This window comes from Niabella beijingensis (assembly GCF_020034665.1).
Classification (GTDB): Bacteria; Bacteroidota; Bacteroidia; order Chitinophagales; family Chitinophagaceae; genus Niabella; species Niabella beijingensis.
This window is the reverse complement of record NZ_JAIQDI010000001.1, coordinates 57,672-115,342: the sequence shown is the minus strand read 5'-3', so window position 1 is coordinate 115,342 and position 57,671 is coordinate 57,672. Positions and strand designations below refer to the sequence as shown.

Here is a 57,671-nt window from a genome sequence, read left to right as displayed (position 1 = left end):
AAAAGACAATCCGCTGCCGGGTGCTTCGGTTTCGGTGCCCCATACCAGCCGCGGAACGATCACCGATGTGGCTGGGGCGTTTATGCTGGAAGTGCGGCCGGGTGATTCGCTGGTCATTACCTACCAGGGCTATGTCACACAAGAGTTGCTGCCGGGTATACAACGGTCCATTGCTATAAAAATGCAGCCGGACCTGGAAGAGCAAAAGATGAACGAAGTGGTGGTAGTGGGGTACGGAACCCAAAAAAAAGTGACCGTAACAGGAGCGGTTTCCAGTGTGTCCGTATCCAACGTGCAACGCATTGCCACACCATCCCTTTCCAATGCGCTGGCCGGAAGTATGCCGGGGATCATTACCCGCCAAAGTTCGGGGGAGCCGGGTTACGATGGTGCCCAGATCTTTATCCGGGGCTTCGGTACCTGGAACAACCGGAACCCGTTGATCCTGGTAGATGGAGTGGAACGGGATATCAACCTGGTGAATGTTCAGGAGGTGGAGAGCATTACGATGCTAAAGGATGCATCCGCTACCGCCGTTTATGGCGTGCAGGGCGCCAACGGGGTGATCCTGATCACGACCAAGAGAGGCGTCCAGGGAAAACCCAAAGTGGTGTTCCGGACGGAGAATGCTGTGCTGACCGCACTCCGGCTGCCTGATTATATCAACGGATGGGAGTATGCATCACTGATCAACGAGGCGTCAGTACGTTCGGGAAGGGCGCCGGCCTATACGGAGGACCAGCTGCAGAAATTCAAAGACGGATCTGATCCGTACCTGTATCCTGATGTAAACTGGACCGATGTGGCCCTGAAAAAGAAAACCACACAAACCATCAACAACCTGGGCATAACGGGCGGCGGTGATGTTGCAAAATATTATGTGAACCTGGGCTATAGTATCCTGAACGGTATCTATAAGGAAGATCCTTCCAATCCGTACCCCACCAATGCGCAGATGAAACGCTATGATTTTAAATCGAATGTGGATATAAATGTTTCGAAATCCATCAATATCCAAATGGGTATCGGCGGCATCTTTCAGAAAGGGAACTATCCGGGTACCGGCGCTCCCGACATTTTTTCTGCCATAAAAATAACTTCGCCTATTAATTATCCTGTTACAAACCCGGATGGTTCTGTTGCCGGACGCAGTACCTCCTATCTGCAGAATAATCCCTGGGCGTTGCTGACAAGATCGGGATACAGTACACAGGAACGGAATACCGTACAGGGTACTGTGGTGGCAAAATGGGACCTGTCATCCCTGGTTACAAAAGGACTGAATCTGCGCGCGTTATTTTCATACGATCATTTATACCATAATTTTGTCGACCGCCGGAAGACCTTTGGTATAAAAGAACTCACCGGTTATGATGCCGATGGGGCAGGTATCTATAAAACCATCCGCGAGGAACAACCCATGGGTTTTGGAACCAATAATGCGGCCAACCGGAACTTTTACCAGGAGTTGTCCCTGAACTACAACCGGAGTTTTGGTGCGCATACCGTTACCGGCTTATTACTGGGCAACAGGAGAGAAGAAGTATGGCTGGTCGCCAATTCTTCTGTCAACAACCTGCCCCGCCGCCGGCAGGGCCTTGCCACAAGGCTGACCTATGCATATGATACCCGGTACCTGCTGGAGTTTAATGCGGGATACAATGGTTCAGAGCAGTTCCCGCCCGGAAAGCGGTTTGGCTTCTTTCCTTCGGTGTCTGCCGGCTGGGTGGTCAGCAATGAAAAATTCTGGAACTCCGGCTTCATCAGCAGTTTGAAGCTGAGAGGTTCCTATGGTAAAGTAGGGAATGATAAAGTACGTGATGATGTGCGGCGGTTCTTATACATCACCCGGATCAATACCACCACTGCCCAGTCTACCTGGTTCGGGGAAAACCAGGCCTGGCTGCCGGGCATCGAGGAATCCGACATCGGACTTGCAGATGTTACCTGGGAGGTGGCCACCAAATCAAATTTAGGTATCGACCTGGAACTGCTCAATGGTCAACTGACCCTGCAGCTGGACGGGTTCCGGGAATACCGTAAGGGCATATTGATACAACGGAATGTGATCCCAAGGGTTACCGGCTTTTTTCCGTGGACCATTCCTTACGGCAACCTGGGTGAAGCGAAGAATTATGGTATCGACGGTGTGGTGGAATGGAAGAAGAATTACCAAAGCAGCTTTTTTTATAACCTGCGGGGAACGATCACATACGCCCGGAGTTTTGTTGAAAAGAACGATGATCCGCCGGCAAGGTATTCTTACCAGTCTTATGTAGGATTGCCGATCGACCAGCCGATGGGGCTGGTGGCTATCGGGTTCTTTAAAGATCAGGCAGATATTGATAACAGTCCCCTGCAAAAATATATGGAGCAGGTAAGACCGGGGGATATCAAATACCAGGATACGAACGGGGATGGGGTCATTGATGATTTTGACCGTGTACCCATTGGTTATCCCCGCACGCCGCAACTGGTATATGGAGTGGGAGGAACGGTGGGATACAAGGGATTTGAACTGAGCCTGTTTTTCCAGGGGGTTGCCATGGCAAGCACTTTCCTGGATGAAGCCTCCATGTATCCCTTTCATTTCGGGGTAGGTACCTATAACCTGATGCGCGAATATTATGACAACCGCTGGATACCGGGTGCCGATAATTCCAATGCCAGATATCCTGCTGCATCCTGGGAGAATAACATCAATAACAACCGGACCAATACCCTGTACCTGAAAAATGCGGCATATGTACGGCTGAAAAGTGCAGAGGTGGCGTATAGCTTTAAGATCCGCGCAATTGAAAGGTACGGCCTTAGCGGGATCCGCGCTTTTGTAAATGGTATGAACCTGTTCACATGGGATCATATCAAAGTGGCTGACCCTGAAGCGAATTATGGTACCCCCACTTATCCTTTGCAAAGAAGCGTCAATTTGGGGCTGCAACTTACATTCTAAATTTTACAGCTATGAAAATTAAAATAATCATACTTTCTTTTTTTACAACGATGCTCCTCGCCGGCAACTTTGGTTGTAAGAAAAATTTTCTTGATAAATCGCCGGAAGAAGATATTACTCTTGATTCGGTTTTTACAAGAAGGTCTTATGCAGAGCGGTGGCTGGCAGGGGCCTACAGCAATATTCCCACGATGGCCAATGCTGCAGATGATCCCACACGGAACCCGTTCACCGGGGCCTGTGATGAAATGGAAATCACGTACACCCGGGCCTACAGCCATTTATTAAATTCCGGCGCCTGGAGTGCGGACTATTTCTGGCCGGACATCTGGGGCTATATGTATGAAGGCATCCGCAAGACGAATATCTTTATCGATAATGTGGATCGGGTACCAATGGATGCTACCGAAAAGAAGACCTGGAAAGCCGAGGCGATACTGCTGCGTGCGATGTATCATTTTTTCCTGGCCCGGATCCATGGCCCCATTCCGATCGCTGATCATACCTATAAACTGGATGATGATTTTTACCAGATACACCGGAGCCCGATCGATTCCGTGATCGGTTTTATTGCTGCTGATTGCGACCGGGCAGCGGCAGACCTGCCCATGAAAGTTTCACTGGATAAGATCGGCCGGGTTACGCGGGCCACGGCGCTCGCGCTTAAGGCACAGGCATTGCTTTATATGGCCAGCCCGCTGTGGAACGGCAACCCCGATTATGCGAATGTGGCGAACAGGGACGGGCTGAAATTATTTCCCGGCTATGACGCGCAACGCTGGCGGGCAGCAGCCAACGCTGCAAAACAGTGTATTGATGAATGTGAGGCCGCGGGCTATCGCTTATACCGTTCTTCTGATAACGACCCGGTTAAAAATTATCAGCAACTGTTTCTTGTGCGGAACAACGAAGAAGTGTTGTATGCCCGGTTACTGGGCTTTAACAGTCACTTTGAGCGGTGTTCCAATCCCCTGGGCTATGGCGGTTTTTCCATCTTCTGCCCCTTGCAGGAACTGGTGGACGCCTATGAAATGGACAATGGAATGGCTCCGATCATCGGTTACAACACTGATGGATCACCGGTTATTAATACCTCATCCGGATATGTTGAAACCGGGTATGCTACAGATACCAAGGACTCATCAAGATGGAGGCCGGGTATAAGGAAGATGTACACCAACAGGGAACCCCGTTTTTATGCCAGCATCAATTTCAGCGGGGCCGAATGGAAGGGACGGAAAATCGAACTCTGGAATTCAGGAAAAGATGGCAAAGGCTCTGCCGGGTCGGATTACTGCATCTCGGGCTATCTGCAAAAAAAATGTGTGGATCCGAACTCGGATATCATCCAGAACCGGTTTTCATTAAATACATTTATTTATTACCGGTTGGGGGAACAGTACCTGAATTATGCGGAAGCACTGAATGAAGCAGAAGGTCCGGTTGCCGATGTATATAAATATGTGGATGCCATCCGCAACCGTGCCGGCCTGCCGGGATTGCCTGCTGGATTATCCAGGGATGGGATGCGGGAAAAGATACGCCATGAAAGAAGGATCGAAATGGCTTTTGAAGCACACCGGTATTTTGACACACACCGCTGGAAGATCGCACAGAACCTGGATAATAAAGAAATCCACGGTATGAACATAGCTGCGGGAACAGGTTTGCAGGACGACGCTTTTTATAAAAGGACCGTTATCGAAAAAAGGGTCTTCGTGGCGCCCAAGCATTATCTGTGGCCGATCCAGCAGGCAGAAATCAATAAGAATCCGAACCTGGTGCAGAACCAGAGTTGGTAGACAGGTGTTCATTTTTAAAAAATACATCAATGAAAAAAAATATATACAGCTATATCATCCTGGCGCTGGCCTTATTTTCCTGCAGCAAAGAACCTCCCGTAAACGTTGACGTGCCGGATCCAGGACAATATGCGAATGTTTATATGCCGCGTGCGGTTGTAAACAATCCCTATACCACCGGCCTGCCGCTTGCAGATACCACCTATGCCTTTTCTTACAATGCATACCTGGGCGGCATTTCACCGGCAGCGAGCGATCTGGCGATCCAGTTTGAGGTGAAGCCGGCGCTGGTAGACAGTTTTAACGAGCGGTACAATACGGACTATGCCCCTCTGCCGGGCGGCAGTTACCAGTTTGAGCAGCATGCCGTGATCCCCAGGGGACAACGGTCGACAGCCACCTTATCGCTGCATATTAGAACCAGTGATGTGGAGCCCTTTCGTTCGTATATGTTACCCCTGGGTGTTACAGCAGCAGGTGGACAGCCCATCAGCAATATCAATGGTACCACTTATTACATCTTTACCCGTTCTTACGTGGCAGCAATTGAACCCCGTCAGAAGGTATTGTCGCTGGGGCCGGTGCTCGACTGGGCGAACAAAGACCGCATCATACTGGCAAGGGGACGGCAGAACACACTGGTTGCCCGGCATAAGAACAATGACCTGAATCTTTATTCACCGAAAGCGGACGGCAGTTTTGATCCGGTTCCGAAAGTGATCGGTGTCGACTGGAATGCCAGTGAATCCTGGTACTATATCAATGAAACCGATATTGTGGTGCGTAATTATCCTTACTGGGCAGGGTTGTTCTATTTTAAATGGGAACCCGATCTGACCATGCACCAGGCCAGCCCGGTCTGGGAAGAGTGGTGGCTGGGTGATTTCTGGGATAAGTATGCCACCATTATACCATTTAAAAATTATTTCCTGCTGGTAGAGAAAAGCTCCGGTAATCTTCTGCGGCAGCCGTTGCTTTCCCGGGTAGATGCACCCAAGACCACGGTGGGGGCCGACTTTGGTAACTACCGGCAGGTAATGGCCTGGCAGGGTTATCTGCTGGCCCTGGGTTTTGACGGTAACCTGTGGCTGTATAAAATGTCGGAGGAAGCTGTTCCCGGGGACCGGATACTGGTGGGCACAGGGTGGAATATGTATGAGCGGTTGACCGTTATTGATAAAGACATCCTGGCACTGGATGCCAACGGGGATCTGTACCGGTATAAATTTGATCCGGCCCGGTACATCGAATAAGAACGGGATCATTAAAAGAAAGAGTATATGCAAAAAGCAGACAACGGTTTTATCGAAATAATAAATAAGGGGAAGGGGCACCGGCGCATGATCCGGAGCCATCGAATGCTTGCTTTGTTCTGTGGTGTTGCTGCCGGCCTGTGCAGCGCCTGCAGTAAATCCGAACCGGAAAAGGGAGAAAAGCCGCCACCTTCTGTAACCACTCAACCCCTTTATCAGGCGGATCCGACCATTTTTACCGATCAGGGAAAATACTACCTGTATGGTACAGATGGCGTGGTGCCCGACAAAGGGATCCGGGTTTTTGTAACTACCGATAAGAAACGCTGGAAGCTGGGGGCGGCCGCCTCCGGGGGGGGCGCCGTAAGTACGCCGGGATCCTTTGGTACCAGGGGATTCTGGGCTCCGCAGGTCTGGAAGGCAGGAAATAAATTTTATATGGCCTATGTAGCGAACGAACAGATCGCCATTGGTACTGCTCCTTCGCCCGAAGGGCCCTTTTATGCAAAAGAAGCCATCGCTTTTGATCAGAAGAATATTGATCCGTATGTTTTCTTTGATGAAGATGGTAAAAAGTACCTTTATCATGTAGATATTACCAACGGTAATAAGATTTATGTGGCTTCTATTAATGATGACTTTACAGCCATTGATAAAAAAAGCCGGACGCTTTGTATTACTGCTACGGCGCCCTGGGAAATAATACAGGCGCGGGTGGTGGAAGGGCCTACAGTGCTCCGGCATAAAGGCATCTATTATCTGATCTATTCGGCCAATCATTTCGAAAATCAGCAATACGCGGTTGGCTATGCCACGGCCAGCCACCCACTCGGGCCCTGGACCAAGGCAGCAGAAAATCCGGTATTGAGTATGACGAACACCGGCAAGCCGGGCAGCGGGCACGGCGATGTGTTTTTTGATCCGGATGGTTCTATGAATTATGTGTTCCATACGCATAATTCGGCTACAAGTGTGCAGCCCCGCCGCACAGCAGTGGTGAAGGCATCGTTTGTGGCCGATCCTTCCGGTGGCGCAGATAAACTGGTGATGGATGTCGGCAGTCTGTATTATCTGGAGCAGGAGCGCTGAATCCGAACGTATAAAAATAACCCTCTAATAAAAGTTGCAGTATGAAATTCAAAAAAAGACTACTTCCCGTTTTTGTTATTCTCTTTTGTGTAACGCATGTAAAAGCCGCAGAAACCGATAGCAGTATGCAGGTATGGCTAGCCAGTTCGCTGAACCGGATATTCCCGCAGTCGCCGGCCCCGCCGGCTGCCGCGCTGGAGCTGCAGGCAGCACGCAACAGCCGGATATCCTTCCAGGTAGCTTACCGCAGCAATATGAAGGATCAGACACATATTTCCTGCAGTGTGGAGGATGCCGCTGCGTTGAATCCGCAGGTGCGTTATGTGGGGCTTGTGCCCATGCCCCATTTTAATACAGATGTGGAGCCGCAGGAACTCGATGGCAAAGGCTATCTGCCGGGCTGGTTGCCGGATCCGCTATATCCGGTCAGCGAGGCAGCGGCAAATCCTTATGAGAGCCGGTCGTTCTGGATCACGCTTACGATCCCCGCAGCACTGGAACCCGGGCTGCACCGCTACCGGGTGCGTTTGAAATGGAAAGAAGGTAAGGAAGAAAAGAACCGGGTGCTGGAGGTGGCCGTAAATGCAAGCCGGCTGGTGCTGCAGCCACGGAAAGATTTTTATGTGACCCACTGGTGGCGGGGTGAGGCCATCGCCTTGCAATACAAAACAAAAATGTTTGACGAGCGCTGGTGGCAGCTGACCCGGGCCTGTATGAAAAATCTGATCGAACATGGAAATGATGTGGCCTTTATCCAGAACTTTTTTGAACTGCGCGCCATCTTTAAAGAACCCTGCCAGATGCTGATCGTAAAGGAACCATACCCCGGAAAATATGAGTTTGACTGGTCGCGGATCAAGCGGTTCGTGGATATGTGCCGGGAACTGGGTTACCGGAAATTTGAGTGGGCGCATCTCTGGCTCTATTGGGGCGTACAGGATGCCATGCATATTTACAAGGAAGAAAACGGTCAGCATAAGTTGCTCTGGGATGAGAACCTGCCGGCCATGTCACCGGTATATATCGGTTTCCTGGAACAGTACCTGCCGCAGCTGCACGCCTTTCTGGTGAAAGAACGGCTGCTGGAAGATTCCTATTTTCATCTGTCGGACGAACCCTGGTCGGAGCATGTTGACAACTATAAAAAAGCGAGAGCCGTGCTGCACCGGCTGGCGCCCTGGATGAAGGTAATGGATGCGCTGAGTGATGTGCGGTATGGCCGCGAGCATCTTACGGATATTCCCGTGCCCATTATCAGTTCGGATGAGGCTTACCGCAAGGAGAATATCCCACATTGGGTCTATTTCTGCACGGGCCCCCGCAACAAATGGCTGAACCGGTTGTATGATACACCCCTGCCCAAATTACGGATGAGCGGCTGGCTGTTCTATCATTTAAAGGCGCAGGGTTTTTTGCACTGGGGATATAATTTCTGGTACAAGCTGGACAAGGAAGAAGCAGGGGATCCTTTTACGGAAGGGTCGGCCTATGCTTATCCCGGTATTGCTTCCGGAGATCCGTTTGCCGTGTATCCCGGCCCGGATGGCCCCTTTGATTCCATCCGCTGGGAAGTCTTTGCCGAATCCCTTCAGGACTATGCCATCCTGCAAACAGCGGGTATAAGTCCGGATGACCCCTTGCTGGCGCCGTTGCGTACCTATGAAGATTTTCCCAAAAGCGAGCAGTGGATCCGGGATGCATTGGAAAAAGTGCTGAGCCGGAAATAGTTGACAGCGTAGTTTCTGAAACAAAAAAAAGATTTGTGAAGAAAGAAAAAAAACAATACATTTGTTTAAACGATTAAGCTATAAATTGGCTTTTTGAGCCACTAGTTAACGAAAAGGCAGAAACGTCCGGTGCACGCTCAACACCAGGCAGAGAGGTCCGGTAGGGACAATCGGTATTTATTAATATATACACGTAAAGTCTTGTCTTATGATGTTCAAAAAAACAACGGCGGCCCCCGTGAGTTATCGTCACTTGCTGAAACGATTAAGTAAGCTATTTCTCCTGTTTTTTATTATTGCTGCAGCCCTGCCTTCCCTGGCTCAACAACGGCAGCTGCAGGGAAGCGTATCGGACGACTCGGGTGAAAAATTACCGGGCGTCAGTGTGGCCGTAAAAGGCCATAATGCGGTAACGCAAACGGGTGCAGACGGCCGGTTCCAGATCACGGTTCCGGACAGCGCAGGTACGCTGATCTTTACTTATGTAGGCAAAGAAACCCAGGAGTATACGATCGGTACCGATACCGAAATAACGATAAAAATGGCAACGGATCCGGAGTCGCTGGAAGTGGTGGTGGTCAATACCGGTTATATGACCCAGCGAAAAGCAGATCTTACGGGTGCAGTAAGTGTGGTAGGGCGTTCCGCTATTGCCAAGAATCCGAGCGCGGATGTGCTGCGTTCGATACAAGGCAAGGTGCCTGGTGTGTACATAAGGACGGACGGGAATCCTACTGATAATGTGTCGGTAAACATCCGGGGGATCACTTCCATCAACGGCTCCCCGCCGCTGATCGTCCTGGACGGCCAGCCGGTCAATATCACCTTAAGGGATATTAACCCCGCTGATATCGAATCAATGCAGATCCTCAAAGATGCGTCTTCCGCATCGATCTATGGCTCGCGTGCGGCAGGAGGGGTGATTCTTATCACTACCCGGAAAGGAAAAAAAGGAACACCGACTGTCAGTTATGAAAGCTATGTGGGGTTTTCAAAAATGACCCGCGTGCCGAAGATGCTGGATGCGGAAGGGTATGGGCGGGCTCTCTGGCAGGCAACGGTCAATGACGGCAATGATCCTGCTACCGCTGTTCGGTTTTATAATTATGATTGGAGTTACGATGCCCATGGTGTTCCTGTGCTTAATAAAGTTATACAGCCTGAATGGCTGAATGAAACAAAGACCATGCCCTCTGCCAACACCAACTGGTATAAGGAAGGCACCCGCACCGGCATTCAGCAAAATCATCAGCTGACCATTACGGGAGGCGGAGAGCGGTTAACAAGTTTGTTTTCTTTAAACTATTACAATAATGAGGGAACTCAGATCACTTCCTTTCTGAGGAGGTTGTCTGCGCGGTTTAATAATGAATATGAATTAATAAAAGGTCGCCTGACAATTGGTGAAAATTTAACGATTACCCAGCTGAGGATGAAGGACGCCAATGCCAATTATGCATTCCTGGTGATGCCCCCTAATATACCTGTGTATGCCAATGACGGGATGTGGGGCGGGGTGGCCATGAAACTGGGTATGGATGACTTTAACAATCCTGTCAGGGAACTGACAGTCGGTAAAGAGAATGTTCCTAATTTTTTGAAAGTGCTGGGAAGTGTTTATGCCGAATTAAAAATTTTAAAGAACCTGTCCTTCAAAACACAATATGGATTGGACTATGGCATGTGGTACCAGCGTTATATTGATCCCACATGGGAGGAAGCCGGGGGTAAGTTTGACGACATCAGCGGGGTCGAACAATTAAACTGGCAGCAACTCGGTCAAACCTGGACCAACACGCTTTTATATAATCTGGTATTAGGAAAAAATAAAATAGATATTTTAGGCGGTATCGAGTCTTACCGATTTATAAGGGAAGATTTAAGAGGTTACCGGTCTGATATCGCACTCCAGACAAGGGATTACGCGTATTTAGACGCGGCAAGCGGCAGCAGGATCGAAGCCGGGGGCAGCGGTGATGAACGCACACTCCTTTCTTATTTTGGAAAGATCAACTACGATTATGATTCAAGATATTTATTATCGGCTACCCTGCGAAGGGATGGTTCTTCCGTATTTGGTCCGAATAACCGTTATGGTACCTTTCCGGCCTTCTCCGGAGGATGGCGCCTGACCAGTGAATCATTTTTCTCGGGAATAAAAAATATTTTTTCAGACCTGAAACTGAGAGCGGGCTGGGGCCAGAATGGTAACCAGGCACCTCTTTCGGCAGGAAGGCTCGTAAATTTATATAAGACCGATGCAAATATAACTTCTTATGATATCAGCGGGCTTGGATCCGGGGCTATCCCATCCGGTTATCGCAGAGACCGGATCGGTAACCCTGATCTGAAATGGGAAACAACCACCCAAACAAATATCGGTATAGACTTTGGATTTTTAAATAACAGGCTTACCGGTTCCTTTGACTGGTTTAATAAGAAAAGTTCCGATATGTTGATTCCGGATCCTCCCTATATCGCCGCCCTGGGTGAAGGGGGCTTCCGGTCGATTAATGCGGCAGATATGTCCAACAAGGGATTTGAACTGGCAATCGGATGGCAGGATACAAAAAAAGATTTTTATTATAATATTACCGCCAATGCAGCGGCCTATAGCAACAAGATCACATCATTGCCTCAGAACGTCGTATTTCAATATGGCGGTAATGGATTGTCAGATAATATTCTGGGAAGGCCGATTGGTTCGATTTATGGTCTGGTGGCAGATGGCATTTTTAAAACGCAGGAGGAAGTAGATAATTCTCCGGAGCAGCCCGGTAAAGGACTGGGCCGGATCCGTTACAAAGACCTGAACGGGGACGGGAAGATCGATGAGATCTACGACCGTACCTGGATCGGGGTTTCAGACCCGGACCTGATGGCGGGGTTAAACTTTGACGCAAGGTATAAAAATTTCGATCTGTCTTTTTTTATCCAGGGTGTATTTGGGAATGATGTAGTGAATGACTGGAAACAGCTGACTGATCTGTGGAACATCGGTGTACAGAACGACCGGAACCACACGGCACGTGTTCTGGATGCCTGGTCGCCCGGTAATCCAAATTCAGACATTCCTGCATTGACACGCGGTAATGCAAACGGAGAAGGCCGGCTTTCCACCTATTTTGTAGAAAGCGGGAGTTATGTAAAAATGCGGACACTGGAGCTGGGCTATAGTTTTCCCCAGCAGCTGATCAATAAATGGAGCATGAGCCGTTTCCGGATCTACCTGGCAGCGCAAAATCTGTTCACCATAAAAAAATCCTGGGGAGATAATGCATTCACAGGTCCGGATCCGGAAATCCCGAATATTTCGCCGAATCCAACCGGAGGAAGACCATACGGCGGGTATCTTATGCCATTCACAGCACGGTTCGGAGTTAATGTAACCTTTTAAAATGCATGTTCATTATGAAACAATATAAAATTTATTATGCGCTTGCGGTCATTATGTTGACGGGAGCTTCCTGCAAAGGCTTTCTGGATGTAAATCCCAAGGGAGTGTTGTCTGAATCCCAAATAACAACTCCAGCAGATGCCGAGAAGTTCGTGATTGCGGCCTATGCTTATATGCCAACCCTGGGATACGGCGATACGCACAACCCCTGGATACAGGATGTACGATCGGACGATTCCTATAAAGGTGGCGGCGGTTTGAATGACCAGGTACCCTGGCATGAGATGGAGATCTTTACGCTGTTGACGCCGAATGTAGGCAACAATGACGGACCCTGGTACAGAGGCTATAGCGGAGTCAGCAGGACCAATATAGCGCTGCGCAGGCTGGAGCAACTGGATGAAACAGCGCTTCCGACAAAACCGCAGCGCATCGCAGAAATGCGATTTGTGAGGGGATGGATCTACCTGGGAATGAAACTGCGCTGGAAATACATTCCCTGGATCGATGAAACGACCCCGGAAGATGCTGTGATGGTGGAAGGCATTTCCAACCGCCCGGATTCCATGAAGAATGATCTGGGGCTTTGGGACAAGATTATAGAAGATCTGGAATACGCTGCCAATGTTTTACCGGATAATCAGCAGGATGTGGGGCGCCCTACAAAATATGCTGCCCATGCGCTGGCCGCCAAAGCGTTGTTGTTCAGGGCTTACGAGCAGAACGACCGGCACCAGGTTGTCAATATCAACCAGGGCACATTGAACCGGGCCCTGGAGCATATCAATGTGATCACTGCTAAGGATGGTGCGCTGTTTGACCTGCAACCCGATTTTGCGGAAAATTATATCGTGGATTATGATAATACAACAAAGGAATCGATCTGGGAGTTGCAGTATTCGATCTCTAACAGCGGGGTGCACGAATGGACAGGAGGAATGACAAATATCGGCAATGAACTGAATGCCCCCTGGTGGGCCGGGAAGTTCCCCTGCTGCGACTTCCATAAGGTGACCCATACGCTGATCAATGCATTTAAAACCGATGGGAATGGACTGCCCGATTTTGTGAACTATAACAATACAGAGCTGAAAAATGAAGCCTATATCAACTATTTTAAGACGCATGATTTTGATCCGCGGCTTAGTCATACGGCTTCCATTCCGGGATATCCCTGGAAGTACGATAACAGTATCCTGTATGAAGAAGGTGGTTCCCGGTCTCCGTTCCAGTATGGATTTTTTAATTCAAAAAAAGAACAGGTGGAACCTAATTGTAATTGCCTGTACAAACCGTTCTATACCTACAATAGTTTAAATGAGAAAGTGATCCGCTATTCGGAAGTGTTGTTGTGGAAAGCGGAGATCCTGATCCAGCAAGGGAATTTGATGGGTGCATTACAGTTAATCAACCGGGTAAGAGAGCGTGCTGCCAAAAGCACCAGCAGATTGAAAAAACCGGATGGTACTTACTGGATGAAATACCATGTGGCACTTTATCAGCCTGGCGTAAACTGTACCTGGAATAAGGATTTCGCCTGGAATGCCCTGATGTGGGAGAACCGGCTGGAAACGGCCTGCGAGGGACGGCGTTTTTTCGACCTGATGCGCTGGGGCCAGCTGGAACCGGTGATGAATGCGCATTTTGCAAAAGAACGGGGACGTTTCGACTGGTTCGGTCAGGCGCATTTTACTGCCGGAAGAGACGAATACCTGCCCATTCCGCAGCCCCAGATGAACTGGTCGCATGGTGGTTACAAACAAAATCCCGGATATTAAAACGATCGATTATGAAAGCATTTATTTTTGCTGGTTGCTTTTTTTTACTGGTGGCCTGTAATAAAAGAGAAATTACAGACCGGAAAGAAGGAAGCATAAGTCTGCCTCCTGTAGAAAATCTGACATTGCAAAAGCTGACGGATTCCACGATGAAACTGACCTGGAACATTCCGGCGTTGCCGGAGAGCATTGAGCAACCAGTCAGTGTGTTCATTCTGGTAAAAGAGATCCAGCCGAGCCTGGCCAGTTTTTCACCCTTTAGCACTACCCTGGACAATGCTCCGACAACATTTACCTATGAGGTACCGGATAAACCACTGGAGGATCCGGATGCAAAGAGGAAATACCACATCACTGTAAAAATAAAAGGCACTACGGTAAGAAAAGATCCCAATTATTCCGGAGAGGTTTATTCTCCCGGTCAAACGGTCGCTTTTGATGAATAACCAGATAGACTTTGTATTAAAAATACCCGTGACCGCAGGGTAGGCTGCTGCTCACTGTGACCGGAGCTTCAGGAACGGGAAAAAACAACTTAAAAAGTACCACACTTCTTAACTTAATCGATTAAATTAGCATAGAAACCATGTCGTATGAAAGGTTCATTTAATGAATTCCTTGGCGAGGCCGCCGGTACCTTTATCCTTGTTTTCCTGGGATGTGGTGCTGTGGGGGTGTCCGTTTTATTTAACTGGCCCCCGAATATTGTTGCCATTGCAGTAGTGTGGGGGGCTGCGGTAATGATCGCGATCTGGACGGTCCGGTCTGTATGTGCCGCGCACTTCAATCCGGCAGTAAGTATCGCAATGGCCGTTACGGGAAAGTTTCACCGGCGAAAACTGCCGCTGTATTTCCTGGCCCAATTTACGGGTGCCGCAGCAGCGGCTTTTCTGTTGTATAGCATACTGGGTGCTTCTATAAAAACATACGAAACCACACATCAGCTCCTGAGGGGCGCACCGGAATCCCTCGCTACGGCCCGCATGTTCGGGGAGTTTTACCGTCCCTACCCGGTCTGGCAGGCGATGGTTGCAGAAGGACTGGGCACTTTTTTACTGACCGCCGTTATTTTTATTGTAACGTATGAGCGCTCCGGCAAAAAGAACGGGCTCAGATACGCCATACTGTATATCGGGATTGCGCTGGCCATCCTGATCTGTTTGTTTGCCCCTGTTACACAGGCAGGCTTTAATCCCGCGCGGGATTTCGGTCCGCGGCTGGTGGCCTGGTTTGCGGGCTGGGGCGCAGCGGCATTCCCGGATGAGCGCGGTGGCTTTTTCTGGGTATATATCCTGGCACCGCTATGCGGATCAGTACTGGCGGCAGTGCTTTATAATTTTTATATAAAACAACAACTACAGGCGCGGTTAAAAGTGACATATGAAACTGAATAAAACGAAACTGATTTTTACGGGCGGGTTCCTGGGCGCCGGTAAAACGACCCTGTTACAGGTGGCAGCCGCGCATATTGCGAAGAGTGGTAAGACGGTGGGCCTGATCACCAACGACCAGGCAGATGCATTGGTGGATACACAGTTGCTGTTGAAGGACAGCAGCATTGTCAGAGAAATCAGTGGCAGCTGTTTTTGTTGCAATTACAATGGATTTGTGGAGGTACTTCATGAGCTGATGGATCACCAGGAAACCGTTGATGTGATTATTGCCGAACCGGTGGGCAGCTGTACGGATATTTCTGCAACTATTTTGCAACCGCTGAAGGACCAGATGCAGGCGGAAGTGGAGATGGCGCCTTTTACGGTGCTGGCAGATCCGGAAAAACTGGAACAGATTCTCGACGGAGGTGATGCCGGTATGCACCCGTCGGCTGCCTATATATACCGCAAGCAGCTCGAAGAAAGCGATCTGATACTTGTTTCAAAAACAGATACGGTAACCCCGGAGCGGCTGTTGGTTTTAACGGAAAAAGTAAAACTGATGTTTCCGGATCAAAAGGTACTTGGCATCAGCACACAGAGCGGGGAAGGGGTGGAAGAATGGCTGGATTATGTTTTAGAAAGCGCTGTTTCGGGGAGCAGGATCGTTGAGGTGGATTATGCGGTTTATGCAGAAGGGGAGGCCATTTTAGGATGGCTTAATGCAGCTGTTTTATTACAGGGTACCGGGATTGATTGGGACCGGTTTTTGAAAAATTATTTTTCTCAATTGAATGGACTGCTGGGCGAAGGTGCCGCAGTCGGGCATATTAAGATCATGCTGGAATCCGGGAAAGAGCAATACATCATCGGCAATCAGACCGGTCCGCGTTCTACAATGCAATTCCGCGGGGCTGCGGGAAATGGCAATATAGCGCAAATGACCATCAATGCACGGGTGGAGCTGGATCCGGAAAAACTGAAGCTGCTGATTTTTGAAGCATTGGCCCAAACGGTAAGCGATGATATGTTTTATGAGATCCGTCAATGCGAAGCATTAAGCCCGGGTTATCCCCGGCCCGAACATAAATACAGCTATATAGTAGCCTGAATAAACCGATTATTTCATGTAAAAGAAATTTAATGAGCAGTTATAAAAGCAGAAGATCGTTTCTTAAGAAAGTTGGATTAAGCGGATTGGCCGCTGTGACCTCAGGAGTGGCGGGGGCCGCTCTTCCCGATGAACATGCCGTTGTTCCGGTGTCATCCGGTGAGAAGGACCAGCCCGGTGCATCAAGAACGTACAACGGCATATACACAGGAGACCATCTCAACCGGGTGGCTTTTCCTGTCGGCGGACTTGGAGCCGGCATGTTTTGCCTGGAGGGCTCCGGTGCGGTATCGCATATGTCGATCAACAACCGGCCGGAGGTTTTCTTTGAGCCCAATATGTTTGCAGCGGTATGTATAAAAGGGCCCCAGCCAATGGCAAAAGTACTGGAGGGGCCCGTACCCGAATGGAAAGTATTTGGTCAGCGGGGTACGGGAAACGGTGCCGGCGGTACCAGCTTTGGATTGCCCCGGTTTGGGAGCGCTTCGTTTCTGGCAAGATTTCCGTTCGGGATCATTCAGCTGGAAGACCCGGAACTGCCGCTGAAAGTAGAGCTTACCGGCTGGAGCCCTTTTATACCGGGCGATGAAGACAATTCGGGTTTACCCGCAGGTGCCCTGGAATACCGGTTTGTAAACAAATCTTCAAAAACCATAGATGCTGTTTTTTCTTATAACGCAAAGAACTTTGTAGCAAGGGGAGAACGCGGCCGTATACAACAGCTGGATAACGGATTTATACTTTCTCAGGAAGCAGGAAAGGATAAGCCGTTTACGAAAACGGATTTCGCCATTTATACAACAGAAGAGCAAAAGCCGGTCATCGATCACTGCTGGTTCAGGGGTGGCTGGTTTGATCCGGTAACGATGATATGGAATACCATCGAATCAGGGGCTGCAAAAGCTGTTCCACCAGTAGAGTGGGATGCCCCGGGGGCTTCCTTATTCATTCCTTTCAAGCTGGCGCCGGGGGCACAGAAAACGATCCGGATAATGATGGCATGGTATGTTCCTGAATCCGACCTGCGCATACAGGACAAAGGACCGGACGGAAAAGAGAATTGCAAGAGTGCGGAATGCTGTATTACACCAGTGGAGTCGGGGCTGGACAATTTTGAAAAATATACAGGAGAAAAATATAAACCCTGGTATGCTTCCAAGTTTAAGAGTGTACAGGAAGTAGCGGGCTACTGGAAACAACAATATGAAGTGTTGCGGAAAAATTCCGGATTGTTTAAGGATGCCTTTTACAGCAGCACACTTCCGGCGGAGGTGACCGAAGCCGTTGCTGCAAACCTTACGATATTAAAATCACCAACCGTATTGCGTCAGTACGACGGCCGTATGTGGGCCTGGGAGGGTTGCAGCGATGAATCGGGCTGCTGCCACGGAACCTGTACCCATGTGTGGAACTATGCACAGGCGATCTGTCATTTGTTCCCACGGCTGGAGATCGGGTTGCGCAATACCGAGTTTTGCGAAGACCAGAGTGCGCAGGGGCATCAGACATTTCGTGCCAATATGCCGATCAACCCGGTAAAACATGATTTTCATGCAGCGGCTGATGGTCAGCTGGGTGGCATCATGAAGGTTTACCGGGAATGGCGGATCAGTGGTAATGATACCTGGCTGAAGAAAATATACCCGCTGGCAAAACGCAGTCTGGATTATTGCATCGAAACCTGGGATCCGGGAAAGAAGGGCCTGGTGGAAGAGCCACATCATAATACCTATGATATTGAATTCTGGGGACCGGATGCCATGTGTACCACATTTTACCTGGGGGCACTGCAATCGATCATTTCCATGGGGGATTATCTGAAGGAAGATGTTTCATCCTATAAATCCCTCCTGGAAAAAGGGAAAGCATTTTTGGAAACATCCCTGTATAACGGCGAATTCTTCTTCCAGAAGATCCAATGGGAGGGATTGAAAGCCGCAAACCCGGCCGAAGCCCAGTCCTTTGGCGGGAATTATTCAAAAGAGGCGGTTGAAATATTAAAAAAAGAAGGACCCAAATACCAGTATGGCAGGGGCTGTCTTTCCGATGGGGTGCTGGGAAGCTGGATCGCTTCTGTATGCGGACTGGAGGACCCTGTTAATCAGCAAAAGGTCACCAGTCACCTGCTGGCCGTTCATAAATATAATTTAAAGAAAAGTCTGAAAGGACATGTAAACCCGCAACGCCCTTCGTATGCCCTCGGTACTGAAGGCGGGTTGTTATTATGCACCTGGCCAAAAGGGGGGAAGCTGTCGCTGCCCTTTGTGTACAGTAATGAAGTGTGGACGGGGATCGAATACCAGGTTGCCGCGCACCTGATGCTGAAGGGGAAGGTAAAAGAAGGACTGGATATTGTACGTGCCTGCCGCGACCGGTACAACGGGAGGGTACGGAACCCGTTCAACGAATACGAATGCGGTCACTGGTATGCCAGGGCGATGTCGAGCTATGGTATGCTGCAGGGACTTACCGGCCTGCGGTATGATGCCGTGGATAAGAAGCTGTATGTGGATTCAAAGATCGGTGATTTTACCTGTTTTATTTCCACAGCTACCGGGTTCGGAACGGTGTCCTATAAAAATAAAAAAGCCAGCGTACGGGCGGTATATGGCAGCATTGATGTGAAAGATATTGCCATTACCGGCTAGGAGATTACCCGTACAATTATTTGTGATGCGATCATTGAAATGTATTTTGTTAGGGCTTGTCCTGAGCGGCATCCCGGGAGTATACGGGCAGTCAGGTACCCTGCAGGGAGTGGTCATTCCGGGTCCTGTAAAAAAAGTGGCCCGCGTTACCGGTGCTGCCCGTGCAACGGATACGGTTCCCAATCCGAACCGGACAGATCATTTTTATAATGTAGGCGGCACCGATCTGGGCATTGCCTGGGAAATGGGCGATGGTACCGTGGGACTTTTTTTCGGAGACAGTTATGGCCGTGATTTCAAACCGGGAGCGGGTGGCCCGGGGAATGCCGGCAGCTGGCGTTCCAATGTGCTGGCTTTTTCAACCGATAAGGAGCCTGCCAACGGGATCCGCTTCGACAGTATGCGTACGGCTGCGGGAAGCAAAGATGCCCGGGAGATCATCCCGAGCCGCCACGATCCGGATTGCAAAGGCGATCATACCATGATACCCACTGCGGCCATCCATGCCGGGAACAGGGAAGTGGTTCATTGTATGAATATACACTGCTGGGAAGTGCCGGGAAAATGGCGCACCAATTATTCCGCGCTCTTTTTTTCTGAAGACAGGGGAAATACGTGGCGCTCCGGCGGCGTGCGCTTTACTGCAGACAGCAAATTTGCCCAGGCGGCACTGGCCAAAAAAGACGGGTTTGTTTATCTGTACGGCACACCGGCCGGCCGGCAGGGTGCCATCTATCTTTTACGGGTAAGGGAAGAGGCGATCGCTTTTAAGAACGCGTATGAATACTGGAGCAAAAATGGTTGGGTCAAGGAAAGAGAAACCGCGGCGGATCCCGTTGTGGAAGCGCCCGCAGGGGAAATGTCGGTACGCTATAATCAACAACTGAAACGGTGGATCATGCTGTATCTTGATGCGGGCCGGAAGGCGATCGTACTACGCGATGCTCCCGAACCTCAGGGAATATGGAGTGCCCCGGAAATAGTGGTCCGCTCTTCGGACTATCCGGGTTTATACGGATCGTTTATTTATCCTTTTGAAAGTGATACACAACTTTATTTTCTGATGTCGGAATGGAAAGCTTACAATGTATTTCTGATGAAGGTGGATCTGAAGCGGGCCGGAAAATAAGATTACCGGAGCACCGGGTATAAAAAAGACTGTACCGGATATGGTACAGCCTTTTTTTTGGGATGCCACTCTATTTAAAAGACTTATCCACCACATCCCACCAGAGGCGTGTCGCCCCGTTGCTGGGCCCGCTCATGGTGGCTGCAGCTTCTTCCGCTGCTTTTTTGTTGGTGGTAAATTCCACCTGTGGTATGGGGATGCTTCTTATGCCGGGCAGGGTTGGGATGACCCCTGCGCTTTTATTGGCGATCACCGGAAACAGTATCGGATACCCGGTCCTGCGGTATTCCGCCCAGGCTTCTTCGCCGTCGGGGAAAATGGCGATCCATTTCTGGGTAATGATCCGCTCCAGCTTCCGGTTGTTATTATCCGCAGCATTCCATTGAATGGTAATGGTGCTCAGGTAAGGCGAACCAGCTTTTATATCATTTTCTCCGGGCGTGAGTGCCTTCGGATCGATATAGGGCTTGGGTTTGCTGGTTGCATTGCTTTTATACGCGTTGGCATTCAGGCCATACATGGTAAATGAACGGTCGATACCGTTCTCATAATTGATTTTTGCATCACCGGCATTTGCCCAGCCCCGCAACGCAGCTTCTGCCCTTAAAAACCACGACTCTGCGGCAACCATCAGCTGCATTTTATTTACGGGAAAAAATACCAGTTTTGAATAAGAATCATACCGAGACTTTTCATCGATGTTGATACCGCTTCTGATCCCCTTATACTGACCGGTAACTTTAGGATCGGTGGCCGTTTGGAAATATTTCGGCATCCGGGGATCATTGTATCCGCCCATGATGGACTCCATCGGTGCTCCCATCCGGGTATCACTCCAGTCATTTACAATTACATTCAACGGGTGCGATACGCTTAGAGACACCGAACAGTTCTGACTGTTTTCACTAAGCAGCCCTCCGTTTGCCGGATCCAGGGCCGATTCTCCCTGCGTTTTTGCCATGCCAGCATCAATCAGCGCAATACGTAATGCCAGCCTCAGCTTTAGCGTATTGGCATATTTAAGCCAGTTGGTATAATTGTCCGCAGTATAGGCGAGGTCCGCATTCTTCATCTGAGGGGAAACCGTGGCGGGCATGGTCTTTAAAATGGAAATAGCGGTGTCGAGGTCCTTAAAAAACAGACGATAAGCATCCTTTTGCGCGTCGTAACTGATGGTCCCATCATCATTGGGCAAATTATAATGACTGTAAATAACCGGTCCTATTTTATCGCTTACGCGCGAAAGTGCCGAAACCCGTATGATCCTGGCCAGGGCTTCCAGGTCTTTAAGCGATGGGTTTTGTTGGGCGGCAGCGATCACTTTATAGGTGGGATTCATTACATTGGTATAGCGTGAAACCCAAATGGATTTATTCCAGTCGTCCACCAGGCTATACGTGAGGTTATTGGCATTGGACCGGAAAGGTGCTTCGGCGCCCATGTACCCGGAATAGGAGTCGCTGGTCAGGTTTTCGGACAGCTGGTAAGTGCCGACATCCTCAGGAATGACAAAGCGTTGCGCCTGCTGCAGGAGCGCCGACATGAGCGTGTAATCCGCATCTTCCTGCTCTTTTGTAAGGCCGATAGGATTTGTATTTAAGTCCTTGAAATCTTTGGTACAGCTGCACATGAACAGCAGCACAAGGGGGACAAGTACCCGTAAAAATGAATTAGATTGTTTCATATCTGAATTTTTTTTCTGTTTGATTGTTTGAATGGAGTGCTTGTTACTTCTTAGAAACCCAGATTCAGATTAAGACCAAAGCTACGCGTGGTAGGAGGTCCGAAGCTGTCGAGTCCCTGTCCTCCATCGGTTCCTGTAGCGGTAGTAGTACTTAACTCCGGATCATAGGGTGCACTATTCTTAAAAAAGAACAGGTTGCGGCCTACCAGGCTGATACTCGCGTTTTTAATAAAAGTTGATTTTACCGGGATGTGATAGGCCACTGAAAGCTGCCGGAGCCGGATATTGGTGGCATCGTACACTTCTCCTTCAATAATGCCATCGCGGTTTCCGATCCCCTGGTAGTACTTTTGCGCCGGGACATTGGTGACGGGTTTGCCGTCCTGTGTAACCATGTCTACAGGTACACCGGATTCCCGCTGATCGGCACTGATTTTACTAACGCCAAAGGAATTCAGATAACCTTGCGTGATACTGATCACCTGGCCGCCAAACCGACCGTCAATCGTAAAGTCCAGCGATACCTTTCCTAATGTAAAGCTGTTGTTCCAGCCTACAAGGGCTTTCGGGTTAGAGGAGCCGATATAACCGTCTACTGATCCGAGTGGCGTACCGTCCTTATCTGCAACGATCTTGCCACTGGCATCCCTCAAAAAGGTCTTGCCCCAGAAATCGCCAAAGGATCCGCCTACGCGGAGTACATTAAAGTTGCCGATAGGATAGGCGTTGGTAAGCCGCGGGTGCAGTTCCAGTACCTTGTTCCTGTTTGCCGTATAATTTACACCGGTGCTCCAGTTGAAATGGTCCTGTTTGATCACATTGTAATTCACCGCCAGCTCAATCCCCTTATTTTCCACATCGCCGGCATTGAGATAAACAGTGGTGTTCAGTAATCCCAGCGGTCCCTGGAAGGTAAAGAACTGGTTTTTTGTATTGGTCTTATATAATGCGAGGTCTACTGTAAGGCGATTATCGATGAACCGGCCTTCATATCCCAGTTCCCAGCTGTTGCTTACTTCGGGTTTTAACGGTATGTCATTATATACGCCTGCATTGTTTACCACGATATTGCCGCTGGCCATAGTGGCCTCCGGTATCTGCGATACAAAAACACCTACACCATTTCCTACCTGGGCATAAGAGAGCCGGAGTTTGCTGTAGTTGTTCTGCAAATGTAGCAGATCTGACAATACTGCTGCGATACCGGCAGAGTAGTAAAAGAACCCCTGCTTTTCATTGGGCGTGCTGGCCAGTGTGGATGACCAGTCATTCCTTCCGGTAAGATCCAGGAAAAGGTATTTTTTAAATCCTAAATTGGCCGATGCAAAAAGCGATTGTGTCTGGCTGCGTTGATATACTTCTGTAAGTGCGTTAATGGGATCTTTCCGGGAAAGATTGGCCATTGAGAAGCCGTTGGCCACAGTCAGCTGCCGGGCGTCCAGGTTCCATCCATAGCTGTTCAGGTCAGAAATAGCTGTACCTACTGTAAAATTCAGACTCAGATCTTCGCTCAGATCCCTGTTACCGATCAACAGCAGATCGCCGTATTTATTGGTGGAAACGATCTCCTCGCGGATATAGCGGCCGTTATCGACGGCAGTACCACCGGTGGTCTGACCGGACAGGACACCCTGTGTACCTGCAGCTACTTTCCGTTCAAATTTATTCCATACCCGGTTGAGTGTTCCCCTGGTACTGATGCTGAGCCAGTCATTCAGATCATATTTGAGACTTGCAGCGCCGATCAGGCTGTGCCGGCTCTGGTCGGTCGGAATCTTATTCAGGATCCAGTAAGGGTTCTGCGAATGGTGGGTACCGCCCAGACCTGCATCTGCATTGATATTAAACCAGTTTTGCAACAGCAGGTTGCGGGTGGGCGAAAGGTATTGGTATTCGTTTTTGAATCGGTTGAAATCGAGCCCCCGCGGAAACATATACAACCCGCTGAGCGGGTTGAAATACAAACCAGATGAAGGCCGGTTGTGTACGTCCTGGAAGGCATACATCAGACTTCCGTCGAAAGTGAGTTTGTCATTGAAGAACTTTGCCGAATTACGGAAGCTCAGTGAATGCTGTTTAAACGTATTGGTGGGCATCACACCTTTGTTGCTGGTATTGGCATAAGAAAAATAGTTCCTCGATTTTTCGGTGCCTCCGCTCAGCGCAATGCTGTTGATAAATGTGGCCCCCAGGTTGAAAAAATCCTTAACATGGTCCTGATAGGAACCTGGTTTGCCCCAGCTGTCTTCCGCATCCCCTTTTTCGGAGGCCGACTGACCGTAGGCGTATTGCAGCTTCGGGAGGTAGAAGGCCTGATCGATCATGACCGTACTTGAAACATCAATTTTTGTAGTTCCTGCTGCGCCTTTTTTAGTGGTGATCATGATAGCGCCATTGGCTCCCTGGCTGCCATACAATGCCGATGCGGAAGCCCCTTTCAGCACATTGATACTTTGAATATCATCCGGGTTAAGCGAGCTGAGGATGTCGCCCCGGTCGGTATTGCCGCCGAAGGGACCTGTAGTGCCGCTGCCTGCGGTATTTACAACAGGAAGCCCGTCGATTACATACAGGGGTTGATTACTTCTGTTGGATTTCAGCCCCCTTAAAACAATGCTTACCGACCCCCCGATGCCGGAAGAACTTCTGTTGATCTGCAGGCCGGATACTTTTCCGATGAGGTTATTCATGGGGTTTACATCCTTGGCCTTTACCAGGTCTGACCCGCTGATGGATTGGGTAGAGTAGGTAAGTGACCGTTCCGCCCGCTTGATACCCAGGGCGGTCACCACCACGCCGGTAAGCTCAACATTGGATTCCTGGAGCACCACGGGGATATCGGTTTCGTTTTTTACCGGCACTTCTTTTGTGAGATAGCCTATAAAAGAAAAAACGAGTACTGCATTGGGAGCGGCTTTAATAGCGTAGCTCCCCTGTTCATCCGTGACGACTGCCGTATTTGTTTTTTTGATCAGGACGGTGACACCGGAGAGCGGATCACCGCCGGGGCCGGTAACACGGCCGGTTACTGTTTTTTCCTGGGCATGCAGAATACTGCTGACCAACAGGAACAGGCAAATTGTAATGAATTGTTTTGCTTTCATTTGATAGTTTTGCTTTAGTGAGTAATAAAAATGTGTCTGTAAGGGGATAAATGATCCTGCTGGCTGCCATGTATGTATGGGCTGGCCGTTTCCGTTCCTGATGGAACAGACGGGATAGAAAAGAGCAATCAATGTCCTGCAGCCGCATCAGCGGCCGTGCTGCGTTAAAAAAACGGAGGTGTTCCGGATATACCCGGAAGCAGGATCCAACTCTTTTGTGTACTGATCATTTACCTGGGCAGGGATAAAAAGCCCTGCAAAAAACAAAATGCAACGGATCGGATAGTTCTCATGTATCGGTGATCCTTTTGCTTTTGTATAAGGAGGAATATTGAACCCGGCAGCCGCTTCTGTTGCGGGTTGCCGGCTGACGCTGTTGTACAGCACCTGCTGCCCTTAAACGCCGGGCAGGAGGCAAAGTGCAATGGGTTGTTTCATTTTCATGTGCTGCTTGTTTTTGTTTTTCGTGAATAATAGCGGTTTCTTTATCCGGAAACAGCGGCTGCTGTATCTGTCTCTTTGATGGCATCCGCATTGGCGGCAGACAGACTGTTAACCACCAGCGCTGCTGCACCCATCGAATAGGCGTTGTACTGGAGCGTTGAATAGTCCAGTTCCACTCCCTCCATAAGCCGCGGAATACTGTAAGTATTCAGGGCCTGCTGCACGGGGGCCATTAACAGCTTTCCGACAGCGGAAGCCCGGCCGCTCAGCAATACCAGCTCGGGGTTAATGATATGAACAAGGATGGCCAGGGCCTTTCCGATCTTATAGGCCATATCTGATAATAATTCGATGCAAAGCTGATCACCCTGGGCTGCGAACTCCATTACCGCATAGGCGGTTGCTTCTATCGACCGATCAGTGAGTTTAAGATGGCCCAGTTTCCCCTTGTCCGCCAGCTCCAGTGCTTTAAGGGCTACTACCCGTAAGGAAGCTTCCGTTTCGAGACAGCCTCTTTTACCACACTCACAAATAATGTCGTTGTCGGCAATGGGGATGTGACTCAGTTCACCGGCATAACCGGCATGTCCCCTGAAAGGCCTGCCATTCATGATCATTCCCAGGCCAACACCCCAGCTGATGTTGATGACCATTACATCGGTTTTCCCTTTGGCCCTTCCAAAAGCGGCTTCTCCAAGGGCAATAGTGCTGGAATCATTGTCGATAAAAACCGGCATATTAAACGTCTGTTGCAGGTAGTCGCGCAGACTTAAAGAACTGTTTGTAAAAACATAAGACTGGTTGACACCTTTTTTTATGTTGATGAATCCCGGCATGCCCAATCCAATGCCCAGCAGTTGATCGTGCCGGATCCCGGAATCTTCAAGTGTGGCTGTTATCAGCGCCACAAGCGCAGCAAGGGCCTCGTTGTTGCCGAGCAGCTTCAGATCAACCTGTTTTGAATAAACGACCTCGTTCCGGCCGGCATCCATCACCGAAATGGTGGTGTACAGCTGATCCATTGCTACAGACAGGATATAAACGGTTTGGGATTTTAGCTGGTACAACAGCGCTTTCCTGCCGCCTGTAGAATCAGCATGCCCGCGAGGGACCACAATTCCCTCTTGCGTTAATTCTGCAAGGGTTCTTGCCACCAGGGGAATGCTTTTACCCAGCAGCGCACTCAGGTCACTGCAGGTTAGCTCCTTTTCATAATATAATTTTTCAAATATATTACGCTTTAGCTTGCTATATGTGGCAACCCTATGCAATCGGACCGTTTATACTTACGAATATAATTAATAGCCTAAAAAACTTAAAAAAAAATTTTAAAAAGTTTTGTATATTGTAGAATAACTTGTGCATTCATTTTAAAATGTCTGTATTTTGGACAGGTAACTCGTTTACGGACAATTAAGTACCTTTACAGGCAGAATTGAAGAATTTTATGACGGAAGCAAATAAAACAGAAGAGAAAAAGGGGCTGAATTTCCTGGAAGAGATCGTGGAAGCGGATCTGGCAGCAGGGAAATATAAAAGTATTATGACACGGTTCCCGCCGGAACCGAATGGCTACCTGCATATTGGTCATGCCAGCAGTATTTGTCTGAATTTCGGTCTTACCCAGCGGTTTGGAGGTGCCACCAACCTCCGGTTTGATGATACCAACCCGGTAACAGAGGAAACGGAATATGTGGACGGGATAAAAAAGGACATACAATGGCTGGGATTCAATTGGGCCAATGAATTTTATGCATCCGATTATTTTGAACAACTTTATACCTATGCGATCGATCTGATAAAAAAAGGGCTGGCCTATGTAGATGACAGCACCAGTGAGGAGATCGCAGAACAAAAGGGAACACCCATACAGCCCGGCCACAGGAACCGGTATGCGGAGCGGACCGTTGAGGAAAACCTTCGTTTGTTTGAAGAAATGCGCGAAGGCAGGTTTAAAGACGGTGAAAAAGTGCTGCGCGCCAAAATAGATATGGGATCTTCCAACATGATCATGCGTGATCCTATTCTGTACCGGATCAAACATGCCCGCCATCACCGTACCGGCGATCAATGGGCTATTTATCCGATGTACGATTTTGCGCACGGACAGAGTGATTCTATCGAGCATATCACGCATTCTGTTTGCACCATGGAATTTGTACCGCACCGGGAAGTATATGACTGGCTGATCGAAAAGCTGGAGATCTATCCTTCCCGGCAATATGAATTTGCGCGCAGGAACCTGAGCCATACCCTTACCAGCAAACGCAAGCTCTTGCAGCTGGTGAATGAAAAATATGTTTCGGGATGGGATGATCCGCGGATGCCCACTATTGCGGGCCTGAGGAGAAGAGGGTACACCCCGGAAAGCATCCGGGATTATTGTGAGCGCATTGGTGTGGGAAAACGGGACAATATGGTGGATGCGGCCGTGCTGGAATTCTGTGCGCGCGAACATCTGAATAAGATAGCACTCCGCCGGATGGTGGTATTTGATCCGCTGAAAGTGGTCATTACCAACTATGAAAATGAAGGAGAGTTGCTGCATTCTGAAAATAACCCTGAGGACCCGGAAGCAGGAACACGTCCGATCGCCTTCAGCAACGAGCTGTATATAGAGCGCGACGATTTTATGGAAGAGGCACCAAAAAAATATTTCCGCCTGGCACCGGGTAAGCAGGTCCGCCTGAAAAGCGCTTATATCATCCAGTGTGATGAAGTGATCAAGGATGCCGCCGGTAATATCACCCAGCTGAACTGTTCTTATTTTGCCAATAGCAAGAGCGGGGAAGACAATTCCGGGATCAACGTAAAAGGCACGCTTCACTGGGTGAATGCAAAGGATTGTTTCCCCATCCGGATCAATGAATACGACCGGCTGTTTACCGTGGAGGATCCCGGCAACGCCGAAGGCGCTTTTACAGACTATATCAATCCGCATTCACTGAAGGTGGTGGAAAATGCCCTGGCAGAGCCTGCCTTAAAAGAAGCGGCAACCGGTGATCGTTTCCAGTTTCTGCGTAAAGGGTATTTCACACTCGATCCGGACAGTACAGGTCAGCAACTCATTTTTAACCGCACGGTAACCTTAAAGGACAGCTGGGCAAAGACCGGGAAATAACAGGGCAGCCCGCTACCCGTCTGTATTCCCGGCAGAACTGACAGCCGGATCTTCTACGGGATGATGTTAAATACAAACAGGATAGTGGTGATGAACAGCAATCCCAGTCCTGTAAGGAACAGATAGTCGGCACAGGTTTCAAGCTTGTTGCTTCGCAGGCCGGAAGACCGCATCGAAAGAAAAGAAAGGATACAGCTGGTCATGAAAAACAGGATGGCAACCGCCGCCACTTCATCCATTACCGTACGTTCTCCCTTATTGCCGAAAATGCGAAGCGATGTAATGAGGATAAAACAAATGCCTGTCAGGTTGGACGCTGCGTTGAGTATATGCGGTGATTTTTGAGGATCCGTTTTCATGGAACGAAGATTTAAGCAGCTGTTAAGGTAGTAAGAAAACCCTCCCGTGTCTTTTTGAGGAGGGGTCCCGATACAAATTTGTGATAATCTTAATAATCTTTTTTGGCACGGATGCTATGGAAAAGGAACCCGAGCCCCGGGTATTAATGATCTATTAAATTTAACAGGGGCGCTGGAAATCTGATGAAAATTAGCTAACTTACTTTAGTAAACGATTTCTAAAATTTTTAAACTTTGATTATGGAATTAAACGAATTTTTATTAAACGAGGATGAATTACAGGTGACCCGTTCGGAAGACCAGCACTATTCGGAAATGGATGGTGATGGTGCAGATGGCGACGGCAGCGATGGCGACGGATCGGATGCTACTGACGGTGATGGCGGTGCAGATGGTGATGGTGGTGCTGACGGCGACGGCAGTGATGCAGACGGATCAGACAATGCCTGATTCAGTAGGTAATTAGTTGAAAAAGCTGCGGCATATGCTGCGGCTTTTTTTGTTATCTTGTATCTCAAAACCACTTAATACATATGACCGATTTTTTTGATAAAATCATAGCACCCTGTTCTGTAGAAGCATTCTTCAATACTTATCATGAAAAAAAACTGCTGCATGTTCCCCGTAATGATCCTTCCTATTATGATCCGGTATTGACCGCTTCGGAAATATCGGCCTTTCTCGACCGGCAGGATATTTTTTATCCTTCATTGCGTATCGTGAAAAACGGGAAAGAGCTTCCTTCGGGTGAATATACCCTGAAAGGCGTGCCGATCGGGCATCACAAAAAGGACGGGATTATTCATACCGAAAAGGCGTTTGCGCTGTTTAATAGTGGTGCCACACTGGTGGTTCAGGCAGGGCAGCGTTATTTCGATCAGCTGTCAGCCTGTTGTATGGCGCTTTCGCAGCAATTCAATTCTCCGGTACAGGCGAACCTTTATATCACTCCCGATAAGTCGCAGGGGTTCAACCCGCACTGGGATACACATGATGTATTTGTACTTCAGATATCAGGTACCAAAACCTGGCACCTGTATGGGTTTGAAAAAGAACTGCCCACAAAGAGCCAGGGGTTTGTAAGCAAAGGATACAACAAGGAGCCGGAACAAACCTTGCAGCTGCGGCCCGGTGATTTCTTATATGTGCCGCGGGGTTACGTGCATGATGCAGTGGCCGACGACGGGATCTCGGCGCATATTACCATCGGCATCCTCTCGTTTACATGGGTACGGTATTTTGCTGAACTGCTGACACAACTGGAAGCCGAAAAAAGTTTCCGGGAAGCGGTTCCTTTCTGGCGGGATGATCTGGATGCGTTGATCAGGGAAAAAACAGCGCTGTTAAAAGAAACGCTGAGCGGGCTCCATTCCGCTGCTGCCCTGGAAAAGCTGAACAACCAGTATCAGAAAATGCAGCCACAGCAGGTGCATCATTATTTCGACAGCCTGCTTGGTCTGAAAGAACTGCAAAATGATGCGGTACTGCAACTGAACCGGAACGTGTTTTATGAAAGAGGGGAGGAGAATGGTCAGTGTTTTGTAAAATGTTTTGGAAAAACAATTTCCTTTAACGGTTCTTTAAAACCGGTAATAGATTATATATTTGATGCGGAGGCGTTTACCATAGCCGGCCTGCCGGGCGATCAGCCGGAGGAAGTAAAAAAGGCAGCGGTTACGCAACTGATCCGGGAAGGTGTGGTTTTTGCCCGGTCCGTTTAATCATACTAAAAATTAAAATCATTTCATTGAACAAGGCAGGCACCCGGCACGTTTTTTTTTGCAGCGCTGCATCCCGTTATTTTAAAGAAGAAATACACGGGTCGGCTGCCAATTATAATGGCTTTATCCTGCTGGAGCACAGTGATCCGTTCCCGGAAAAAATCGATCAGGCCCATTTCGATCCGCATTTTATTGCAGGGCTTCAGGATCTGGCGAAGAAAAGAAAGGCCAAGCTGCTGCTGATCCGTAACCGCAAAACGGATTTTAAGAGTTGCCGGCTGATCTATGTCGATTGCCTGCAGCAACGGTACCTGACCCTGCATTCAACACTCGCGGACGTGGCGGCCATCCGGCTGGAATATTATATCAATAACCCGGACGCTATATGGGAGACCGATCCGTTTTTTGTGGTATGCACCAACGGTAAAAAGGATAAGTGTTGTTCCAAGTTCGGTTTCCCGGTCTTTAAGTTCATCGAAAATCACGACAAGGCCGTAACCGTTTTTGAAAGCACCCATGTGGGCGGCGACCGCTTTGCCGCCAATGCGGTGTGCATGCCCTTTGGTATTTACTACGGACGTGTGATGGTGGAAGATGTGGATGCCATCCTGGATGCAACTGAGCTCCGGCGGATCCATTACGAGAATTACCGGGGGCTTTCCACCCGTTCGTTCCTGCATCAGTCGGTTGAATGCTATCTCAGGGAGCAGCTGCGCGATTTTTCCATCGATTTCGGATTTCGTATCGACGCGCATGAAGAGGCGAGGGAACATTTTAACTTTACCGTTACGGTAAACGAAACGCAATACCGGCTTTCCCTGTTTAAGAAGGTTATCCCTTATCCGTACTACCTTACCTGTAAGGCCCAGAAACCCGGCAATGTTACCAAATACCTGCTGGAAACGTTTACCCGTCTGTAAAGAAGCAGGACCGGAGCGGTTACTTTTGCTGCTGTTTTAATTGCTTCCGGAGGATTGCCTTCAACTGCTGAAAATTTTTGAGGGTTTCTTTTTCCATATCGTACTGCTCATCTTCCGTTTTGCCATGGCCCAATGAAGTGATATAATACAGCTGCCCGTTTTTAAAATAGGTAGTAGCGCTCCATACACTCACGTCATCGCGGTTCCCATTTACCAACAAGACCTCGCGCTCAAAAGCCTTTATCAATTTTCCTTTATCGAGATAATACTGGAGATCGTTTTCGAGAACGTTATTCTCAGCAGTCTTTTCCGACCAGTGCTTTTTTATTTTGAATAAACTGTTTTTGTACAGCCAGCAGCCGTATACTATCCCCCCTCGTTTTATTTCATGTTTAGTGAGCGCGCCGCTGTTCTCGATTGTATCAATCAGAAATTCAACCCGGTTCCTGTAAGCGGTGTCCTGCTGGGCATAAAGCACCGGCGGTACAAAATAAAGCAGGAGCAGGAAAAGTGGTTTCATACCTGTATGATTGAACTGTTAAATATACTCGATTCCGGCCGGTAATTACAGTGGTTATCATTGCCCGCCGGCAGTACTTCTCAGAGCGATCTGAGATCCAGCTCCATCTGGATATTAGCCCGCTTATAAGGACTGGGCCGGTTGGTGATCTTTTTAAAGCCCAGCTTGTAATAGAGGCTGATGGCAGGTTTTAGGCGGGTGTTGCTTTCGAGGTAAAGTTTGGATGCGCCGGCCTTCTTTGCCTTCCCAATGATGGCATCCGCCAGGAGCTTCCCGATGTTCTTTCCCTGTGCTGCGGGAGAAACGGCCATCTTCGCCATTTCATAATCATAGTCGGGATCATACATTTTTATAAGCGCACATACGCCTACCGGTTCATTATTATAAAGGGCTACCAGTATCGTACCCCCTTTACCGAGGATGTATTTTTCGGGGTGCGTCAGTGCGCGGACGTCGGCTGTTTCCATTTCGAAATGTTGTGATATCCATGCCTCGTTCAGTTTGCGGAATACGGTTTTGTATTTCGGCTCATAGTCAACGATACGCACCTGCCCGCTTTCCCGCAGCTTCTTTTGCTCCAGCACGCGGCGCGACAGGGATTTCTGTTCCAGGAGAAATTCCCATTCCTCGATGGCCTCCCACAGATCGTGTACTGCTTCGCCGGCCAGTACTTCCACCGCACTATTCACATCTGTACACTGATCCAGCACCTGCGGAATAAGGCTGTTGCCTTTTGCAGATAATGCCACAATGGTTTGCCGCCTGTCGCCGGCTTTTTTGTTTTCCGTGATCAGCCCCTTTGCGGTCATTTCGCGGACGATCCTGCTGACCGAAGGCTGTGAATGGCCGATCTCCTGGGCGATCTCTGTAATGGTCTTTTCCTCTTTGTTGGAAAGCATATAAAAAACGGGGAACCATTTTGCTTTCAGCGGGATCCGGTTCTGCTCATAGATCTTTTCGGCATCTTCCGTAAATACAGCAGCCAGTACCCGTAACCGGCTGCCCAGTGCCATTTTGCCTGTAAGGCGGTAAAATTCTTTTTCCATAATTAATTACATAACTGGTTATGCAAATATAAAACTCTTTTTGATACCGACCGGCAATTGTTTTTTTTAATTGCGCAGCGGGGTTTAAAGTCATTCCTGAAGGAAGATATTTAGTACATTTAGCGGGATGAATAATGCAGTGATCAAAAAGCTCAGGATCGTAAAAATCATACCTGAAACGGCGGATGCCAAAACTTTCGTTGTGGAGCCCCTGGGGGGATGGGAGGCTGTGTATCAGTCCGGTCAGTTCCTTACCCTTATTTTTTATAATCATCTGGGTGAACAGCGGCGTTCCTTCTCCATATCTTCCAGTCCTGCTGCCGGTGAAGCACTTTCTTTTACGGTAAAGAAACTGGATAATGGGGAATTCAGCCGGTATCTTATTTACAGGGCCCGGGTGGGAGATGTGCTGGAAACCTCCGGTATCAGCGGGTTCTTTGTATTGCCGGGCGATATAAAAGGAAAACGCTTCTGTTTCCTGGCCGCTGGCAGCGGGATCACGCCTTGCTTTTCGCTGATCAAAACGCTGCTGAAGACCACTACCGCGCAGGTGGTGTTGTTGTACAGCAACCGCTCGGAAACGGATACGATTTTTTACGAGCAGCTAAAGGTACTCCGGGAGACCTATGCCGACCGGTTGCTGATCCGTTTTATGTTCAGCAATCATCCTGAAGTATTGCAAAAGCGCCTGAGTCATTGGGTGCTGACCCATTTTGTGGAAAGCCATTTACCGGAAGACCTCCGGAAGCAGACGCTGTTCTATGTTTGCGGCCCCTATGACTATATGCTGATGGCGGGGATCTCTTTAAAAAGTAATGGCGTATCGGGCAGACAGATCATCAAGGAGGATTTTTATCCGTTGCCCCGCCTGGTAAAACCCAAACCGCCGGACCTGGATGCCCACCTGGTAACGCTTCATGTAGGAGGCACCGTGTATGAACTGGAAGTGCAGTATCCTCTCGCCATCACCGCTTCAGCGAGGAAAGCCGGCATCACACTGCCTTACAGTTGCGAATCGGGGCAATGCGGGAGTTGTGTAGCCACCTGTACCTCGGGAAATATATGGATGGCCTACAATGAGGTACTGACAGAAGAGGAGGTGGCTGCAGGCCGGGTACTTACCTGCCAGGGATACCCGGTGGGTGGAGATGCAATAGTTGTTTTTTGAAACCATGTTTTTGATTTCGGCGAAAAAACTCCAGTACTCGGCGAAGAAAATGGCGGGTTTATCGAATTTGCTTAATTAACATTTTTTTAAGCTCTAACTTTAATATACGCTCGCGAGAAACATTGACTATTTCTAAAAATGCTTAAAAGCGACCCGGGCTAACTGCTTTTTTTCAACTTTTTTTACAGCTACTATTTAAACGGATATTCCCTCCGGGGTGGTACTGTATTATTTTGCGGCTACTGCAGTGCTTTGCAACAGCGAATCCCGCTGCTGTTGTTTTTTCAGTATTTCGGGCAACCAGGGTGCAACACGGTTCTTTAAACTGTCGGCTGAAATAGTAAGTGCGGCGGGGTCCTGTACCAGGCGGTACCAGGGTTTGGGTTGTCCGAAGGGATATTGTCCAAATACCACAACAGGTGTGCCGGCTGCAAGCAGCTGATTGTTTTTCAGCAGCCATTGGTCGGCCCAGCCATATAAAAACCGCGCATCACGTTCCTGCAGCCGCATACAACTGTGTGAGGCAGGGTAACCCGGCAACGCATATTGGTGAAAACCGATGCCCCAGGTATTGTGTACATTGAAATTCCATTTTAAGATCCATTCGTCATCTACGGTACTGGTGGTTTGACGTGCCTTCCAATTGGTGAAATACAGGCGGGGAGGAGTGGGCTTTGTTTTTCGCCCGGTGTTGGTCTGGCCGGTCAAAACCATGCTGCCGTTCTCATAAGCAGCAAATACCTGTGCCGGCAATGAGAACACGATGATCTTTTTTACCTCTTTGAGAAACGGTACTTCTGTAGGGAAAGGCAGGTAGGCATTCAGGGGCAGCGAATAATCGCTGGGTACCAGGATACTGTCCAGCCGCAGGAGATGCACGGAATCTGTGCGGTTGACAGCGTTTAAAATGTCAAGGTGGCGGGCACCTTCAAAACTGTCCTTTGCAGACTGCCATTCCTTTTTTTTAATAAAGTGGTAGGTGACCCGGGGTGGTTCGGGTACCGGCTGCTCTTTTACAGTGGTATCTTTCAGAACCGGCGGATTGTTTCCGGAAGGTCGCTGCTCCGGCTGCCGGCATGCAAAAAAAGTAATACCAACGATAAAAGCAGTCAGGTATTTAGGGTTCATTTCAGATCAATTAAACTGCAATATCGGCAAAAAAAATTACAGACGAAAAGCGATGCTTTAAATCTTTATGGTCCGCTACCCCGGTAACAGCACAGCTACTGCAGCCTGCGACCGGCAGCAGGGCACTTCTTCCGCGCTCCTGCTTTTAGATCAGAAATCTGTATATTCGTAACCATACATTTTAAATAAAAATCACTATATGAAAAGAGAAAAATTGCGTGTCGGTATGATCGGCGGTGGTAAGGACGCTTTTATCGGAGCCGTACACCGCCTGGCGCTGAATATGGACGGACTGATCGAACTGAGCTGCGGTGCACTCAGCGTGCATCCGGATGTAGCCCGCGCCTCCGGCGAGATGCTCTTTCTGCCCGAAGACCGTACTTACCTGAGTTACGAAGAAATGATCAAGAAGGAAAGCCAGCTGCCGGAAGACAAGCGCATCCATTTTGTTTCGATTGTTACGCCCAACTTCGTACACTTTGCCCCGGCAATGATGGCGCTGGAGCATGGCTTTAATGTGGTTATCGAAAAGCCGATGGTGTTCAGCCTGGATGAAGCAAAGCAATTGCAGCAAAAGGTGAAGGAGACCGGGTTGATGTTGTGTCTTACGCACACCTATACCGGTTATCCGATGGTAAAGCAGGCGCGGCAGATGGTAGCGGAAGGGGCCTTTGGTAAAATAAGAAAAGTATACGTAGAATACCCGCAGGGCTGGTTAAGCCGTTTGTCTGAACGTGAAGGAAATGCGCAGGCAGCATGGCGGACAGACCCGACAAAAAGCGGGAAGAGTGGGTGTATGGGAGATATCGGCACACATGCAGCCAACCTTGCGGAATATATCACCGGTCAGAAGATCTCTAAGCTTTGTGCGGATCTGAATACGATCGTGGAGGGACGTAACCTGGATGACGACGGCGCCGTACTGTTGAAATTTGACCAGGGCGCTTCCGGGGTGCTCATTGCCAGCCAGGTGGCTGCCGGTGAAGAAAATGCATTGGAGATTAAAATTTATGGAGAAAACGGCGGACTGGAATGGCATCAGCAGGAACCCAACACCTTACTGGTGAAATGGCTGGATGCGCCGACACAGGTATACCGCGCAGGGAACGGCTATCTCGGTGATTATGCGAAACACAATTGCCGCACACCGGGAGGGCATCCGGAGGGATACCTGGAAGCGTTTGCCAATCATTACCGCAATTTTGCAACGGCCCTGCAGGCAAAACTGAATCATGAAACACCTTCAAAAGAAAGTCTTGATTTCCCTTCCGTGGATGACGGGGTACGCGGGATGGCATTTATCGATAACGTAGTGGCCTCTGCGCAATCGGACCAGAAATGGTGGGATTTTGTGGTTTGAGGGGAAGATGAAGTGAGAAGCGGGAGGTGAGATGAATCTGGCTTTTGGCGGTCAGTTGCCGGTGATCCAACGAATACAGATCCGGCGGCTGACCGCTGATGGCTTATAGCTGACTGCTGATCGCTGACGCGTATAACGCAGCTCCCTATTTTATAATATCTCCTTTAAGACGCATGAGCTCGGTTTCGGACAGCTTGGTATTGTACCGCGCTTCAATAAGGCGGTCGTAAGCCTGCGCCAGGCTCAGTTGTGCTTCCCGCAGCTGTACCAGGGTGGCCATTCCCAGTTTGTAGGTCCGGAACACAATGTCCACATTTTCTTTTGCCAGCTCGATGTTTTCCTCTTCCAGTTTTAATGCACGTTTCTGCTGATCATAATTCTTGTAGGAATTAACAACGTTCAGATGAAGGAGTGACAGCTGGTTGTCGTAATTCAGCTCCTCCATTTTCAGTCCCCACTGGCTTTGCTTAATATCCCGCCTTGCTATCGATTGGTTGAATATGGGAATGCTTGCGGTAAGGCCGTAATTGTACCCGTGACTTTGATTGAACAGGGTGGAGAACGGGTTGATCACTTTTTTATTTTCCGTCCGTGTAAAATTGTACATGGAGTTGAAGGAAAGCGTGGGATAAAGTCCGGCCCTGCTTTCTTTCAGTGTGTATTGTGCAATACTGATCCTTGATTTTGCCAGCTGAAGGGTGGGATTGCTTTGCTCGATATCTTCCAGGATATTTCCCAGCACGAGGTCGTTATTCAGCGGGATCGTATCCGGTATGTCGAAGGCAGCTCCGCTGATCTGGCTGTTCATCGCCTGTGCCAGCTGTTCTTTAAGCTGTGCCACCTGTACCTCCTGCTGCATCCGCAGCGATTTCTGGCTGTTGAGGTCCACTTTGCTTTGAAGTACATCCGGTTTTGCGCCGGTGCCGATGTCAAGCTTGTTTTGTGCCAGTTTGGCCCGTTCCTGGTTCAGACCGATCTGTACATCGGTAGCGGTGATCTGTTGCTTTACTCTTGCGATCGCATAATAATTGGTGATCACGGCGGCGATGGTGTTTACGATCTGTTCCCTGGCGCTGTATTCACCGGCTTCCAGCAATGCTGTGGCCTTATCGCGCGTAGCAAACATCTTCAACCCGTCAAACAGTACCCAGTTCAGACTTACATTGGCCTGCACATTGTTGCTGCGGATATTGTTCGACTTGCGTTCGGTTCCGTCTGCAAGGGTCTGCTTTTGATTATTATTGGTATTGGTAAGTCCGGCATTCCCGTTTAATGTGGGAAGGAATACCATATTCCGGTAACTGTAATCGATAGCGGCGATCATGGAATCATTCCGCGACAACTGGATCTGGTAGTTATTCATCAACGCAGTAGCAATGGCTTCTTCCAGGGTCAGAAGCCGCTGTGCCCCGGCGTTGATGGCAAATGCCGGGAAGGCAAAAAGGGTTGCTATTATTTTAGGAAGTCTTTTCTTCATCGAGTAACGGTTGTCTGGCTTCTTCCAGGCGAAGTTCTTCATCAAATTCTTTATTCTTTTTATTGGCCGACAAATAGCTGTAAATGGCGGGGATCACATACAACGTGAGTATCAGTGAAAAAATAACCCCGCCTACAATAACGATTCCCAGCGGGATCCGGCTGGTGGCCGCCGCCCCCAGCGAGAGGGCAATGGGCAGGGCACCTAGCGCCATGGTCATGCTGGTCATTAAAATAGGCCGTAAACGCTGCCCCGCTGCAAATATCACCGCGTCGGTCTTGTTCATATTTTTCTTTCGACTCTGATTGGCAAACTCCACGATCAGGATCCCGTTCTTGGTCACCAGTCCGATCAGCATGATCATCCCGATCTCGGAGAAAATATTCAGTGTATGGCCAAAGATCCAGAGGGAGAGAAGGGCCCCGGCCATGGCCAAAGGTACAGTGATCATGATAATGAAAGGATCAACAAAACTTTCGAATTGCGCTGCAAGGATCAGAAAGATCAGGCCCAGGGCCAGCAGGAAGGCAAAGCTGGTATTGGAGCTGCTTTCTGCAAAGTCGCGCGAAGAACCGCTGAGGGAAGTGGTAAAAGATTCATCCAGCATTTTCTGGGCGATCCGGTTCATTTCCTTTACCCCGTCGCCCACGGTGTGGCCCTCGGTAAGACCGGCAGATATGGTGGCGGATTTGTAACGATTGAAATGGTAGATCGTCGGTGGCGTTGTCGATTCCACGGCGGTGGTAATATTGTCCAGGCTGATCAGCTGTCCCTGGTTATTGCGGACGTATATTTTTTTCAGGTCATTGGGGTCATCCCGGTCGATGCGGTCCACCTGCGCCATTACCTGGTATTGTTTCCCGCTCCGGGTAAAATAGCCCAGGCGCTGGTTACTGTAAGCAGTCTGCAGTGCCTGGGATACATCACCCACCGTGATCCCCAGTTGTGCCGCTTTCAGCCGGTCGACATGCACCCTTATTTCCGGTTTGTTGAATTTCAGGTCGGCATCCACCTGTTGCAGGATATCGCTTTTATTGCATTCATCGAGAAATTTGGGAAGCATCTCGGAGAGCTTTTCAAAGTCGTTGTTCTGGATGACGAACTGCACATCCTGTCCGCCGCGGCGGTTCACCTGTATGGTCTGGTCCTGTATGGCGAAGGCCCTTGCTTCTGTGTATTTTGATACATGGCGGTTCACATAATCCACGATCTCTTTCTGCGAGCGTCCCCGGTCGTGAGGAGGTACCAGCCGCACGCGCACCATACCCGAGTTGGCATTGCCGCTCATCCGCGAACCGGTGATGGAAAGAACGATCTCTTTTTCCGGAACGGAATCGATCAGGAACTGAGATACTTTGTCTACATATTTGTCCATCGCATAAAAGGAAGTCCCCTCCGGTGCCGTAAGGTTCAGCCGGAACTGGCTCTTGTCTTCCATAGGGGCAAGCTCGGATTGGATATTGCGGCCGATCACCACAATAATGCAAAAGCAGGCAAGAACGATCAGCCAGGATACCCACCGCACTTTCATGAATGCTTTTAATGATCGCTCATAGTATTGCTCCATTCCCCGGAAAAACGGTTCTGTTTTGTTATAAAACCAGGAGTGCTTGTGTACATTTTTTTTGGAAAGGAATACGTTCAGCACCGGGGTCAGTGTAAGGGATACGAAGGCTGAGATCAGCACCGCACCGGCCACCACGATCCCGAATTCGCGGAACAGGCTGCCCACAAAACCCTGGAGAAAGATGATCGGCATAAATACCACAGCGAGGGTGATCGAAGTGGCAATTACCGCAAAGTAAATCTCCTTCGATCCTTCCAGGGCGGCCTTGCGCTTGCTCATGCCCTGTTCCAGTTTTTTGAAGATATTTTCCGTGACCACGATACCATCATCCACCACCAGACCGGTGGCCAGCACGATGGCCAGCAGGGAGAGCACGTTGATGGTATAGCCCATCACATACATGATAAAAAAAGCTCCGATCAACGACACGGGTATATCGATAAGGGGGCGCACCGACAGGATCCAGTCCCTGAAGAACAGATAGATAATGATCACCACGAGGCCGATCGCAATAAAAAGGGTTTCCTCCACTTCCGTGATCGATTTCTTGATGTATTCGGTCTGATCCAGCGCAATGTTCAGTTTGATATCTGAAGGAACTTCTTTTTTTATTGTCTCCAGCCTTTTGTAAAATTCTTCCGAGATGGAAACATAGTTAGCCCCGGGTTGCGGGATGATGGCCAGGGCGATCATGGGGATGGCACTTTCCTTCAGTGCCGACTCTTCATTCTCCGGACCCAGTACCACATGTGCTACATCTTTGACCCGTATGTCAGCACCTCCGTCGTTCTTGATGATGATGTTCTCAAACTCTTCTTCGGTATCCAGCCGGCCGAATGTGCGGATGGTCAGCTCTGTATTTTCGCCTGTCAGCTTTCCGGACGGAAGCTCGATGTTCTCCCGCTGGAGCGCGGTCTGTATGTCCGTGGAGGTAATGTTGAACGCCGCCATTTTATTGGGATCCAGCCACAGCCGCATGGCAAAACGTTTCTCTCCCCAGGTGTCGATACTGCTCACACCGGGAATGGTCTGCAACCGGTCGACAAGATTGTTGGTAGCATATTCGGTGAGTTCCAGCGGGTTTTTGGTACTGCTTTGTACCGTCATGGAAAGGATCGGTTCTGCGCTGGCATCGGCCTTGGTAACGGCAGAGGGTTCTTCCAGGTCGGGCGGGAGCTGTCGTTGCGCAGCAGATACTTTATCACGTACATCGTTTGCTGCTGCTTCCAGGTTGGCGCCTACTTCAAATTCCACATTGATATTGGAGCTCCCGTTGCTGCTGCTGGAAGTGATGTTCCGGATGCCTGCAATGCCGTTGATGGCATCCTCGAGCGGCTCGGTGATCTGACTTTCGATAATATCGGCATTGGCACCGGGATAAGTGGTGCGCACACTGATGTTGGGAGGATCGATGGCCGGGTAATCCCGTACCCCCAGGAACTTGAACCCGATAAACCCGAACACAATGATCACCACATTCATCACGATGGCGAGCACCGGCCGTCTCAAACTTAGCTCTGAAATATTCATCCGTAAAGTATTCGATGATATTCAATCACCTTTTTCAATTAATTATTTTATTGATGCTCACCTGGGAGTTGGGCTTGGTGGCCATTACCCCGGTCACCAGGATGGTATCACCCGTTTTCAGTCCGTTGGTGATCTCCACCCTTGCGGAGTCCCTGCTTCCTGTCTGTACATCGGTAAAGATGGCCTTGCTATTGTTAACAAGGATCACCTGTTTGCCCCGGGCAGTGGGCAGGATGGACTGGGTGGGAATAAAGAGGGCATTGCTTTTTGGTGCAAAGCCGATCTTCACCTTGGCAAAAGCCCCGGGGATCAATCCCTGGGTTGTGCCGGTTACCACGCCGCGTACAGTGAGGCTTCTGTTGGTAACTGCAACATTCGACTCGGTGGCAGTAACCTTTGCGGTATAAGTGGTATTGGTTCCCTCAACGGTAAAATCGACCACCTGGCCGGGATGTATCTGCGCCGTGTATTTTTCGGGCACGACAAAATCAATTTTTATGGTGCTGGTCTGGTTGATCGTGGCAATAATAGTGAGCGGCGTTACATAGGCTCCCGGGCTGATGGCTTTTAAGCCGATCTTTCCGTCAAACGGGGCGCGGACAACGGTGCGGGAAATCTCTGTCTGAACCAGGGCGATGTCCGCCTGGATGTTCTGGAGGGTGAGCAGGCTGGCATCATAATCCTGTTTACTGATACCCTGTATATCCACCAGCTGCCTTGCCCGGTCTTCATTGACCTTTGCTATTTTCTGCTGTGTCTCCAGTTTTTTCAGCTGGGCCTGAAGATCGCCGTCGTAGATTTTGGCCAATACCGTTCCCCTGGCCACCCACTGGCCTTCCCTGATATGAAGCTGAACCACTCTTCCGGAGACCTCCGGGTGGATCTCGGTAACCTCATTGGCGACAATGGTGCCCGGTGTTTCTATGTTTTCTGCAAATGATTCTGTTTTTACAATGAACCCGTCTACTTTAGCGGCGCTCCTTTTCTGACCGGCGGGCGGCGCCTTTGTCTTTTCACCACAAGCAACCATACTCACTACAAGCAGCAGAAAGAACAAGGGGCTGAAATTCCTATTCAAATGAATGGTTTTTAGTTATATAATTAAATAATCCGTATAAGATCTATGAGACTCCTTTATGGCAAAAACCTTGCGTAAAATTGCAGTTTTTTCAGCGTTCAACAAAGCACCGGGTATTCTTAATCGGCGATCAGTGTGCCGGAAACGTTCCAGGCACTGAAGCTGGACCCTTCGGGCGGGCCCTGTGGTATCTTTACCTGCAGGGTATACTCGCCTGCCTCAAGGTTGCCGAGATCGATCCGGAACGGATTGGTAACGGTTCCCGGACACCAGTTGGAGCGGCTGAGATCCGAAGAAGACAGGCCATTGTTAAAATTGCCGGAGGCGGGATTGTACAGGCGGTAGGTGCCACAATCCTGTCTCCAGGGAATAATGTTGAAGATGATCTTATTGTTAAGAAGAATGGTATTCTGCCTGGGCACAAATTCATCGCCGTTGCCCCAGCCGCCATGGCCGGTAGTGGTATACAGGAGGCGGGCATTCCGGAGCGGCGTATCCAGCCGGAAGTGCACCACCAGTCCTTTTTCATTATCGAACATAGTGGCGTATTCCTGCCCGGCCATTTCCATAATGTTTAATGTATTGAATAAAGGAATAATGTGTTGCTGCGGCTGGTCCGGTCCGCCCCGGTGAAGTGTGATCGTTGCATTGATCCGGTGTCCGCCCCTGTCATAATTGCCAATAAAAACGCCGATCCAGACCTCCCGGTTGCTGAGTGCGGCTGCAAAGTCGGTTATATCCTGACGGTAGGGAACGGCTTCTTCCCATTGTTTGTCTTTAAGCCGGATGTGGTTGTACTGTTTGATGCCAAAGGGTGTAAAAAAACGCATCAGCTCGATGGGTGGGGTATAACCGGGAGTGGCAACCACGCCCTGGTATTTTTTCCCGTTGCCGTTGGTGTAAACGGGAAGGGTCGCAGCGCCGTTCTTCAGCCCGTCGAGAAAGGATTGTTTTTTGTCAACCGGTATCAGGAACACGGTGCCGGTGCGGTCATAGGCATCCCCGTTGGATTGTTCTGTAAGGTCGAGGAACAGGCTGCTGCCTTTTCCGATCTCCGGAAAGCGCAGCTTTTTTACCACGATGGTGCCGTTGGCAAAACGCAGTACCTCACCGGTACTTTTGCTGGTATCCGAAAAATTGATGACCTGGTCCCGGAATAGGGGAATGGCGGTGAAACGGCTTTTCCAGATGGCATCCCGGTAGCTGAGCAGGTCCATAGACGGTGCGGTGCGGCGCAGGAAACCGGGAAGGACCAGCCGCTGCTTTTCAACCTTTTCCGCTTTTATTATATTATTCCCGTTGCGGACCTGTTCCAGCACCAGCCCCAGGTTTTGACCAAGGACGGTAGGAGCTCCCTTTACGGGAAGCTGATCAGTATACCACAGTTCAATGGTGTTGGAATTGACAACGGTTTTTGCTTTTTTACATTGATATCCCAATATATCTTTTGTGCCGGGAAGCAATTCAAACTGCTGACCGCGCAATGCTGTATCCGAAGCGGAAATGCTTTCCTGTTCATTTAAAAAGGCGAATAACTCCTGGCGGTTGCCCGGACGGTTGATAAGCGACAGCTCAAAGGGATAGGAGCCGTTACCGCTGAAATCCTTTTCCGATGTGACAAGCGTTTGATGCGGCCCCGCAAACACCCAGATCTTATGCTGCCCTTCGGGCGTTTTACCATTGAAGCTGGACGTATAGGTGATCTTATATACCTGGTTATCTGTGAAAGTTACCTGGGCCCCTGTAGCCAATTGAAGAACCGAAAGTGCAGCTAGGAATAGGGATGCTTTTATTTTCATTGTATCCTGTTAAGGAAAACAAAGATAAGTGCCCGGGCGGTGCCCCTTCAAAAATAAAGGGGGTTTTGTGATCCGTTATTTTTGATAGGTCTTTATTTTAACCGATTTTCCGTTCCGGATGGCGTACTCGGTATAAAAAGTATATTGACTGTCTTCATAAACGCGGACCTCGCGGATGAGGTAAAATTTTTTGCCCACCCAACGGTAAAAAGCATCTCCTTCATTTCCCCTTCCATCGGCATCTGATTTCCGGATCTCTTTTGTTTTTGAATTAAAGTCCAGGTATCCCAATTCATCCAGGTCTTTATCAGAAACAAACTGCCGGGTCTGCGGATGGTAAATGAAATACAGGTAAGCACCATCATTCTTTATTGCCTGCGGGTAATAAACGGGGATTTTCAGGTCCGGATAGCCGTCGAAATCCAGATCTTCCAGCTCGATCGTTCCATAATCGTCGTACATGGCTTCGTCAAAACCGCCCAGCTCCCGGGTACTTTTTTTCTCCGGATCATAAATGATGAGTTGATTCGCTTTTGTATAGGTCTGCCGGTTACCACCAGCGTTCTCTTCTTCGCCTTTGTAAAGATGCAGCCGGAAATCCCATTTCTGAAAATCGTTTGCCGATTCATTCTCGGTGCGTTTTAGTTGTACGGGAAGGGTATTCCCATTGGTACCGGTCCAGCTGCCGGTAAGCATTTCGCCGCCGATGGCATTCAGCTGAAAGCTGCCGGTTGTTTCATGTTGCTGCAATTGCGGATTGTAGGCCGATTCGGTGAGGGATGCTCCGGCCGCATCAGACCGGCCTTCCAGATAGATCAGGGCGGTGCTTCCTTTCCTGGTGTAGTAGTATTGCCCCCACAGGGAATCAGCGCTTTTGGTCTGCCGGATCTTCAGTTCCACCGGATAAGTACCGATCGTTCCGCTGTAGTTTAACCAGGTGTACACGACGGTTTTCTGACCATGGGCAGCAGAAAAAAGCAGGATAAGCAGGAGGGTTGACAGTTCTTTTTTCACTTGTGCTTTTTATGAGTTGGTTTTTGTCAGAAGCTGGCGCGGATCACCCGTAATACATTACCGCCAAGTATTTTCCGGATGGATCTTTTGCTGTAACCGCGTTTCAGCAGTTCTTCCGTTATTTTTGGATAGCAGCTTACGTCTTCCAGTCCCACGGGTACGGAACCGATCCCATCAAAGTCGGAGCCGATGCCTACATAGTTATCGCCGACCAGTTTTACGATGTAGTCGATATGATCCACCACATCTGAAAGGGTGGGGCGCACCGCATCGGTTTCTTTCCTGTAATAGTTTCTCCATTGTTTACGTGCCTGGAGGGAGTCGCCCGTATTGGCGAGAACGGAATCAATAAACTGTTTTCTGAAATTATCCGATAGCAGGGCGGCCCTGTCTTCAAATGTTTTGCTGATAAAGCCCGAATAGAAATTAATGCAGATGACCCCGCCGTTTTTGGCTACAGCCCTGATCTGGTCGTCGGTTACATTACGGAAAACAGGGCAAAGATTATAAACGGAACTGTGCGATAAAATAACGGGTTTGGAGCTGACGGCGATAGCGTCATAAAAGGTCTGCTCCCCGGTATGGGAGAGGTCTACGAGAACACCGAGTTCGTTTAATTTTTTTACAACGGATCTTCCGAACGCGGTAAGCCCTTTGTGATGTAAGGTATCCGCATGAAGCGTTTCGTCCATTGCGCTGGTGGCCCAGGAATTGCTGTTGTTCCAGGTAAGGGTAAGATAGCGCATGCCTCTTTTCTGAAGGGCTTCGAGTTTGCCGAGGTCATCCTCGATCATATGCCCGCCTTCCACACCGATCAGGCCCACGAGTTTTTTTTGTTTTACCCCGCTTTTTATTTCTTTATAGGTACGGGCCAGCAGGATCTGTTGCGGATGGCGGCTAACCAGTGCTTCCAGGGAGTCGATCTGGTCATTGGCATCCGCATATACCCCTTTGGGATTGTGGGCAACCGGCCCGGTAAAAACGGAAAAGAACTGCACATCCAGCCCGCCTTTTTTCCAGCGGATAAAATCCGTGTGCCGGTCGGGCTGCGGCCGGGAGATATCCCTTCCTTCAGATATGGATGAGGAAATAACATCATTATGTCCATCGATAAGGATGGCTTTATTATGGATCTTCGCTGCCTTTTGTGCCATTGCCGGAAAAGAGCCCAGCAGCAGGCATAAAAGCCCTGTTGTTTTTAAACCTTGCAGATTCATTTTTTGTCGCATATTGAACTGTTGTCACAACGGTGACAAGGCACGAAGGTACGCGAAGATTTGTTTTTTGCTTTTGGGGCATTCCGGCTTGTAGCTTTATTGCCACTGAAGCACTGCAGACCGGTACCGGGCAGCTGCTTTGCCACTCCCTGGAGTTCGAGTCAGAAAAATCGGTGTTTCTGCGCATCTGGGGCCCACTTCTTATATCCGCTCCCGTTCTTCCTGGTTGCTGTTGACCCGTTCCGTGGCAGGAAGGTCTTTTTTTCCAAATTTAAAGATGAGGGTCAGTGAAAAGTTGCGGTTCAGCTGCAGGTTGGCATATTTCTGCCGGATGCCGTTTACCACGGTGGTATAGGAAGCCCCGCTGGTGCCGAAAACATCCTGCAGATTGGCATTCAGCGAAAGCTTGTCGCGCCACAGCACTGCATTGAAACCGAGATCCAGGTTATAATAGGCGTCCGACTGGTTCACGAGTGTTACCTCCCGGAACTGGTACCAGAAATTAACCGCTGTTGACAGGGTTTTGCTGCTGTTCAGGTAAAAGTTATTGCTGCTGGAAAAATAGGCACCCCAGCCTTTCCGGCCTTCTACATAATCCAGCTTTGAATGACCACTGGTATAATAAATATTAAAAAGGGTATTGCTTTCCCACCATGGGATCGCTGAAAAATTATACGTTTCTGAAATACCAAAGCGGGAGCTATTGACAAAGTTTTTGGGTGTGCGCATCACAAAGTTGGTATCTACATGAGCAATAGTAATGTCGTCGAATCCATTATTGGTAAGCGCCACAAAGAAGGAACTGGTCAGTTTGTTTTTATAGTTGTGTTGCAGCTGGAAATTGCTGTTGTATTCCGGTTGCAGAAAGGGATTGCCCTCATAATAGCTGTACGCTGTAAGCAGCGAAATATAAGGGTTCAGGTTCCAGAACGTGGGGCGGCGCACGCGTTTATTATAGCTGAGCGCAAAACTGTTCTGATCATCCTTTCTGAAATTGACCAGGGCATTGGGGAATAATTTTACATAGTTGTTCTTATTACCCTGCTGCCGGATATAGGAATAGCCGCTGGTTTGGGTCAGCTCTCCCCGGAGACCAGCCTGAAAGGTCCAGCTGCCCGCTTCCCGGCTTCCGTTCAGATAAAGTGCCTGTGTATTTTCGGTGTATTTGTATTCATTGCTCAGCTGGCCATCATATATCTTATCGGCATCGGTTAACCGGTAATAGCGCATGTTGTTATAGGTTTCAATAAAATTGACCTTACCGCCCCATTGCAATTTTGCAAATCTTGTAGGAAACTCCATATCGGTTTTTACTGCATAGATATTGATGTTCTGCAGGGTGTTATTGTAAAAGCGGGCGGTGGAGGATTCAACCGGTTCGCCTTCCGGTGTAAAGGTCCGGGCTGTAACATCGGATTCATCGGTGCGGTAAAAGGTAAGAAAACTGCCGTCTACAGAAAGGGTCTTGCCGGTGGTGTCCAGTTTTGTTTTGTAATACAGATTGTAGGATTGTGACCGGGCCAGCGGTACATACGTGGCATAGGTGGTCAATACCGAATCGGTTTGGCCCCCGCCGTTGTAAAAATGATTGCGCACATAATCGGCACCGCCCTCAAAATACCTGGAAAAACCAACACTGAACCCGATCTGTGATTTTTTCGACAACTGGTAATCGGCGCCGGCATTGAGTACCAGGTTGTGCTGCTTGTAGTCGCCGGTGTCGCTCATGATCCAGGAGCGGTCGGGATAATATTCTTCCCACCGGAAACCGTACCGGTGGCGGATCCGGAAGAGATTGGCATTGGCATAAAGATTCCATTTACCGGAATTGTAATTGACGTTTCCGGTAACATCCAGTCCGGGATATTGCTGGTATTGTTTGTAGCCGGCCTGGATGCTGCCGTTATAACCCTGTTGTTTATTGCGTTTGGTAATGATATTGATCAACCCCGCATTTCCGGATGCATCATATGCAGCGGAGGGGCTGGTGATGATCTCGACTTTTGATACATTGCCGGCGGGGATGGATTTCAGATAATTGAGCAGGTCTTTTTGAGACAGCTGTAACAGGCGCCCGTCCTGCATCAGCTGCACTTCACCTTTCCCGGGTATCGATACGCGGTCGCCGTTCATCTGCAGCCCGGGGATCTTACCCAGGGTCTCTGCAATACTGTTGCTGACAACCGCCGGGTTCTCTGCAAGATTAACAACCGTTTTGTCGGGCTTTACCTCGATCAGCCGGGCTTTTCCGGTAATCACCACATCTTTTAAAAGCGTGCTGTTGGGCGTCAGGCGGATATGAAGTACTGTGTCATTTAGCAACTGCAGCGCCAGGGCCTGGTCCCGGTAACCAACCGCAGATACCTGCAGCAGGTATTTTTCTCCCGGTTTTAACTGATCAATATTGAATGCGCCTGATCCGTCGGCAATAATGTTCCGGACAGGCCGGCCACTGCTGTAAAATTCGATGGTGGCGGCGGCAACGGGTGTGTTGGTGTCTCCGCTTACTGTTCCTTTAACAGATAACTGGGCGCAAAGGTCAGAACAAAAAAAAACAAAAAGCCACAGGGCTACAATCTTCCTCATCCGTCAAAAATAAGGAATCACGGCTAAAGAGAAGACCGTACCGGCTGCCACAGAATGATTTACGCGCTGGTCCGGACAATGACAGATACCGGCCCGTATCTTTTACCGCTCTTTTTTTCCTTTAGAGATCTTATTAAATGCTTTTCTTGTGAGGATGGTCAGCTGGTTGTTCCTGCAATACCAGGTACAAACATAATTGGGGCCTGCAATATAATAAGTATTCCAGTTGGTAAGTTTTTGATAAAGCATCAGCGTGCAGATATCCGTTGCGGTGATCACAGAACCTGCCTGAAAGAATGGATTGATTCGGGGACAGGCCGGGCATGCAGCAAACAACAGCAGCAAAAGAAGGAAGGGCCTCATAAGCTTATTTTTCAGAATGAATGTATACTTATTTGCCGGTATTCTCATTGTTTTGTCAGCAATTCCCAGGTAGTCCCGATCTTAGGTAAAATGTTTTCCGAACAGCGGGACAATAAAGAATAGTTGCCGTAACTATCAGATAGTTATGATCTGCTTTTCCCGGGAGCAGCACAGGACGGAGGGCAGGGATCGCATCAGGTTCAGCGTGTTAATCATATTTTAATTACTTTAGCAGGCGTTTTGATGACGGTCGGTAAAATATGCTTTCTTTTATTGCTGAAGTAATATGAAGTGAATGCTTTTGTTCAGGCGATCTGCTTTGCTTTTGAACAATTTTTCTGATGCCTGTCCCATATCATATTGTTGCAAGGCGCTATAATTATACATTGAGAACCAGTCATGACATATTGTTTTTGCAAAACAGGGTGGCCTATTTGCAGGATGAAGCCGCCTATAAAAAACTGTTTTTCCATTTTCATCCTCTTTTATTAAAATTTGCCGATGCGATCCTTAACAACAGGGATGATGCGGAGGAGGTGGTGTCGGAAGTAATGCTGAAAGTATGGACGATGGGACGGGAGCTGAACTATGTTGAGAACCTTACCCTGTACCTGTATAAGGCTGCCCGTAATAGGGCATACGATTACCTGCGGAAACGGAACAGCAGTTTACCGGTTGTGGCGCTTTCGGGAGATGAAGAACAGCTGGCTGATCCCTCACACCCCGAACAGCAGCTGATGACCAATGAACTGGATCAGCATTTTCAGCAGGCGGTCCGTAAGCTGCCCAAACAAAGCCAGCTGGTTTTCCGCCTGGTAAAGGAGCAGGGGTTTAGCTATAAGCAGGTTACAGAAATACTGGAAATTTCGCAGAATACAGCGGAAACCCATATGCGGTTGGCGCTCAGAAAAATACGTATGGCGCTGGACGCTTATCTGGCGCAGCAAAAATAATTTTCTTCTTCCTTTCACGGCAGCCTTCCTTTTCAACGTCTCTTTGTATAAGAGTTATTATGCAATCTCCCAACGAGAACCGATTTTATGAATTGCTGTATCTGAAACTGACCGGCGAAGCCGGCGTGTCAGAATTAAAGGAACTGGAGCTGTTGCTTCAGACCGATCCGGGATACGGACTTCTGTACGATCAGTTACTGAAGCCGGAACCGGCATTGCCGGTTGCTGAAACGGAAGCGGCATACATGGCACATTACGTGAAGATGATGCAGGCAAAACCTTCAGTGCCGGAAACGGGTGCTGTTCCTGCACCGGTGAAGCGGTACGGAATAAGAAAAATGCTTCGCCTGGCAGTTGCGGCTTTGCTGGTACTGGTTGCAGGCGTAGCGTTGTGGATGCTGGCAGGCAGGAAGGAAGGCCTTACGCCGGTAAAAACAATCGCCGCAACGGAGCACGGGTCAAAATCCCGGCTTGTGTTACCGGACGGGACCGTCGTACATCTTAATACCAACAGCAACCTGAGCTATGGTGCGGGTTTCGGTCGGCAGACCCGGGAGGTATATCTGACCGGTGAAGCTTTTTTTGAAGTGGCGCATAACCGGAATGTGCCGTTTGTTGTTCATACTTCCGAGGCCGATATCAAGGTGCTGGGTACCGTATTTAATGTGCGGGACTATGATGATGAATCAAAAATGGAAACTTCACTGCTGAAGGGCAGCATTGAGCTGGCATTAACCAGTAACAAGGAGCGGAAGATCCGGCTGAGCCCTTCTGATAAAATCGTCATCGATAAACCGGCGGAGGGAAAAAGCTCGGATCCGAGAATGGTACGTGTGACAAATATAAATGTGGCGGACAGCGTAGTGCTGGAAACCTCCTGGCTGCACAACAAACTGGCCTTTGCTGATAAATCTTTCCCGGAGATCGCGCTGGATCTGAAACACCAGTTCGGGGCCGTGGTTATTTTCCGGAACCCGGAAGTGGAGCGATACCGCTATACCGGTGTCTTTGACGATACCAATGCGGAAGATATCCTGAAAATATTACAGATGATCAAACCATTCCAATATGAAATAAAGGATAAGGAGATCATAATTTTCTAACGATTAAATAGTTTTCAATGAACAGATCCACCTGACAGTATCAATAAAAAACAAAATGGAGAATGTTGCTGCATCCTCCACTTGAAAGTTTTAAACACGATTCTTAATTGGCTAAAACTCAATACAAATTTATGGAAAAAAGTAAACGTCTTTTTCCAAAAGGGGAACGTTTTCCCCTGCGGAAAATGATCCTGATTATGAAACTATCGATCTTTTTGCTTTTCACTGCTTTACAGGTATCGGCTGTCAATTATGCACAGGAAAAAATAAACCTGAAGGCAGACAATGTAAGTATCCAGGAAATCTTTAAAAAAATAGAAGATCAGACCCGGTACCGTTTCTTTTACAGCGCCGCCGACCTGCCGGTTGCGCAGAAGTTCTCGATCAATATCGTGAATGCCAATATCAGTCAGACCCTTTCCCGGCTGCTGAACGGTACCGCTATCAAATGGGAGGTACTCAACAACAGCAGGGTCATTCTTTCGCTGTCGGATGGGGCTGCTGCCGGAGCTGTACTGCTGAAGCCGGTTACGGGTACCGTGCAGAGCGATGCCGGTGCACCGGTGGCCGGGGCTTCTGTTAAAATAAAAGGTACCAACAGGGGAACTGTAACAGATGCTCAGGGAAAATTTACCATTGATGTGAAAGAAGGGGAAATACTGGAGATATCAGCCATTGGGTATACCAGTACAGAAATAACGGTGGGCGCAGCTGCATCTGTGACTGCAACATTGGTAACGGAGACCAAACAGATTGATGAAGTGGTTGTAGTGGGATATGGAACACAGAAGAAAGTAAACCTTACCGGTGCCGTGGCACAGGTAACCTCCAAACAGATCGAGAACCGTCCCATTACCAATACCACCAATGCATTGCAGGGTGTGATGCCGGGCGTAGTAGTGATCCAGAATAACGGGCAGCCGGGTAAAGATGTTGGTACCATACGGGTACGGGGTATTGGTACATTGAACAACTCGAGTCCGCTGGTGGTAGTGGACGGGGCCATTTCCTCCATGAATGCCGTAAACCCGAATGATATTGAAACCATCTCGGTATTAAAAGACGCCGCAGCTTCGGCCATTTATGGTTCTACTGCTGCAAATGGTGTTGTTTTAATTACCACCAAAAAAGGCAAAAAAGGACAGTCCGCCATCACCTACAACGGCTATGTGGGAAAGCAAAAGGCGGTCCGGCTGCCGGATTTCCTGCCCTCCTGGCAGGCGGCAAGTTTATACAACCAGGGCTTGCGGAATCAGGGCCAGGCTGCTGCCTATACGGATGAGCAGATACAGAAATTCAAAGACGGTTCTGATCCCTACAACTATCCCAATACCGACTGGCTGGATCTTTTCTACCAGGGCAACGGGATCCAGCAGAATCATTATCTGTCAATAGCCGGCGGTGGTGATAATACCCAGTACATGTTCTCATTGGGCTATTTTGATCAGAACGGTATCGTGGAAAACACCAATGCACAACGCTATACCAGCCGTTTGAACCTGACCTCGAAGATCAGTCAGCGCCTCAGCTTTAATGCCAATCTTTCGTATACCTATGCGCCGTTGCAGGAGCCTACCAATCCGTATACAAGGGATTTCTCACAGCTTTTCCGCCAGATCAACCGCATATCGCCCATCGTACCGTATAAGGATGCGAACGGGAATTACGGGTATATCTCAGACGGTTCCCCGATGGCCTGGCTGGAAAATGGTGGTTTTAACAAACAGCTGAACACCTCATTCCAGGGCATTGCCGGTATTACCTACGAGCCGCTGGCTGGTCTGAAGATCAAGCCACAACTGGCTTACCGTGCTACACAGAACCAGAATAAATTAAGGATATACGATATCCAGTACTATGATGCAGCCGGCAAACCCACAAAATACCAGGGGCCCAGCGAGCTGACGGATCACTGGGACAATGCGCTCTTCCTGAGCCCGCAGCTGACCGTGGATTACAGCAAACAAATCGACAAACATAATTTCACCGCATTGGCAGGGGCACTTACAGAGTATACGAAGTTCTCTGTGGACGAAGCCTACCGTAAAAATTTTCTGAATAATGCATTGAATGAACTGAACGGGGGAAGCTCCGATGGGCAAAGATCAACGAGCGGTACACCGAACACTTCTTATCCCGGGGTCCCTTACGAACTGGCAAAAGAATCGTTCTTCGGAAGGATCACCTATAACTACGACAGCCGGTACCTCCTGGAGGCAAACCTTCGGTATGACGGATCGTCCCGGTTCCGGAAGGAAGACCGCTGGGGGGCTTTTCCTTCTTTCTCTGCGGGCTGGAATATCTCCAGGGAAGCATTTTTTGGCAATTTAAGCAATGTGTTTTCCAACCTGAAGCTGCGGGCTTCCTGGGGTAAACTGGGGAATGATTACACCGTAAGCGATAATGGTACCCTGACCTACTACCCGGCAATAGCCACCATCAGCACCGAACAGGATTATACTTTTAACGGGGTGCCTGCAGTGGGTGTGGCACCCGTTATCGGTGCCAACCCTTTTATCACCTGGGAAAAAATCAGCGAAAGCAATATCGGACTGGACGCCGGCTTTCTGAATAACAAGCTGAACATTACAGCCGACTATTTCATAAAGAGCACGGATGATATCCTGCTGAACCTGCCGGTTAGCCCGATCTACGGTTTAACTGCACCTACCGCAAATGCCGGTAAGGTGCGGAATACCGGACTGGAAGTAGGAGTGGATTATCAAGCCAGGGTCGGTGAGGTATCGCTGGGCCTTAATGCCAATGCCGCATTTATTAAGAACAGGGTGATGGATCTGAAAGATGCCGGTCCGATCATCGACGGATATAAGATCACGCAGACCGGATTACCCATCAACTCATTTTATGGATACCTGGTAGACGGGATCTTTCAGAACCAGGCAGAAGTGGATGCCAGTGCCAAACTGGCCAACACAGCGCCCGGTGATCTGAAATACCGCGACATCAGCGGTCCGAACGGAACACCGGACGGGGAGATCAGTTCCTATGACCGGACCTATCTGGGCAGTTATTTTCCAAAGATCTCCTATGGCTTTACACTGGATGCCGGATGGAAAGGGTTTGATGTGTCTGCTTTTTTCCAGGGGGCAGGTGGTGTAAAGGGTTTTGTGCAGGGCGAAGTGCTGGGGCAGATCTCCAACAGCACCGGCAAGCCTACGTCTGTATGGCTGGACAGCTGGACACCTGAGAATACCGGTGCCGCCTATCCGCGCGTGCTGACCACACAAACACAGAATGCGGCAATACAAAACCCTTCCTCTTTCTGGGTGCGGAAGGCGGATTACCTGCGGTTTAAAAATTTACAGATCGGTTATTCATTCAGTGATCAGTTATTGAGCCGGATCGGTATTAAAAAGCTGAGGATCTATTACAGCGGGCAGAATATCGCCACTTTCACCAGCTTCTTCAAATGGGTGGACCCTGAAGCGCCTGCGGGAGAAAGGGGATACACCTATCCCCAGGTAAAAGTGAATACGATCGGTGTGAACGTTACTTTTTAATCCAGATTTAAACTTAATGAAAATGAAAAGAATTCTTTTATATATATGTTTGGTGTTGCTGGTAACATCCTGTAAAAAAGGCTTTTTGGACCGGGATCCCCTTGATGCCTATAATAATGACCAGTTGTGGAAAAGCGAGAATGATGTAGTTGCAGCTCTGAACGGATGTTACAACGGGTGGGAATCTGCACAGAATATCTACTACATGGATTGTGCTTCTGATAACGCCTATGGTCAGTACCCCTGGGAAGGGTATACGGCCCTTGGAAACGGAACGGTAACACCGTCTGACGGGGATGCTGCCACAAGATGGAACTTCGGTGTGGTGCAGAAATGCAACTGGTTCCTGGCCAACATCGACCAGTATCCCGGCACGCTCGAACGGAAAGATCAGTATAAGTCTGAAGCGCGCTTTCTGCGGGCTTACCAGTTTTTTATTATGAGCCAGTTGTACGGAGATGTGCCATTGGTTTTAAAAAATATAACCACAGATGAGGCCAACAAAATGAACCGGGATAAAAAGGCGGATGTGGTGGCATTCGTATTGAAGGAACTGGGTGAAGCTGCTGCTGCGCTTCCCGCCACCTATGATAATGCCAGCAAAGGACGCATCACAAAAGGCGCGGCCCTGTCGCTGAAAGCACGGGTGGAATTGTATAACGGAAACTACCAGGATGCGGTAACGGATTATCAGGCGGTGATGGAACTGGGGTATAAGCTGTATCCCAGCTATGCAGACCTGTTCCGGATCGGGAATGAAAACAATTCGGAAGTAATACTGGATGTGCAGTACATTACGGATAAATATAATAATACACAGGTCGGAGTAATGCCTTCCAATGGTGCGGGCGGCTGGAGCTCCATCGACCCGTTGCAGGAACTGGTGGATGCTTATGAAATGAAGAATGGCAAGACCATTACAGAAACAGGATCCGGCTATAATGCCAATAACCCTTATGCCAACCGTGATCCCCGGCTTACCACCACCATCCAATGCTCCGGTCAGCCTTCCTATAACGGCGGCTTTTTCAATAGTCTTGATGCGGCGATAGGTGGTAATGCCAATGCTGATTATTATCTCGCCAATAATAATACATCTCCCACGGGTTATGTTGTAAGAAAGTATATTTCCAACCTGGCGGAACTGGGCAGCGATATGTGGAATACCGGGCTGAACGTGATCGTGATCCGCTATGCCGAAGTATTACTGGGCTATGCGGAAGCCAAGATAGAGCTGGGACAGACCGACAACTCGGTATATGATGCGATTGACCTCGTACGCCAGCGGGCTGGTTTGCCTAAAACAGACCGGGCCGCTTACGGCAGTCCGGCGGCCCTGAGAACGCTTGTAAGAAGGGAACGCCGGGTGGAACTGGCGATGGAAGGGTTACGCTTTTTTGATGTGCAGCGATGGAAGATCGGTCCTGCTGTTATGAATAAGGCGGTTTACGGAACCCGTCCGGGCTCGGTGAATATGACGACCGGTGTTATCACCTTTTCGTCTGCCAACTATACCAGGGTGGAAAACCGCTTCTTTGCGGATAAGAATTATTTGTGGCCGATACCACAGAAAGATGTGGATGTGCACCATGATCCGTCGTACCAGAATCCGGGATATTAATCATAAAGCGGGACGTTGATTTCAACGTCCCGCTTTTTTATCTGAAACCACGCGCAAGCTGGTGTGGTTAATATTCTCCAAATACTTCCACCAGTGTGCCAGCAATTTCTCCGAGCGTACATTTTGCTTCAACGGCTTCGATCACTGACGGCATGATGTTTTCCGTTCCGGAAGCTTTTGACCGGAGGGCGGACAGGAGCTTATCGCATTGCGCCTGGTTGCGGTTATTACGCAGCTGTTCCAGTTTTTGTTTTTGCAGGGCACCAATACTGTCATCGACCTTAAATATCGGGGTGGTATTTGTTTCTTCTGCCTGGAATCGGTTAACCCCTACAATGACCTTCTCACCGGCTTCAATTTTCTGCTGGTATTCGTAGGCACTGCGTGCGATGGCGTCCTGCATAAAACCTTCTTCGATGGCTGCAATGCTGCCGCCCATGGCGTCGATCTGATCGATGAGGGCCTGTGCTTTTTGTTCCATTTCGCTGGTAAGTGCTTCTACAAAATAGGAGCCTGCCAGGGGATCGACGGTATCCACCACACCACTTTCGAAAGCAACGATCTGTTGCGTCCGCAGGGCGATGCGTGCTGCTTCTTCGGTGGGCAGGCTTAATGCTTCATCAAAGCCATTGGTATGCAGCGACTGAGTGCCACCCAGCACGGCGGCCAGTGTTTGTATCGTTACCCTTGAGATGTTGTTTTGCGGTTGCTGGGCGGTAAGGGTGCTGCCACCGGTTTGTGTGTGAAAGCGCAGCATCTGCGCCTTGGGATCGGTAGCCCCCAGGTCTTTCATGATCCGGGCCCACATCCGGCGCGCCGCGCGGAACTTGGCCACTTCTTCAAACAGGTTGTTGTGCGCATTAAAAAAGAAGGAAAGCCGCTTGCCGAATACATTGATGTCCAACCCCTTTTCCAGTGCAGCTTTTACATACGCTTTTCCATTGCTTAACGTGAATGCGATTTCCTGTGCTGCGGTACTGCCGGCTTCGCGGATGTGATAACCGCTG

Annotated in this window: 38 protein-coding genes (2 of these 38 cut by a window edge); 22 read left to right on the top strand and 16 right to left on the bottom strand. The window is 49.2% G+C overall.

Going from position 1 to position 57,671, the window contains the following annotated elements; all coding sequences use genetic code 11:
• The 12 genes from K7B07_RS00460 to K7B07_RS00405 all read left to right on the top strand — a co-directional run.
• Window positions 1-2,953 carry the 3' portion of a SusC/RagA family TonB-linked outer membrane protein gene (locus K7B07_RS00460; protein WP_223706447.1) on the top strand. 203 nt of this gene lie to the left of the window's left edge, so only the last 2,953 of its 3,156 coding nucleotides appear in the window; its start codon lies beyond the left edge, outside the window; it ends in the stop codon at window positions 2,951-2,953.
• An 11-nt stretch (window positions 2,954-2,964) separates the two neighbouring features.
• Entirely contained in the window at window positions 2,965-4,755 is a 1,791-nt protein-coding gene (locus K7B07_RS00455) for a RagB/SusD family nutrient uptake outer membrane protein (protein ID WP_223706446.1), read from the top strand.
• A 29-nt stretch (window positions 4,756-4,784) separates the two neighbouring features.
• Entirely contained in the window at window positions 4,785-6,008 is a 1,224-nt protein-coding gene (locus K7B07_RS00450; protein ID WP_223706444.1) for a DUF1735 domain-containing protein, read from the top strand.
• Window positions 6,009-6,035: 27 nt separating this feature from the next.
• Window positions 6,036-7,097: a glycoside hydrolase family 43 protein gene (locus tag K7B07_RS00445; protein WP_223706442.1), complete on the top strand. Its 1,062-nt coding sequence runs from the start codon at window positions 6,036-6,038 to the stop codon at window positions 7,095-7,097.
• Between the two features lie 41 nt (window positions 7,098-7,138).
• On the top strand, window positions 7,139-8,824 hold the full coding sequence (locus K7B07_RS00440; RefSeq protein WP_223706440.1) for a DUF4091 domain-containing protein: 1,686 nt from the start codon (window positions 7,139-7,141) through the stop codon (window positions 8,822-8,824).
• Window positions 8,825-9,032: 208 nt separating this feature from the next.
• Window positions 9,033-12,221, top strand: a complete 3,189-nt coding sequence (locus K7B07_RS00435; protein ID WP_223706437.1) for a SusC/RagA family TonB-linked outer membrane protein — start codon at window positions 9,033-9,035, stop codon at window positions 12,219-12,221.
• Between the two features lie 14 nt (window positions 12,222-12,235).
• A complete protein-coding gene (locus K7B07_RS00430) occupies window positions 12,236-13,999 on the top strand; it encodes a RagB/SusD family nutrient uptake outer membrane protein (protein ID WP_223706435.1) in 1,764 nt (587 codons plus the stop codon).
• 11 nt (window positions 14,000-14,010) lie between these two features.
• A complete protein-coding gene (locus tag K7B07_RS00425; RefSeq protein WP_223706433.1) occupies window positions 14,011-14,445 on the top strand; it encodes a DUF4945 domain-containing protein in 435 nt (144 codons plus the stop codon).
• Between the two features lie 147 nt (window positions 14,446-14,592).
• Entirely contained in the window at window positions 14,593-15,393 is an 801-nt protein-coding gene (locus tag K7B07_RS00420; RefSeq protein ID WP_223706431.1) for an MIP/aquaporin family protein, read from the top strand.
• Window positions 15,380-16,483 (top strand): GTP-binding protein, encoded by a 1,104-nt coding sequence (locus K7B07_RS00415; RefSeq protein ID WP_223706429.1) that lies wholly within the window; start codon window positions 15,380-15,382, stop codon window positions 16,481-16,483. The genes K7B07_RS00420 and K7B07_RS00415 overlap by 14 nt, the downstream gene beginning before the upstream one ends.
• Window positions 16,484-16,515: 32 nt before the next feature.
• A complete protein-coding gene (locus tag K7B07_RS00410) occupies window positions 16,516-19,131 on the top strand; it encodes a GH116 family glycosyl hydrolase (RefSeq protein WP_223706427.1) in 2,616 nt (871 codons plus the stop codon).
• Window positions 19,132-19,156: 25 nt separating this feature from the next.
• Window positions 19,157-20,260, top strand: a complete 1,104-nt coding sequence (locus tag K7B07_RS00405; protein WP_223706425.1) for a DUF4185 domain-containing protein — start codon at window positions 19,157-19,159, stop codon at window positions 20,258-20,260.
• A gap of 70 nt (window positions 20,261-20,330) precedes the next feature.
• On the opposite strand, the gene K7B07_RS00400 is transcribed toward K7B07_RS00405, so the two are convergent.
• The 3 genes from K7B07_RS00400 to K7B07_RS00390 form a co-directional block, all read right to left on the bottom strand.
• The gene (locus tag K7B07_RS00400) at window positions 20,331-21,944 is read right to left on the bottom strand and encodes a SusD/RagB family nutrient-binding outer membrane lipoprotein (protein WP_223706423.1); all 1,614 of its coding nucleotides are present in this window, start codon (window positions 21,942-21,944) and stop codon (window positions 20,331-20,333) included.
• Window positions 21,945-21,994: 50 nt separating this feature from the next.
• On the bottom strand, window positions 21,995-25,048 hold the full coding sequence (locus tag K7B07_RS00395; RefSeq protein ID WP_223706421.1) for a SusC/RagA family TonB-linked outer membrane protein: 3,054 nt from the start codon (window positions 25,046-25,048) through the stop codon (window positions 21,995-21,997).
• 485 nt (window positions 25,049-25,533) lie between these two features.
• Window positions 25,534-26,763 (bottom strand): ROK family protein, encoded by a 1,230-nt coding sequence (locus tag K7B07_RS00390; protein ID WP_223706420.1) that lies wholly within the window; start codon window positions 26,761-26,763, stop codon window positions 25,534-25,536.
• A 176-nt stretch (window positions 26,764-26,939) separates the two neighbouring features.
• Between K7B07_RS00390 and K7B07_RS00385 the strand changes: the two genes are divergently transcribed.
• Complete coding sequence (locus K7B07_RS00385) at window positions 26,940-28,613, top strand: glutamine--tRNA ligase/YqeY domain fusion protein (RefSeq protein WP_223706418.1); 1,674 nt, start codon at window positions 26,940-26,942, stop codon at window positions 28,611-28,613.
• 53 nt (window positions 28,614-28,666) lie between these two features.
• Here K7B07_RS00385 and K7B07_RS00380 read toward each other — a convergent pair whose 3' ends face one another.
• Window positions 28,667-28,972: a hypothetical protein gene (locus K7B07_RS00380; RefSeq protein ID WP_223706416.1), complete on the bottom strand. Its 306-nt coding sequence runs from the start codon at window positions 28,970-28,972 to the stop codon at window positions 28,667-28,669.
• 240 nt (window positions 28,973-29,212) lie between these two features.
• Between K7B07_RS00380 and K7B07_RS00375 the strand changes: the two genes are divergently transcribed.
• The 3 genes from K7B07_RS00375 (at window position 29,213) to K7B07_RS00365 (ending at window position 31,613) form a co-directional block, all read left to right on the top strand.
• A complete protein-coding gene (locus tag K7B07_RS00375) occupies window positions 29,213-29,422 on the top strand; it encodes a hypothetical protein (protein ID WP_223706415.1) in 210 nt (69 codons plus the stop codon).
• An 83-nt stretch (window positions 29,423-29,505) separates the two neighbouring features.
• The gene (locus K7B07_RS00370; protein WP_223706413.1) at window positions 29,506-30,693 is read left to right on the top strand and encodes a cupin domain-containing protein; all 1,188 of its coding nucleotides are present in this window, start codon (window positions 29,506-29,508) and stop codon (window positions 30,691-30,693) included.
• 26 nt (window positions 30,694-30,719) lie between these two features.
• Entirely contained in the window at window positions 30,720-31,613 is an 894-nt protein-coding gene (locus tag K7B07_RS00365) for a sucrase ferredoxin (protein ID WP_223706411.1), read from the top strand.
• Between the two features lie 19 nt (window positions 31,614-31,632).
• Here the strand turns inward: K7B07_RS00365 and K7B07_RS00360 are convergent, their stop codons facing one another.
• Window positions 31,633-32,133: a hypothetical protein gene (locus tag K7B07_RS00360; RefSeq protein WP_223706409.1), complete on the bottom strand. Its 501-nt coding sequence runs from the start codon at window positions 32,131-32,133 to the stop codon at window positions 31,633-31,635.
• A gap of 80 nt (window positions 32,134-32,213) precedes the next feature.
• Complete coding sequence (locus K7B07_RS00355) at window positions 32,214-33,179, bottom strand: bifunctional helix-turn-helix transcriptional regulator/GNAT family N-acetyltransferase (RefSeq protein WP_223706407.1); 966 nt, start codon at window positions 33,177-33,179, stop codon at window positions 32,214-32,216.
• A 127-nt stretch (window positions 33,180-33,306) separates the two neighbouring features.
• Between K7B07_RS00355 and K7B07_RS00350 the strand changes: the two genes are divergently transcribed.
• Window positions 33,307-34,347 carry a flavin reductase family protein gene (locus tag K7B07_RS00350; RefSeq protein WP_223706405.1) on the top strand — a complete coding sequence of 347 codons (1,041 nt, stop codon included), beginning with the start codon at window positions 33,307-33,309 and terminating at the stop codon, window positions 34,345-34,347.
• Between the two features lie 228 nt (window positions 34,348-34,575).
• Here K7B07_RS00350 and K7B07_RS00345 read toward each other — a convergent pair whose 3' ends face one another.
• Window positions 34,576-35,475 (bottom strand): L,D-transpeptidase, encoded by a 900-nt coding sequence (locus K7B07_RS00345; protein ID WP_223706403.1) that lies wholly within the window; start codon window positions 35,473-35,475, stop codon window positions 34,576-34,578.
• 199 nt (window positions 35,476-35,674) lie between these two features.
• Here K7B07_RS00345 and K7B07_RS00340 point away from each other — a divergent pair, with 199 nt between their 5' ends.
• A complete protein-coding gene (locus K7B07_RS00340; RefSeq protein ID WP_223706401.1) occupies window positions 35,675-36,835 on the top strand; it encodes a Gfo/Idh/MocA family protein in 1,161 nt (386 codons plus the stop codon).
• 145 nt (window positions 36,836-36,980) lie between these two features.
• Here the strand turns inward: K7B07_RS00340 and K7B07_RS00335 are convergent, their stop codons facing one another.
• From K7B07_RS00335 to K7B07_RS00300, 8 genes are all read right to left on the bottom strand, one after another.
• Window positions 36,981-38,354 carry a TolC family protein gene (locus K7B07_RS00335; protein ID WP_223706399.1) on the bottom strand — a complete coding sequence of 458 codons (1,374 nt, stop codon included), beginning with the start codon at window positions 38,352-38,354 and terminating at the stop codon, window positions 36,981-36,983.
• Window positions 38,293-41,409, bottom strand: a complete 3,117-nt coding sequence (locus K7B07_RS00330; RefSeq protein ID WP_223706397.1) for an efflux RND transporter permease subunit — start codon at window positions 41,407-41,409, stop codon at window positions 38,293-38,295. The genes K7B07_RS00335 and K7B07_RS00330 overlap by 62 nt, the downstream gene beginning before the upstream one ends.
• 34 nt (window positions 41,410-41,443) lie before the next feature.
• Window positions 41,444-42,487 (bottom strand): efflux RND transporter periplasmic adaptor subunit, encoded by a 1,044-nt coding sequence (locus K7B07_RS00325; protein WP_223706395.1) that lies wholly within the window; start codon window positions 42,485-42,487, stop codon window positions 41,444-41,446.
• 119 nt (window positions 42,488-42,606) lie between these two features.
• On the bottom strand, window positions 42,607-44,286 hold the full coding sequence (locus K7B07_RS00320; RefSeq protein WP_223706393.1) for a PNGase F N-terminal domain-containing protein: 1,680 nt from the start codon (window positions 44,284-44,286) through the stop codon (window positions 42,607-42,609).
• Between the two features lie 75 nt (window positions 44,287-44,361).
• Window positions 44,362-45,300, bottom strand: coding sequence for an XAC2610-related protein (locus K7B07_RS00315; RefSeq protein WP_223706391.1), 939 nt, complete (start codon window positions 45,298-45,300; stop codon window positions 44,362-44,364).
• A gap of 26 nt (window positions 45,301-45,326) precedes the next feature.
• Entirely contained in the window at window positions 45,327-46,517 is a 1,191-nt protein-coding gene (locus K7B07_RS00310) for a dipeptidase (RefSeq protein ID WP_223706389.1), read from the bottom strand.
• A gap of 201 nt (window positions 46,518-46,718) precedes the next feature.
• The gene (locus K7B07_RS00305) at window positions 46,719-49,103 is read right to left on the bottom strand and encodes an outer membrane beta-barrel protein (protein ID WP_223706387.1); all 2,385 of its coding nucleotides are present in this window, start codon (window positions 49,101-49,103) and stop codon (window positions 46,719-46,721) included.
• Between the two features lie 102 nt (window positions 49,104-49,205).
• Window positions 49,206-49,466 carry a hypothetical protein gene (locus K7B07_RS00300; protein ID WP_223706385.1) on the bottom strand — a complete coding sequence of 87 codons (261 nt, stop codon included), beginning with the start codon at window positions 49,464-49,466 and terminating at the stop codon, window positions 49,206-49,208.
• A gap of 341 nt (window positions 49,467-49,807) precedes the next feature.
• Between K7B07_RS00300 and K7B07_RS00295 the strand changes: the two genes are divergently transcribed.
• From K7B07_RS00295 to K7B07_RS00280, 4 genes are all read left to right on the top strand, one after another.
• Window positions 49,808-50,419: an RNA polymerase sigma factor gene (locus K7B07_RS00295; RefSeq protein ID WP_223706383.1), complete on the top strand. Its 612-nt coding sequence runs from the start codon at window positions 49,808-49,810 to the stop codon at window positions 50,417-50,419.
• Between the two features lie 59 nt (window positions 50,420-50,478).
• Window positions 50,479-51,522 (top strand): FecR family protein, encoded by a 1,044-nt coding sequence (locus K7B07_RS00290; RefSeq protein WP_223706381.1) that lies wholly within the window; start codon window positions 50,479-50,481, stop codon window positions 51,520-51,522.
• Window positions 51,523-51,653: 131 nt separating this feature from the next.
• The gene (locus K7B07_RS00285; protein WP_223706379.1) at window positions 51,654-55,043 is read left to right on the top strand and encodes a TonB-dependent receptor; all 3,390 of its coding nucleotides are present in this window, start codon (window positions 51,654-51,656) and stop codon (window positions 55,041-55,043) included.
• A 22-nt stretch (window positions 55,044-55,065) separates the two neighbouring features.
• Complete coding sequence (locus K7B07_RS00280) at window positions 55,066-56,664, top strand: RagB/SusD family nutrient uptake outer membrane protein (protein ID WP_223706377.1); 1,599 nt, start codon at window positions 55,066-55,068, stop codon at window positions 56,662-56,664.
• A gap of 67 nt (window positions 56,665-56,731) precedes the next feature.
• Here K7B07_RS00280 and K7B07_RS00275 read toward each other — a convergent pair whose 3' ends face one another.
• On the bottom strand, window positions 56,732-57,671 hold the 3' portion of the coding sequence (locus K7B07_RS00275) for an acyl-CoA mutase large subunit family protein (RefSeq protein WP_223706375.1). 617 nt of this gene lie beyond the right edge of the window; 940 of the gene's 1,557 nt are visible here — the last part of the coding sequence; its start codon lies beyond the right edge, outside the window — the gene reads right to left on this strand; its stop codon occupies window positions 56,732-56,734.

What these genes read in the sequence shown, in the direction of transcription:
- K7B07_RS00455 (WP_223706446.1), top strand. Translation starts at nt 2,965, where the DNA reads ATGAAAATTAAAATAATCATACTTTCTTTTTTTACAACGATGCTCCTC.
- K7B07_RS00450 (WP_223706444.1), top strand. Translation starts at nt 4,785, where the DNA reads ATGAAAAAAAATATATACAGCTATATCATCCTGGCGCTGGCCTTATTT.
- K7B07_RS00445 (WP_223706442.1), top strand. Translation starts at nt 6,036, where the DNA reads ATGCAAAAAGCAGACAACGGTTTTATCGAAATAATAAATAAGGGGAAG.
- K7B07_RS00440 (WP_223706440.1), top strand. Translation starts at nt 7,139, where the DNA reads ATGAAATTCAAAAAAAGACTACTTCCCGTTTTTGTTATTCTCTTTTGT.
- K7B07_RS00435 (WP_223706437.1), top strand. Translation starts at nt 9,033, where the DNA reads ATGATGTTCAAAAAAACAACGGCGGCCCCCGTGAGTTATCGTCACTTG.
- K7B07_RS00430 (WP_223706435.1), top strand. Translation starts at nt 12,236, where the DNA reads ATGAAACAATATAAAATTTATTATGCGCTTGCGGTCATTATGTTGACG.
- K7B07_RS00425 (WP_223706433.1), top strand. Translation starts at nt 14,011, where the DNA reads ATGAAAGCATTTATTTTTGCTGGTTGCTTTTTTTTACTGGTGGCCTGT.
- K7B07_RS00420 (WP_223706431.1), top strand. Translation starts at nt 14,593, where the DNA reads ATGAAAGGTTCATTTAATGAATTCCTTGGCGAGGCCGCCGGTACCTTT.
- K7B07_RS00415 (WP_223706429.1), top strand. Translation starts at nt 15,380, where the DNA reads ATGAAACTGAATAAAACGAAACTGATTTTTACGGGCGGGTTCCTGGGC.
- K7B07_RS00410 (WP_223706427.1), top strand. Translation starts at nt 16,516, where the DNA reads ATGAGCAGTTATAAAAGCAGAAGATCGTTTCTTAAGAAAGTTGGATTA.
- K7B07_RS00405 (WP_223706425.1), top strand. Translation starts at nt 19,157, where the DNA reads ATGCGATCATTGAAATGTATTTTGTTAGGGCTTGTCCTGAGCGGCATC.
- K7B07_RS00400 (WP_223706423.1), bottom strand. Translation starts at nt 21,944, where the DNA reads ATGAAACAATCTAATTCATTTTTACGGGTACTTGTCCCCCTTGTGCTG.
- K7B07_RS00395 (WP_223706421.1), bottom strand. Translation starts at nt 25,048, where the DNA reads ATGAAAGCAAAACAATTCATTACAATTTGCCTGTTCCTGTTGGTCAGC.
- K7B07_RS00385 (WP_223706418.1), top strand. Translation starts at nt 26,940, where the DNA reads ATGACGGAAGCAAATAAAACAGAAGAGAAAAAGGGGCTGAATTTCCTG.
- K7B07_RS00380 (WP_223706416.1), bottom strand. Translation starts at nt 28,972, where the DNA reads ATGAAAACGGATCCTCAAAAATCACCGCATATACTCAACGCAGCGTCC.
- K7B07_RS00375 (WP_223706415.1), top strand. Translation starts at nt 29,213, where the DNA reads ATGGAATTAAACGAATTTTTATTAAACGAGGATGAATTACAGGTGACC.
- K7B07_RS00370 (WP_223706413.1), top strand. Translation starts at nt 29,506, where the DNA reads ATGACCGATTTTTTTGATAAAATCATAGCACCCTGTTCTGTAGAAGCA.
- K7B07_RS00360 (WP_223706409.1), bottom strand. Translation starts at nt 32,133, where the DNA reads ATGAAACCACTTTTCCTGCTCCTGCTTTATTTTGTACCGCCGGTGCTT.
- K7B07_RS00355 (WP_223706407.1), bottom strand. Translation starts at nt 33,179, where the DNA reads ATGGAAAAAGAATTTTACCGCCTTACAGGCAAAATGGCACTGGGCAGC.
- K7B07_RS00350 (WP_223706405.1), top strand. Translation starts at nt 33,307, where the DNA reads ATGAATAATGCAGTGATCAAAAAGCTCAGGATCGTAAAAATCATACCT.
- K7B07_RS00345 (WP_223706403.1), bottom strand. Translation starts at nt 35,475, where the DNA reads ATGAACCCTAAATACCTGACTGCTTTTATCGTTGGTATTACTTTTTTT.
- K7B07_RS00340 (WP_223706401.1), top strand. Translation starts at nt 35,675, where the DNA reads ATGAAAAGAGAAAAATTGCGTGTCGGTATGATCGGCGGTGGTAAGGAC.
- K7B07_RS00335 (WP_223706399.1), bottom strand. Translation starts at nt 38,354, where the DNA reads ATGAAGAACTTCGCCTGGAAGAAGCCAGACAACCGTTACTCGATGAAG.
- K7B07_RS00330 (WP_223706397.1), bottom strand. Translation starts at nt 41,409, where the DNA reads ATGAATATTTCAGAGCTAAGTTTGAGACGGCCGGTGCTCGCCATCGTG.
- K7B07_RS00320 (WP_223706393.1), bottom strand. Translation starts at nt 44,286, where the DNA reads ATGAAAATAAAAGCATCCCTATTCCTAGCTGCACTTTCGGTTCTTCAA.
- K7B07_RS00310 (WP_223706389.1), bottom strand. Translation starts at nt 46,517, where the DNA reads ATGAATCTGCAAGGTTTAAAAACAACAGGGCTTTTATGCCTGCTGCTG.
- K7B07_RS00305 (WP_223706387.1), bottom strand. Translation starts at nt 49,103, where the DNA reads ATGAGGAAGATTGTAGCCCTGTGGCTTTTTGTTTTTTTTTGTTCTGAC.
- K7B07_RS00300 (WP_223706385.1), bottom strand. Translation starts at nt 49,466, where the DNA reads ATGAGGCCCTTCCTTCTTTTGCTGCTGTTGTTTGCTGCATGCCCGGCC.
- K7B07_RS00295 (WP_223706383.1), top strand. Translation starts at nt 49,808, where the DNA reads ATGCCTGTCCCATATCATATTGTTGCAAGGCGCTATAATTATACATTG.
- K7B07_RS00290 (WP_223706381.1), top strand. Translation starts at nt 50,479, where the DNA reads ATGCAATCTCCCAACGAGAACCGATTTTATGAATTGCTGTATCTGAAA.
- K7B07_RS00285 (WP_223706379.1), top strand. Translation starts at nt 51,654, where the DNA reads ATGGAAAAAAGTAAACGTCTTTTTCCAAAAGGGGAACGTTTTCCCCTG.
- K7B07_RS00280 (WP_223706377.1), top strand. Translation starts at nt 55,066, where the DNA reads ATGAAAAGAATTCTTTTATATATATGTTTGGTGTTGCTGGTAACATCC.